Annotated in this window: 43 protein-coding genes, 1 pseudogene and 1 riboswitch; of the genes and pseudogenes, 20 read left to right on the plus strand and 24 right to left on the minus strand. The window is 46.4% G+C overall.

The genetic code is table 11. From position 1 onward, the window contains the following. Nucleotides 1–215, plus strand: a pseudogene (locus OCV81_RS10860) (hypothetical protein); the annotation flags it as partial. 23 nt (nucleotides 216–238) lie between these two features. Here the strand turns inward: OCV81_RS10860 and OCV81_RS10865 are convergent. Continuing rightward, nucleotides 239–1,624: a threonine/serine exporter family protein gene (locus OCV81_RS10865; protein ID WP_072541856.1), complete on the minus strand. Its 1,386-nt coding sequence runs from the start codon at nucleotides 1,622–1,624 to the stop codon at nucleotides 239–241. Nucleotides 1,625–1,708: 84 nt separating this feature from the next. On the opposite strand from OCV81_RS10865, the gene OCV81_RS10870 reads away from it, so the two are divergent. The 4 genes from OCV81_RS10870 to OCV81_RS10885 all read left to right on the plus strand — a co-directional run bounded on the left by OCV81_RS10870 (nucleotide 1,709) and on the right by OCV81_RS10885 (nucleotide 7,919). Then, nucleotides 1,709–2,014 carry a nitrous oxide-stimulated promoter family protein gene (locus OCV81_RS10870; RefSeq protein ID WP_148330027.1) on the plus strand — a complete coding sequence of 102 codons (306 nt, stop codon included), beginning with the start codon at nucleotides 1,709–1,711 and terminating at the stop codon, nucleotides 2,012–2,014. 179 nt (nucleotides 2,015–2,193) lie between these two features. Next, on the plus strand, nucleotides 2,194–3,390 hold the full coding sequence (locus OCV81_RS10875) for an efflux RND transporter periplasmic adaptor subunit (RefSeq protein WP_148330028.1): 1,197 nt from the start codon (nucleotides 2,194–2,196) through the stop codon (nucleotides 3,388–3,390). 21 nt (nucleotides 3,391–3,411) lie between these two features. Continuing rightward, nucleotides 3,412–6,516 carry an efflux RND transporter permease subunit gene (locus tag OCV81_RS10880; protein WP_148330029.1) on the plus strand — a complete coding sequence of 1,035 codons (3,105 nt, stop codon included), beginning with the start codon at nucleotides 3,412–3,414 and terminating at the stop codon, nucleotides 6,514–6,516. A gap of 17 nt (nucleotides 6,517–6,533) precedes the next feature. After that, complete coding sequence (locus tag OCV81_RS10885; protein WP_262640331.1) at nucleotides 6,534–7,919, plus strand: efflux transporter outer membrane subunit; 1,386 nt, start codon at nucleotides 6,534–6,536, stop codon at nucleotides 7,917–7,919. A 69-nt stretch (nucleotides 7,920–7,988) separates the two neighbouring features. On the opposite strand, the gene OCV81_RS10890 is transcribed toward OCV81_RS10885, so the two are convergent. From OCV81_RS10890 to OCV81_RS10910, 5 genes are all read right to left on the minus strand, one after another. Next, the gene (locus OCV81_RS10890; RefSeq protein WP_148330030.1) at nucleotides 7,989–8,525 is read right to left on the minus strand and encodes a GNAT family N-acetyltransferase; all 537 of its coding nucleotides are present in this window, start codon (nucleotides 8,523–8,525) and stop codon (nucleotides 7,989–7,991) included. 20 nt (nucleotides 8,526–8,545) lie between these two features. Next, nucleotides 8,546–9,832 (minus strand): M64 family metallopeptidase, encoded by a 1,287-nt coding sequence (locus tag OCV81_RS10895; RefSeq protein WP_148330031.1) that lies wholly within the window; start codon nucleotides 9,830–9,832, stop codon nucleotides 8,546–8,548. Nucleotides 9,833–9,968: 136 nt separating this feature from the next. After that, nucleotides 9,969–12,275, minus strand: a complete 2,307-nt coding sequence (locus OCV81_RS10900) for a TonB-dependent receptor (RefSeq protein WP_148330032.1) — start codon at nucleotides 12,273–12,275, stop codon at nucleotides 9,969–9,971. Between the two features lie 49 nt (nucleotides 12,276–12,324). Next, on the minus strand, nucleotides 12,325–12,666 hold the full coding sequence (locus OCV81_RS10905) for a hypothetical protein (RefSeq protein WP_148330033.1): 342 nt from the start codon (nucleotides 12,664–12,666) through the stop codon (nucleotides 12,325–12,327). A gap of 24 nt (nucleotides 12,667–12,690) precedes the next feature. After that, nucleotides 12,691–14,388 (minus strand): bifunctional metallophosphatase/5'-nucleotidase, encoded by a 1,698-nt coding sequence (locus OCV81_RS10910; protein ID WP_262640333.1) that lies wholly within the window; start codon nucleotides 14,386–14,388, stop codon nucleotides 12,691–12,693. Nucleotides 14,389–14,599: 211 nt separating this feature from the next. Between OCV81_RS10910 and OCV81_RS10915 the strand changes: the two genes are divergently transcribed. The 7 genes from OCV81_RS10915 (at nucleotide 14,600) to OCV81_RS10945 (ending at nucleotide 26,755) form a co-directional block, all read left to right on the plus strand. Continuing rightward, nucleotides 14,600–16,738 (plus strand): Tex family protein, encoded by a 2,139-nt coding sequence (locus OCV81_RS10915; protein ID WP_148330035.1) that lies wholly within the window; start codon nucleotides 14,600–14,602, stop codon nucleotides 16,736–16,738. Nucleotides 16,739–16,750: 12 nt separating this feature from the next. After that, nucleotides 16,751–17,548 carry an NAD(+) diphosphatase gene (nudC, locus tag OCV81_RS10920; protein ID WP_148330036.1) on the plus strand — a complete coding sequence of 266 codons (798 nt, stop codon included), beginning with the start codon at nucleotides 16,751–16,753 and terminating at the stop codon, nucleotides 17,546–17,548. Beyond that, the gene (locus OCV81_RS10925) at nucleotides 17,545–19,947 is read left to right on the plus strand and encodes a transglycosylase domain-containing protein (protein WP_148330037.1); all 2,403 of its coding nucleotides are present in this window, start codon (nucleotides 17,545–17,547) and stop codon (nucleotides 19,945–19,947) included. The genes nudC and OCV81_RS10925 overlap by 4 nt, the downstream gene beginning before the upstream one ends. A gap of 285 nt (nucleotides 19,948–20,232) precedes the next feature. Beyond that, a complete protein-coding gene (locus OCV81_RS10930) occupies nucleotides 20,233–21,489 on the plus strand; it encodes a phosphoglycerate kinase (RefSeq protein WP_148330038.1) in 1,257 nt (418 codons plus the stop codon). Between the two features lie 141 nt (nucleotides 21,490–21,630). Beyond that, nucleotides 21,631–25,614 (plus strand): response regulator, encoded by a 3,984-nt coding sequence (locus OCV81_RS10935; protein WP_148330039.1) that lies wholly within the window; start codon nucleotides 21,631–21,633, stop codon nucleotides 25,612–25,614. An 11-nt stretch (nucleotides 25,615–25,625) separates the two neighbouring features. Beyond that, a complete protein-coding gene (locus tag OCV81_RS10940) occupies nucleotides 25,626–26,168 on the plus strand; it encodes a chromate transporter (RefSeq protein WP_148330040.1) in 543 nt (180 codons plus the stop codon). 17 nt (nucleotides 26,169–26,185) lie between these two features. Beyond that, complete coding sequence (locus OCV81_RS10945; protein ID WP_148330041.1) at nucleotides 26,186–26,755, plus strand: chromate transporter; 570 nt, start codon at nucleotides 26,186–26,188, stop codon at nucleotides 26,753–26,755. Between the two features lie 3 nt (nucleotides 26,756–26,758). Here the strand turns inward: OCV81_RS10945 and OCV81_RS10950 are convergent, their stop codons facing one another. From OCV81_RS10950 to OCV81_RS10985, 8 genes are all read right to left on the minus strand, one after another. Next, nucleotides 26,759–27,304: an IbrB-like domain-containing protein gene (locus OCV81_RS10950; RefSeq protein WP_148330042.1), complete on the minus strand. Its 546-nt coding sequence runs from the start codon at nucleotides 27,302–27,304 to the stop codon at nucleotides 26,759–26,761. Continuing rightward, nucleotides 27,295–28,593, minus strand: a complete 1,299-nt coding sequence (locus tag OCV81_RS10955) for a DUF3440 domain-containing protein (protein ID WP_148330043.1) — start codon at nucleotides 28,591–28,593, stop codon at nucleotides 27,295–27,297. Before OCV81_RS10955 ends, OCV81_RS10950 begins: the two co-directional genes overlap by 10 nt. Next, complete coding sequence (locus tag OCV81_RS10960; RefSeq protein WP_148330044.1) at nucleotides 28,580–28,987, minus strand: hypothetical protein; 408 nt, start codon at nucleotides 28,985–28,987, stop codon at nucleotides 28,580–28,582. The genes OCV81_RS10955 and OCV81_RS10960 overlap by 14 nt, the downstream gene beginning before the upstream one ends. Nucleotides 28,988–29,055: 68 nt before the next feature. Continuing rightward, on the minus strand, nucleotides 29,056–30,069 hold the full coding sequence (locus tag OCV81_RS10965) for an ABC transporter ATP-binding protein (protein ID WP_148330045.1): 1,014 nt from the start codon (nucleotides 30,067–30,069) through the stop codon (nucleotides 29,056–29,058). Beyond that, nucleotides 30,069–31,109, minus strand: a complete 1,041-nt coding sequence (locus OCV81_RS10970) for an iron ABC transporter permease (RefSeq protein ID WP_148330046.1) — start codon at nucleotides 31,107–31,109, stop codon at nucleotides 30,069–30,071. The genes OCV81_RS10965 and OCV81_RS10970 overlap by 1 nt, the downstream gene beginning before the upstream one ends. Further along, on the minus strand, nucleotides 31,106–32,242 hold the full coding sequence (locus OCV81_RS10975) for an ABC transporter substrate-binding protein (protein WP_148330047.1): 1,137 nt from the start codon (nucleotides 32,240–32,242) through the stop codon (nucleotides 31,106–31,108). Before OCV81_RS10975 ends, OCV81_RS10970 begins: the two co-directional genes overlap by 4 nt. 5 nt (nucleotides 32,243–32,247) lie before the next feature. Beyond that, nucleotides 32,248–33,363 (minus strand): YncE family protein, encoded by a 1,116-nt coding sequence (locus tag OCV81_RS10980; protein ID WP_148330048.1) that lies wholly within the window; start codon nucleotides 33,361–33,363, stop codon nucleotides 32,248–32,250. A 12-nt stretch (nucleotides 33,364–33,375) separates the two neighbouring features. After that, nucleotides 33,376–35,415: a TonB-dependent receptor plug domain-containing protein gene (locus tag OCV81_RS10985; protein ID WP_148330049.1), complete on the minus strand. Its 2,040-nt coding sequence runs from the start codon at nucleotides 35,413–35,415 to the stop codon at nucleotides 33,376–33,378. A gap of 60 nt (nucleotides 35,416–35,475) precedes the next feature. After that, nucleotides 35,476–35,689: riboswitch (cobalamin riboswitch) on the minus strand. Nucleotides 35,690–36,067: 378 nt separating this feature from the next. Here OCV81_RS10985 and OCV81_RS10990 point away from each other — a divergent pair. Continuing rightward, on the plus strand, nucleotides 36,068–37,528 hold the full coding sequence (locus OCV81_RS10990; RefSeq protein WP_148330050.1) for a potassium/proton antiporter: 1,461 nt from the start codon (nucleotides 36,068–36,070) through the stop codon (nucleotides 37,526–37,528). Here OCV81_RS10990 and OCV81_RS10995 read toward each other — a convergent pair. Then, nucleotides 37,525–39,582, minus strand: a complete 2,058-nt coding sequence (locus OCV81_RS10995) for an RNA degradosome polyphosphate kinase (protein ID WP_148330051.1) — start codon at nucleotides 39,580–39,582, stop codon at nucleotides 37,525–37,527. The genes OCV81_RS10990 and OCV81_RS10995 overlap by 4 nt on opposite strands. A 61-nt stretch (nucleotides 39,583–39,643) precedes the next feature. Between OCV81_RS10995 and OCV81_RS11000 the strand changes: the two genes are divergently transcribed. From OCV81_RS11000 to asnA, 3 genes are all read left to right on the plus strand, one after another. Further along, nucleotides 39,644–40,135 carry a metallophosphoesterase family protein gene (locus OCV81_RS11000; RefSeq protein ID WP_148330052.1) on the plus strand — a complete coding sequence of 164 codons (492 nt, stop codon included), beginning with the start codon at nucleotides 39,644–39,646 and terminating at the stop codon, nucleotides 40,133–40,135. A 64-nt stretch (nucleotides 40,136–40,199) separates the two neighbouring features. Then, entirely contained in the window at nucleotides 40,200–41,339 is a 1,140-nt protein-coding gene (gene rfbB / locus OCV81_RS11005; protein WP_148330053.1) for a dTDP-glucose 4,6-dehydratase, read from the plus strand. A gap of 207 nt (nucleotides 41,340–41,546) precedes the next feature. Next, nucleotides 41,547–42,587 carry an aspartate--ammonia ligase gene (gene asnA, locus OCV81_RS11010; protein WP_148330054.1) on the plus strand — a complete coding sequence of 347 codons (1,041 nt, stop codon included), beginning with the start codon at nucleotides 41,547–41,549 and terminating at the stop codon, nucleotides 42,585–42,587. 98 nt (nucleotides 42,588–42,685) lie between these two features. Here the strand turns inward: asnA and ung are convergent, their stop codons facing one another. From ung to OCV81_RS11030, 4 genes are read right to left on the minus strand one after another with little or no spacing between them, the layout of a single operon-like run. Then, nucleotides 42,686–43,348 carry a uracil-DNA glycosylase gene (gene ung / locus OCV81_RS11015; protein ID WP_148330055.1) on the minus strand — a complete coding sequence of 221 codons (663 nt, stop codon included), beginning with the start codon at nucleotides 43,346–43,348 and terminating at the stop codon, nucleotides 42,686–42,688. Nucleotides 43,349–43,366: 18 nt separating this feature from the next. Beyond that, complete coding sequence (gene metH, locus OCV81_RS11020; protein WP_148330056.1) at nucleotides 43,367–46,126, minus strand: methionine synthase; 2,760 nt, start codon at nucleotides 46,124–46,126, stop codon at nucleotides 43,367–43,369. Nucleotides 46,127–46,154: 28 nt separating this feature from the next. Then, on the minus strand, nucleotides 46,155–46,613 hold the full coding sequence (gene smpB / locus OCV81_RS11025) for an SsrA-binding protein (RefSeq protein ID WP_022354222.1): 459 nt from the start codon (nucleotides 46,611–46,613) through the stop codon (nucleotides 46,155–46,157). Beyond that, nucleotides 46,613–47,182 (minus strand): Yip1 family protein, encoded by a 570-nt coding sequence (locus OCV81_RS11030; protein ID WP_148330057.1) that lies wholly within the window; start codon nucleotides 47,180–47,182, stop codon nucleotides 46,613–46,615. The genes smpB and OCV81_RS11030 overlap by 1 nt, the downstream gene beginning before the upstream one ends. A gap of 334 nt (nucleotides 47,183–47,516) precedes the next feature. Between OCV81_RS11030 and OCV81_RS11035 the strand changes: the two genes are divergently transcribed. Both OCV81_RS11035 and OCV81_RS11040 read left to right on the plus strand, forming a co-directional pair. Beyond that, complete coding sequence (locus tag OCV81_RS11035) at nucleotides 47,517–51,710, plus strand: acyl-CoA dehydratase activase (protein ID WP_148330058.1); 4,194 nt, start codon at nucleotides 47,517–47,519, stop codon at nucleotides 51,708–51,710. Between the two features lie 8 nt (nucleotides 51,711–51,718). Then, the gene (locus OCV81_RS11040; protein WP_148330059.1) at nucleotides 51,719–52,342 is read left to right on the plus strand and encodes a TetR/AcrR family transcriptional regulator; all 624 of its coding nucleotides are present in this window, start codon (nucleotides 51,719–51,721) and stop codon (nucleotides 52,340–52,342) included. A gap of 351 nt (nucleotides 52,343–52,693) precedes the next feature. On the opposite strand, the gene OCV81_RS11045 is transcribed toward OCV81_RS11040, so the two are convergent. From OCV81_RS11045 to OCV81_RS11055, 4 genes are all read right to left on the minus strand, one after another. Then, nucleotides 52,694–52,855, minus strand: coding sequence for a hypothetical protein (locus OCV81_RS11045; protein ID WP_262640332.1), 162 nt, complete (start codon nucleotides 52,853–52,855; stop codon nucleotides 52,694–52,696). Then, a complete protein-coding gene (locus OCV81_RS17865; RefSeq protein ID WP_394802537.1) occupies nucleotides 52,848–53,093 on the minus strand; it encodes a 4Fe-4S dicluster domain-containing protein in 246 nt (81 codons plus the stop codon). The genes OCV81_RS11045 and OCV81_RS17865 overlap by 8 nt, the downstream gene beginning before the upstream one ends. Continuing rightward, nucleotides 53,015–53,221 carry a hypothetical protein gene (locus tag OCV81_RS11050; RefSeq protein ID WP_148330061.1) on the minus strand — a complete coding sequence of 69 codons (207 nt, stop codon included), beginning with the start codon at nucleotides 53,219–53,221 and terminating at the stop codon, nucleotides 53,015–53,017. The genes OCV81_RS17865 and OCV81_RS11050 overlap by 79 nt, the downstream gene beginning before the upstream one ends. A gap of 99 nt (nucleotides 53,222–53,320) precedes the next feature. Then, nucleotides 53,321–53,695 carry an AraC family ligand binding domain-containing protein gene (locus tag OCV81_RS11055; RefSeq protein WP_148330062.1) on the minus strand — a complete coding sequence of 125 codons (375 nt, stop codon included), beginning with the start codon at nucleotides 53,693–53,695 and terminating at the stop codon, nucleotides 53,321–53,323. A gap of 265 nt (nucleotides 53,696–53,960) precedes the next feature. Between OCV81_RS11055 and OCV81_RS11060 the strand changes: the two genes are divergently transcribed. Beyond that, nucleotides 53,961–54,833, plus strand: coding sequence for a copper resistance protein NlpE N-terminal domain-containing protein (locus OCV81_RS11060; protein WP_148330063.1), 873 nt, complete (start codon nucleotides 53,961–53,963; stop codon nucleotides 54,831–54,833). A 407-nt stretch (nucleotides 54,834–55,240) separates the two neighbouring features. On the opposite strand, the gene OCV81_RS11065 is transcribed toward OCV81_RS11060, so the two are convergent. After that, nucleotides 55,241–55,765, minus strand: coding sequence for an outer membrane beta-barrel protein (locus OCV81_RS11065; RefSeq protein ID WP_317259224.1), 525 nt, complete (start codon nucleotides 55,763–55,765; stop codon nucleotides 55,241–55,243). Here OCV81_RS11065 and OCV81_RS11070 point away from each other — a divergent pair. Then, the coding region (locus tag OCV81_RS11070) for a transposase (protein ID WP_148330064.1) at nucleotides 55,742–55,980 on the plus strand (239 nt) is incomplete at its 3' end. The genes OCV81_RS11065 and OCV81_RS11070 overlap by 24 nt on opposite strands.

A 55,980-nucleotide genomic window follows, 5' to 3' on the forward strand; every position in this document is an offset into this window, starting at 1 on the left:
TCATCTATTCTTTGTGGGAAAAGGACGATTTGATTGGGATTGTAAGAACGAAAATGTATCTTTGCCATATTACTTTGCTTATGCCTAAAGATACAAAATCTTTAGGTAATAACAACGCCTCGGCTTGGGAAAGTCGGGGCGTTGTCATAAAAAAAGAGGGTATGCTTTTTGACACACCCTCTTTGTTGTCAGAAGCCTCCCGGCTCCTTTTATAGAATAAGATGAACGAACTTTTCAATTACCATTCCACAAACTTACCACGTGCGCGACGTTCTTTCAATATCGCAGCCAAACGCTTATTCTTGGATGCCGCAATAAAACGACGACCAAAAATATTAGGAATAGCAACCCCCAAGGCAATGCACATAATAACTAAACCAGAATTCACTCCACTCTCAATGGCTTTCATCAATGGAGTAACCTGATCGATGGATTGTACATTCATATTTATCAATCCAAACAGCATACGATACATCAGTACCCCCGGAATCATCGGAATAACCGACGGAATGGTCAGCACGTGATTCGGCACATGGAACCAGTGTACGGCCTTGATGGCAATCAGGCTGACGAGTACAGAGCCGGAAAAGGAACCGATAACAAGTCCCATGTCCAAACCGATATTATTGGTACTCGGTCCCAAATTTACAAAATTTCGGGTACAAACCGCAATGATACCTCCAATGGCTACCACCCACAACAGGCGACGCTGGATATTGAATATCATCGAGAAGCCCATGGCCGAAATAGCCGCTGCAATGGCATATTCCCAATATTTATGATGAGGAACCATACTGATGGTAGGGAAGAAATTATCGATATGGCAGAGCTTCACCGCAAACGCGATACCGAATGCCATGGCCGCCACCATCAAAAGGGTGTTCACCGCCCGTACAATACCTACCTGAATGTAATTGTCGAGCATATCGTCCACAAAATTAATCAAAGGAACACCCGGCACAATAAAGAGCGCACAAGCCAGCAACGGATGCCAGGGAGTAGACGTCCATTCAGCCGGCAACAAAGTAGAAGCCCAAGCAATGATGGTAGCCACAAAGGCAGAAATGGCGATACCCATATAGTGGTTCAAACCAGATTCATTACATATCTGACGAAGACGCATACCCAATATAGCCGCGATGGAAGCATACAGGAATGCCATCCAGTCACAACCGAACTGAATACAGAATCCGCCACACGCAAAACCTGCACCGACAGCCACCTGCCAGGGAGTGTAATTACGTTTCTTCTTACGAATATTCTCCAGTTCTTCTTCATACTGGTCCAGCGTGTAATCCTGCTCAATGGCACGCCATGAAAGTTTGCTCACCTCCGAAATGGCCGTCATATTCACACCGTGACCTTCAATCCGCTGAAACTTGGTGAAAGAATAATCTCCGTCACTCACATTCACCATCAGCATCGTAAAACTGACATTGATATGGAGCTTCTCTTCAGGGATGCCAAGGTAAGCAGCCGTACGTTTCATGTTTCTTACAATACGGTTCGTATCGGCCAGACTCTCTACCAATAATTTACCCGTACGCAACAATAAATCCACTCTACGATGCAGCAACTGATCGTGAGCCTTTACAGTCGTCTCTAAATGTTCCTCTAATATCATTTTGTTTAAAGATTATTTCGGGCGCAAAGTTACGAAAAATATCAATTCTATTCGTACCTTTGTAAATCGAAGTTCCATGTTAATATGAATAAACTTTCACGGAGAGAAGAAGAGAAACAGACCGTAGAACAGATGATTCGCTTCTATTGCAGACATAAAGAAGGGAATACTACCCTCTGCAAAGACTGCAAAGAGCTATTGGAGTATGCCCACCAGAGATTGTCGCATTGTCCTTTCGGGGAACAGAAGAAAACTTGCCGGCAATGCCCTGTCCACTGCTACCGCCCGCAAATGAAACAGAAAATAAAGGAAGTCATGCGATACGCAGGTCCCCGCATGCTTTGGCATCACCCAATCTGGACCCTCAAACATTTGTGGAGAGAGCGGTGACCACACCCAATGTGTGGATTTTTTCCACAATAATCTGTAAAATTCCCCAATACTTCCTTATCAGAAAGGGAAGGGAGTCTACTGATTTTCAGCTTATAAAACATTTTTGTAACTTTGGCACGAATCTTGTCGGCCATTTTAGAGATAATGGCATCTAAAACTATAAAAAAATTGAACTTATGAAACGCTTTTTGACTAGGAAAGAATTAAAGGTAAAAAGAAAGGAAATGATTTACATGGTTATTGGCATCGCAGTCATTTTATCCATCTATTTTATTTTTACCCGAGAAAAGAAACCCGTAGCTGAAATCCCTGTTGTTTCCGTCATGCCTGCCAGCCGGCAGAACGTACAAATATTCGGTGAATATGTAGGACGAGTCCGTGCGCAGCAGTTTGTGGAAGTACGTGCACGTGTAGAAGGATTTCTGGAACAGATGCTGTTTGAAGAGGGTACCTCAGTCAAGCGGAATCAGGTATTGTTCATCATCAACCAAGACCAATATCGCGCCAAAGCAGACAAAGTACGCGCCCAGCTGAAGAAAGATGAAGCACAGGCACAGAAAGCCAAACGTGACCTGGAGCGTATCCGCCCGCTTTACGAACAGAACGCAGCCAGCCAACTGGACCTGGACAATGCGGTAGCAGCGTATGAGACAGCCGTCGCCAGTGTAGGAATGAGTAAGGCCGACTTGGAACAGGCCGAACAGGAACTGGGCTACACAGTGGTACGCTCCCCTATCTCCGGACAAATCAGTGAACGTCACGTCGATTTGGGTACATTAGTCGGCAGCAGCGGAAAATCCCTGTTGGCTACCATCGTAAAGAGCGATACCATCCTCGTAGACTTCAGCATGACCGCACTTGATTACCTGAAAAGCAAGGAAAGAAACGTGACTTTCGGACAGAAAGATTCTACCCGTTCTTGGCAGCCCACCGTCACCATCACCTTGCCGGACAACAGCGTCTATGAACACAAAGGACTGGTAGACTTTGCCGCTCCTCAGGTAAACCCGAAAACAGGAACTTTCTCCGTACGTGCCGAACTGGCCAATCCGGACCATGTATTACTGCCGGGACAGTTCACCAAAGTAAAAGTGTTGCTCGACGTACGTGAAAATGCCACCGTCGTTCCCCAAAAAGCCCTGATTATTGAAAAGGGAGGAGCCCATATTTTCGTCATGCGGAAAGACTCGACCGTGGAAAGACGTTTCATCGAGCTTGGCCCTGAATTCGGAAACGACGTGGTAGTGGAACGTGGATTGTCTGCCGGAGAAATGATTGTGTACGAAGGTTTCCACAAACTGGCTCCGGGAATGAAGGTCCGTGTGCAAGACCCCGCCCAACTTGAAAACGAAGCGAAAAAAGAGGAAGAATAATCCACCTAAACGAAATTACGCATGAAAGTCAGCTTTTTCATTGACAGGCCCGTATTCTCGGCCGTCATCTCCATATTGATTGTAATCGTAGGTATCATTGGCCTGATGATGCTGCCTATCGACCAGTACCCGCAGATTACTCCCCCCGTAGTCAAAATCAGTGCTTCCTATCCGGGAGCCAGTGCCGTGACCGTATCGCAGGCAGTAGCTACCCCTATCGAACAGGAACTCAACGGAACACCGGGCATGCTTTACATGGAATCCAGCAGTTCCAACTCCGGAGGTTTCTCTGCCACAGTTACTTTCGACATCTCTGCCGACCCAGACTTGGCAGCCGTGGAAATCCAGAACCGTATCAAACTGGCGGAATCCCGACTGCCCGCAGAAGTGATTCAGAATGGTATTTCGGTGGAGAAGCAGGCTCCAAGCCAGCTGATGACTCTCTGCTTGACTTCCAACGACCCGAAGTTTGACGAAATCTACCTGAGTAACTTCGCCACGTTGAACGTACTTGATTTGCTCCGCCGTATTCCGGGAGTAGGACGTATTTCCAATATCGGTAGCCGTTACTATGCCATGCAAATCTGGGTAGACCCTGCCAAGCTGGCCAACTTCGGACTTACCGTACAGGATGTGCAGAATGCCCTGAAAGACCAGAACCGTGAATCGGCCGCCGGTGTGCTCGGACAGCAACCCATGAACGGAGTGGACATCACCGTTCCCATCACAGCACAAGGACGTTTGTCATCGGCCTCCCAGTTTGAGGAAATCGTGCTGCGTGCCAATCCGGACGGCTCACTCATCCGTATGCGCGATGTGGCCCGTGTGTCTTTGGAAGCTTCTTCCTACAGCACGGAAAGTGGTATCAACGGCGGAAACGCAGCCATTCTGGGTATTTACATGCTTCCGGGAGCCAACGCCATGGAGGTGGCCCAGAGCGTGAAAGACGCCATGAAAGAAATCAGCAAGAGTTTCCCGGAAGGAATGGAATACAACTTCCCGTTCGACATGACGGATTATATCTCGGAATCCATACACGAAGTGTACAAAACGCTGTTCGAGGCCTTGTTCCTGGTGATTGTCGTGGTATTCCTTTCTTTGCAGAACTGGCGTGCCACACTGATTCCGGTAGTAGCCGTACCGATTTCTTTGATTGGTACTTTCGGCTTCATGCTGATATTCGGTTTCTCGCTCAACATCCTGACCTTGCTGGGACTGGTACTTGCCATCGGTATTGTGGTGGACGATGCCATCGTGGTAGTGGAAAACGTGGAGCGTATTATGGATGAAGAAAAACTCAGCCCGTATGAAGCTACCAAGAAAGCCATGGAGGGACTGGTGGGTGCCATCATCGCCACCTCATTGGTACTGGCTGCCGTATTCGTTCCGGTTAGCTTCCTTTCCGGTATCACCGGACAGCTGTACCGTCAATTTACGGTCACCATTGTGGTTTCAGTGCTTCTTTCTACGGTAGTAGCCTTGACGTTGAGTCCGGTAATGTGTTCACTCATCCTGCGCCCGGTTGATCCGAACAAACCCAAGAACAGAGTGTTCCACTTCATCAACAAATGGCTGGCCATCGGAAACAACAAATACATTGTCTATATCAAGCGTGTCATCAAGAATCCGCGCCGTGTAATGGTCGGTTTCGGAATGGTATTGATTTTCATCTATATGTTCCACCGGTTGGTGCCCACCAGCTTCCTTCCGGTTGAAGACCAAGGTTATTTCACCGTGGAACTGGAGCTTCCGGAAACCGCCACTTTGGAAAGGACCCGCGCTGTGACCGACCGGGCTGTAGATTTCATCATGAAGGATCCGGCCGTGGAATACGTACAGAACGTAACTGGTAGCAGCCCACGTGTAGGAACCAGTCAGGCCAGAAGCCAGCTGACCGTCATCCTGAAGGAATGGAAAGAACGTGACAATACGACTATTGACGAAGTGATGGACAGAATACAGAAAGAACTGGAGACTTATCCAGAAAGTAAGGTCTACCTTTCTACGCCTCCGGTCATTCCGGGTCTGGGTACGGCCGGCGGTTTCGAGATGCAGCTGGAAGCTCGTGGTGACGCCACTTACGACGACCTGGTACGGGCTACCGATACCTTGATGTATTATGCCTCCCAACGAAAAGAGATTACAGGACTTTCTTCCTCTCTGCAGGCTGAGATTCCTCAGCTCTACTTCGATGTAGACCGGGATAAAGTAAAACTCTCTGGAGTGCCGATGGCGGATGTGTTCTCAACCATGAAAGCATACACTGGTTCAGTATATGTGAACGACTTCAACATGTTCAACCGCATCTACCGTGTGTACATTCAGGCAGAAGCGCCTTACCGCCGTGAACGTGACAACATCGGCTTGTTCTTCGTACGCGGTTCGGACGGCAACATGATTCCGCTGACAGCTTTGGGCAACACGGATTATACTACCGGACCAGGAAGCATCAAACGTTTCAACATGTTCAATACTTCCATCATTCGAGGTACTACCGCCAACGGGGCCAGTTCCGGACAGGTGATGGAACTGTTGGAACAGATTGCCCGTGAAAAACTGCCCGAAAACATCGGAGTGGAATGGAGTGGTCTTTCCTACCAGGAAAAGCAGGCTGGCGGACAAACCGGACTTATACTGGCACTGGTATTCCTGTTCGTATTCCTGTTCCTGGCTGCCCTTTATGAAAGCTGGACCGTCCCCATTGCCGTATTGATTTCACTTCCGGTAGCCGTGTTGGGAGCCTATGCAGGTATTACCCTCTGCGGATTGGAAAACGATACCTACTTCCAGATTGGTCTGGTTATGTTGATTGGTCTGGCCGCCAAGAACGCCATCCTGATTGTAGAATTCGCCAAGGACGAGGTGGACAAGGGACGCGACATCGTAGAATCGGCTCTCCATGCAGCCAGCCTGCGTTTCCGTCCGATTCTGATGACCTCACTGGCCTTTATCCTCGGTATGCTTCCGATGGTGCTTGCCACCGGGCCGGGTTCTGCCAGCCGACAGGCCATCGGTACAGGTGTCTTCTTTGGAATGATTGTGGCAGTTACCGTAGGTATCCTGCTCGTACCGTTCTTCTTTGTAATGATTTACAAAGCCACTCATAAAATGAAAGTGAAAAAGTAAACTTACAGATGTAACTTATGAAACCGACTAACAAATTATACCGCCTTTTACTCATTTCCGTAGCAGCCCTTCTGATGGGGGGCTGCAAAATCGGGAAACAATATACCCGCCCCAAAATGGAACTGCCTGTCACCCTTGACAGCACCAGCGTAGACTCCACATCCATCGGTGACTATCCCTGGGAACAGATGTACACCGATACCATCCTCCAACAGCTCATCCAGAAGACGCTGGACTACAACAAGGATATGCTGATTGCAGCTGCCAGGGTCAAGGAATTGGCTGCCATGAAACGGATTGATTATGCCAACCTCTTCCCTCAGTTAGGATTGAAGCTCTATGCAGAAGAAGAAGGGGAAGACTATGGGGGAAACAACTATAAAAAAGACAACCAGTACGATATCAAACTGGGAATCACATGGGAAATTGACCTGTGGGGTAACCTGCGTTGGGCAAAAGACAAGAGCATGGCCGAATTTATGGGTTCCATCGAGAACCAACGGGCCCTCCGAATGAGCCTGGTAGCACAAGTAGCACAGTCTTATTTCGAACTGGTAGCCCTCGACAACGAACTTTCTATCGTGAGAAAGACCGTAGATGCCCGCCGGGAAAGCTTGCACCTGGCACGTATCCGCTACGAAGGCGGATTGACTTCCGAAACTGCTTATCGGCAGGCTCAAGTGGAATTGGCCCGTACGGCAACCCTCGTCCCCGACCTGGAACGGAAAATCACGTTGAAACAGAATGAGATTACATTTCTGGCAGGAGAATATCCTCATGAAATCAAGCGGGCCACCTTGCCGGAAGATGTCGTTCATTCCGCTTCACTTCCCGTAGGACTTCCTTCTTCCTTGCTGGAACGCCGACCGGATGTACGCCAAGCTGAACAGGCCGTTATTGCAGCCAATGCTGCAGTGGGAATTGCCTTTACCAACATGTTCCCCAAACTGACCTTGACGGCCACTCACGGTTCTGAAAATGAAGATCTTTCACACATCTTCAAGTCACCTCACTACCTGTTGGCCGGAACCATCCTCCAGCCTCTTTTTGCCATGGGCAAAAACCGCGCTATCCTGAAAGCCAAGAGAGCAGCGTGCGAACAAGCTGCATACGCATACGAAAAAGCCGTATTGAACGCTTTCAAAGATGCCTACAATGCCATTGCAGAATATAATAAGGTGAAAGAAATCTACGAAACCCGCCTGCGCTTGGAACAGTCGTCCAAAATCACACTGGATCTGGCCCAGCTGCAATACATCAATGGAGTCATCGGATACATGGATTTGCTGGATGCACAGCGTGGATACCTGGATGCACAAATCAGCCTGAGCAACGCCGTACGTGACAAACAGATTACGCTGGTCAACCTCTACAAAGCCTTGGGAGGCGGCTGGAAAGAATAATCCTCATATAACACATAAAAAAATGCGGAAACTGGAATCATCCCCCCAGCTTCCGCATTTTTTCTTTACTCATACGGATGTTACGCCATATACTTTCTCATATATCTCATCCCTGATGGATGCAAAACCGGCTGTAATATCATCTGTGCCCGCGTACATCAAAAACATGGGCAGACTTTCACCACCTTTTCTATAAGGAGGCTGTACATAGTCTTTTTCACACAGCCGGAACCCGCATCGCTGATAAAAACCGATACGCCGTCGGCTCATTTCGTCCACCGGTTTCTCTACCTCTAGAACCAAGAGTCCCGGAAACTGATTCTGGAGTTCTTCCATAATCTTCCGGCCATATCCTTTGTTGCGCACCAACGGCGAAGTAGCCAGGTGCTCCACATAAGAGAAGCCATCCAATGTCCATACGGTTATAAACCCTATCTGAAGCGTATCCTCCGCAATCAGATAACAAGTAAACGCATCGTTATGGTCTACATTGTCACGCTGGGGCTCATCCTCTCTCCGCTCCGATTCCGGGAAAGATTCATGCCACAGATTCTCTACAAACACATACGCCTGATCCGTCGTATGAAGGGAAATAAATTGAAGCATACCTATAAATTTAAAGATGACTATTCCGTGTAAAAACGAATGGTACGTTCCAAAGAACGCTGACATACCGGACAGAACACCGGAGCTTCATTGATTTTCATCCGACATTCCGTAGTGGGACGATAAATTCCTTTTTTCGTATAACCGCCTCCTTCATACACACCGACTTTGGTATAAATCAGCTTCTCGTCCGTCTGTGGTTTCGTCGGAATGGGAGTTCCCGGTTCTACCATGTCTTTCCACTTGTCCTCAAAGTGTACCAGTGTAGTGATATTCGGTTCCCACGGCTCCACACTGTAAGGATACAACGGACTCGGTGCCTCATCGTATGCATATTCGTCGGCCAAGCCTCCGAAGCTGTGTCCAAACTCATGCACGACTACCGGGCGGAACATGGAATGATGCGCCGTAGTCAATGTATAGGAATTATAGATTCCTCCTCCCCCATACGTATCTGTATTGGCCAGGATGATGATATGCTCATAAGGAATACCCGCCAGCCAGTTGTGAATGGCTTTCACACTCCGTGTAGTCAGGTAACGGTCGGAATAGAAGGTATCAAAATGCGAGCTGACTGCCGTGGTCTTCCACTCATTGTTTCGCGGAATGCTGACCCCGCTGTCTTTCGACTCACTGAAAACAGCCACAATATTAAACCGGTCTTTCAGTTTCTTGAACGGTTCATGATCGAACAAAGACTCGCAGGCTATCTCGGCATCCTTGTAGAACAATTCTTCATCCTTTGCCGAATAACCCTCCGCCATAATGGCCACATCGATACATTTCTCTGAAGAACCACCTTTCCATAAATAACGGTGAGGCGTCAAATTACCTGTGCCCCGCTGGTGAATCAGAATATCCTTTGGATTGACCTCGTGTGTCAAGGTCGCACTGGGCTTTTGGTACACATCTTTCAAAGTCACGGTAATCTCGGCCGGCTGTTTGGGATAAGGCACCAAGAACGTATTCTCAAATCCGCGAGTCACGACCTTGGCTTCCTGCTCTCCAAGCCATTCCTGAAACAGACTGGAAAAAGAAGTCCGGTAAATAACCTTTCCCGTGGCCTTGTCTTTCATGGTGATTTCGCCATTTCCCGCCAACGGAAGTTCTGACAAATGTGTATGTCGGCCCGCCCACTGAGGAAGCGAAGACAACTCATCCAAGCAGATATCCTGCTTGTCGGCATTCCCCATAAATATATAATCCAACCGAAGGGTTTTATCAATAAAATAATCATCGAAATTCTGTGCGAAAGCATTTCCGCAAAGTGACAATCCAAGTGTGAGAATCCATAGTGTCTTTTTCATATATCTTCAATTTTTCCCACAAAAATAGCGATTTGTCTTATTTCACACAATTCTTGTAACAAGAAAGCGAGCTTTCATACAAAAAAAGCGGTGCCTTGACAAAAGACACCGCTGAAAAGACTATTTTATCCGTTCATCAATTGAAGAACTTGATGCCAATAAAGTAGGTACGAGGCTGAGTAGGACCATAGAAATACTTCGAATCACGCTTTCCTCCCTTGTCCAAATCTTTCTGGAACGCATTGAAGATGTTCTGTACCCCTCCGTTCAACTGCAACTTCAGATGATCGTTCAATACAAACGTATAGTTCAACTTCAGATTGAAGTCCATGAAATCGGGCGTGCGCTCCAAGCGGTCCTTTTCAATATACCCTGCAAAGTGAGGCACAATCATCCGGCCTGTATAGACGCCCGAAAGAGAGAAATCAAAATTCTTACAGGGTGCAGAACTGAAGGTGAAATATCCGTAATAGTCCGGTGTACGCGGCATACGCTTGATGGCTGCCACATCTTCATCCTCACTCCATCTCACAGCCTCCGTATAACGGCTGCGCTGTACAGTAAAGCCTAACTGCAACTGGGCTTCCTTACCATGTGCAATCTTATAGTCAATATTGGCTCCATACACCCGGGCACCGTTTCCATTCCGGCGTTCCTGCACGGAAGTACCTGAAACAGGATCTGTCCCTATACTTTCCAAATAGAACACATCATTCAAAGCCGTGTAAAACCCTTCTATAAGCAGGTTCGACTGGAAATGTCCAAAATTGGCTGTCCAGTCAATCGATCCGCTGAAGCTGTTGGAATGTTCAGGCTTCAGGCCTTTGGCCAACCGGACTTCCATCGCTTCACCTCCCACGGCTGCCACGTGCAAATCTTCATCGTAAGCCTGAGGGGCACGGAAACCTGTCGACCAAGTCAAACGTCCCTGAAGCTTGTCGGAAGGTTTCCAAAGCGCATTGACGCGCGGACTGAAAATCACCTTGTCTACCAAATTATGCTTGTCCAACCGGAATCCGGCCAGAATCGTGAAATAGTCCAGTTTCCATTCATTCTGCACAAATCCACTGGCAATCTTGACATCCTGCCGCAAGTCACGCTGGTAACCCGTCATCACATCGTGCAAGGAATTATACTGATATTCCACTCCTCCCGTAAAAGTAGCCGGAGAAAACAGACAGTTATCCATATTGCCCACATACATGGCTCCTCCCACGGCTGTCAAGTCCTTAGTTTTTCCGTATGCATTCAAAGCCTCCTCTGCCCCATAATAACTGTTGCGGTCGATATGCTGAGCCGAAGCATAGATAGAAAGTTTATGCTTGTATTCGTTGAAAAACACATCGTACGTCAAACCTCCACTGTTGATGATGTGCTTGGTCTGCTCCGTGATGTCCGTTTCGTGCGGCTGCAAATCGAACTTATTACCGCCACGACGGAACTCGTTCGTCGTGTGATATTCCAGACTGATGCGGCTGAACTGAGTGGGACGATAATAAGCCCGCAACCCGAAAGTATTCATATTAAGTTTTCCCAATTCAGAGAACCCGTCTCCATCCGCATCATACGGATTACGGTTACGGTACGACTGATACAGCGCAATACCGTACGAGTTATCGGACGAAACGAGTGAGGCATTGGCTCCCATGTATTGCTCCCATACCTTTCCGTTCAGGTTCGACATCGTAGAAGCCACCTGAAACGAATTGCGTACCGGATCTTTGGTAATGATGTTGATGGTACCTCCCACGGCATTGGCCCCGAACAAGGCAGAACCTCCGCCACGTACCACTTCCACCCGCTCAATCATGTTGGTCGGTATCTGTTCCAGTCCATACACCCCCGACAACGCACTCATCACCGGACGACTGTTAATCAGAATCTGTGAATAAGGTCCCTCCAGCCCATTGATACGCACCTGAGGGAAACCGCAATTCTGACAATTGTTTTCTACCCGCAATCCCGACTGATAACTCAATGATTTAGCCAGGTTGGTCGAGTTGACAATCTCAAACAGTTTGTTGTTCATCACATTGACCACCACCGGAGCCACTTTCCGGCTGGTTTCATTCCGGTTGGCCGAAACCACCACCTCATCCGTCATAATGGATTCTTCTTCCATGACAAAATGCATGTCGACCACGAAATCCTTGCTGACCGTCACCTTCTTTATCTGCGTGGCATAACCCATTATCTGCACCTTCACGGAATATTCTCCTTCCGGAACTTTCTTGAAACGGAAATAACCTTCTCCGTCTGTCACGGTACCTTCACCGGTTTCCACTACCAACACGGCCGCATAAGGCAAACCTGCCTCCGAACCCTTTTCAATCACATGCCCCACAATGGCATTTCCCTCTTTGACGGGACCTTCTGCGTAAGCATACGCATAGCTGACGAGAGTGCATACCACTCCCATCCACAAATTGATATATTTTTTCATTAATTGCTCCTAAAATATTCATACTAAGTTCTTCAAATCTCCAATAGAACTATCGTATGGGAGGAGCACGGAGATAAATTCCTGCCGCATAAGAAGACACGACAGGAGAGATTTCCAGTTTTTCCACCAATGAATAAAGCACATACAGATTCGGAAGTTCCAAGTCTGTCTGCCCTGCTTCCAGAGAGTGAAAACCGGAAAGAAAATGAAGGGCCAGCGCCTGGCCGGCATTATGAGAGTGGGATTTCGTAAAAGGATGCGAGTGCACAAGTATCACCCCGTTCACCACATGCACATGGGCAAACAGGGCCGTGGTGGCATAATAGGAGGCAAACAAGATTGCCAGTCCACATGCCACTGTCCGTAGATACCTGCGGAGACCTCTATACATTTCCCTATCGATTAATTATGAATATTAATTTTTATCAGTTCCAAACAAAAGCTTGTAATCGCGCCGTGCTGCCGGAACGGTCCATTCTTCCGGAATAAACTTCCACTGGTTCAGCGGCTTCGGATCCAGCACCTTAACTTCCTCAATCCGTTTCATCAAGTAATAACGCAAATCCTTATCGGTAGAGAAAATAATGCGCTTTGACAGTTCTGCTTTGGGAATACCCGCCCCTTTGGTCAGCAAATCACCTCCCCCGTTTCCACGGTAAGAATTGACTGCCACCTTGTATTGCTTATCCAAATCAAAAGGCTTTCCGTCGGCCATACGCTCGATGGTAATTCTTTCGCCACGCGGTTTAGTCACATCCACCGTATAAATAATGCCTGCCGCAGAATCAAAGTTGAAGCTGGGATTCCGGAAACGCCCGAATCCATTGTCCTTCTCGTTCAGCAGCAACAAATGGTCATCAGCCGATTTCATCTGGTTCACCCAGAGATCGTACGACATTTCCAGGAAGTTCTTCACCTCTTTTCCGGAAAGCAACATGGTATACAGCATGTTCTCAAACTTATACAAGTTGAACATGTCGCTCACACAGATATCTCCTTTCTGGATTTCCGCATAAGCCGACAGCGGGGCACAGAAAGAAATATCTGCCCCGGTAATATCCAGCTGCAACTGATGAATCAGGTCGATAAAGGCAGAAGGACCAAAGAAGGCATCCTTCGAAGAAATAGTATGTTCTATCCGTCCGATTTTCCGCGAAACAAAATTCAAGGTAGTCTCATACTGCTCCTGGAATGTATTCATGAAATCTGAATCCACTGCATACGCATTCATATTCACCAGCTTACCTTCCACTTGTTTGGAGACCACTTTTCCATCCTGCTTCTGCACCGTAAAGGTTACCTCTGAAAGCACTTTTGCCGTATTGGCCGGGTCTATCAACAGCACAGAATCGCCTTTCACATTGGCCACCCTTTCATTCCAGCGGGTATGGTCATGTCCCATGAAAATCACGTCAAACCCTGGTACGTTTTTAGCCACTTCGGCCGATTCATTTTCAATGGCATTGTCCAAACGGTTTCCTTCCGGTCCCGCATGGAACAAACCAATCAGGATGTCCGGATGTTCCTTTTCCTGGATTTCCTTTACCCATTTTTCCGCACAAGCCCTCATGCTTTCAAAACGCAACCCGCTCCACAGCTGTTCGGGCAGCCAGGAAGGTATGGCCGGAGTAATCATGCCGAGGATGGCAATCTTCACCCCGTCCCGTTCCATCACCTGATAAGGCTTCAGATACGGACGACCTGTCTTAACATCGATAATGTTGGCACCCAACACCGGAAACTCACACTGTTTCACCCAACGGTCGTACACGGCGTGCCCAGTTTCCACATCATGGTTACCCATGTTGCCCACATCGTAACGCATATAGTTCAACATGGCGGCGCATACATGCACCGAGGTAGTATCCATATAATTATAGTAATAGGCCACCGGCTGTCCCTGAAGAATATCACCGTTATCCATCAGGATGACATTCTGCCCGTATTGTTCCCGCTGCTCCTTCACGTAGGAAAACACACGAGCCAGGCTGCCCTTCATCTGTTTATTCTGAATAAAATCATAAGGAAAATAACAACCATGCACATCACTGGTTTCCAAAAATTTCAGTGTCACGGTCTGACTGTCGGCTGCACACAACTGCAAGTGACTCATGCCCCACAAAGTGATCAGGCTAATAATAAAATAGATTGGTCTAGTCTTCATTTTATCTGACATTGGTCATAACTGTTGCAAAGATACGAGAACTTCCCGATATTCCACCAGAATACTTCCTAAAATACTAAAAAACGAAAGGCCGTTCCACACTACGATTTTCCCATTTTTTCACTACTTTTGCAAACAATATAACTCAACCACATTTTACATGGAAGATTTCAGTCGGATGATTGCCGCCGAGCTTAAACTGCCGGAACATCGCATCGCCCACACACTCAAGCTGCTCCAGGGAGGAGCTACCATTCCATTTATCAGCCGCTACCGGAAAGAAGCTACCGGAGGGTTGGATGAAGTACAGATAGGAGACATTCAAACAAGATATGAAAAACTGTGTGACCTGTCCAAGCGGAAAGAGACCGTACTTTCCACCATTGAGGAACAAGGGAAACTGACACCGGAACTGAAAGCGCGCATCACCGCCTGCTGGAACGCGACTGAACTGGAAGACATTTACCTTCCTTTCAAGCCCAAACGGAAAACCAGGGCAGAGGCCGCACGGGCCAAAGGACTGGAACCGCTGGCCCTGCTGCTGATGATGCAGAAAGAAAACAACCTCAGCACCAAAGTGCGTACTTTTGTGAAAGGCGACGTGAGAGACGAGGAAGATGCCCTGAAAGGGGCCCGCGACATCCTGGCCGAACAAGTCAGTGAAGACGAACGTTCGCGCCACCTGATGCGCAACCAGTTCCAGCGACAGGCGATTATCCAAGCCAAAGTGGTGAAAGGAAAAGAATCGGAAGAAGCCTCCGCCAAGTACCGTGACTATTTTGATTTCAGTGAACCGCTCAAAAAATGCTCTTCCCATCGCCTGCTGGCGCTCCGCCGCGGAGAAGCAGAAGGCGTGTTGAAGGTGTCCATCTTCCCGGAAGACGAAGAAAGCTGCCACGACCGACTGCAAAGGCTATTCGTACGGACGAACAATGAATGTGGCCGTCAAGTGGAGGAAGCGGTATCCGATGCCTATAAACGGCTGCTGAAACCTGCCATCGAGACTGAATTTGCAGCCCTCAGCAAGGAAAAAGCCGACGAAGAGGCCATTCGTGTATTTGCAGAGAATCTCCGTCAGTTGCTGCTGGCCCCTCCGTTGGGACAAAAACGGGTCATGGGTATCGACCCCGGATTCCGTACCGGCTGCAAAGTGGTCTGTCTGGATGCCCAAGGTACACTTCTGCACAACGAAGCCATTTATCCCCACCCTCCCAAATCGGAATATGCACAGGCTGCACGCAAGCTCGTGAAACTGGTGGAACAATATAAAATTGAAGCCATCGCCATTGGAAACGGTACGGCCAGCCGCGAAACGGAACAGTTTGTCACCAGTCAGCGCTACGACCGGGAAGCACAGGTATTCGTGGTCAGTGAAGACGGAGCTTCCATTTATTCGGCGTCGAAAACAGCCCGCGAAGAATTTCCGAACTACGATGTCACAGTCCGTGGTGCCGTCTCCATCGGCCGCCGCCTGATGGACCCGCTGGCCGAACTGGTCAAGATTGATGCCAAATCCATCGGAGTGGGACAGTACCAGCACGACGTAGACCAGACCAAACTGAAGGCGGCCCTCGACCATACAGTGGAAAGCTGTGTCAATCTGGTAGGTGTGAATGTCAATACGGCCAGCAAGCACTTGCTGACGTATGTGTCCGGTTTAGGCCCCACACTGGCACAGAACATCGTAGACTACCGCACGGCAAACGGCCCGTTCGAATCCCGCAAGCAACTGCTCAAGGTTCCGAGAATGGGAGCAAAGGCCTACGAACAGTGCGCCGGATTCCTCCGCATTCCACAGGCCCCCAACCCACTGGACAATTCGGCGGTACATCCGGAAAGCTACCCCATCGTGGAACAGATGGCAAAGGATTTGCATTGCAGTGTGAACGACCTGATGAAGGACAAGGAGCTGCACAGCAAAATTGACTTGAAGAAATACATCACCGATACCGTGGGCCTCCCTACCCTGACAGATATTCTTCAGGAACTGGACAAGCCCGGCCGAGACCCACGCCAGAAAATCCAGGTATTTGAATTCGACAAAAATGTACGCACGCTGGACGACTTACAGGAAGGCATGGAACTGCCCGGCATCGTGACCAACATCACCAACTTCGGCTGTTTCGTCGATATCGGTATCAAGGAAAACGGGTTGGTGCATGTTTCTCAACTGGCCGACCGTTTTGTCAGCGACCCGACCGAAGTGGTTCGCATCCACCAGCATGTACGGGTAAAAGTGCTGAGCATCGACCGTGAACGAAAACGCATCCAGCTCACCATGAAAGGATTAAACAAATAAGTACACAACAACATGAAACAAGATAATAAAGAACTGTGCGGCTGGTTTATTTTCTGTCAAGGCCAGCAGCTTTTGGTCGTAAAGGAAGGTGACAGGTTTCACATTCCTTATGCCACCGAACCTCCGGTAAGAGTCACTGCCGATACGACGATACATGCCATCGGAGAAATCCAGGGACACCCGGCCAAGGCGTACGCCCTCCCCCTTGAGGAGCTGAACGGAAAGGAGGATTCCTTTATTCCGACCGACTTACGGGCGTCTTATGACATCCTCCCGCTGGAAGAATACCAGTGTGCCGGAAAGGCTTCCCAAATATTGACCTGGGACAAACAAAGCCGTTTCTGTCCGGCCTGCGGTACGCCCACGGAACAGACAGGGCCCATCACCAAACGCTGTCCTCACTGCGGACTGGAAATCTATCCGCGCATCTCTCCGGCTGTCATCGTACTGATTAAGAAAGGAGACAGCATATTGTTGGTTCACGCCCGTAATTTCCGGGGTACATTCAAAGGCCTGGTGGCCGGTTTTCTGGAACCGGGAGAAACCCTGGAAGAATGCGTTCTCCGCGAAGTGAGGGAAGAAACAGGCATCCGCATCAAGAACCTGACCTATTTCGGCAGTCAGCCCTGGCCTTACCCCAGCGGCATCATGGTAGGCTATTATGCGGAATATGAGAGCGGCACCATCAAACTGCAAGACGAAGAGTTAAGTGCAGGCGACTTCTACAGCCGCGACCACCTGCCCGAAATACCCAAGAAACTGAGCATTGCCCGAAAACTGATTGATGCATGGTTAAACAACGAAATATGAAAAAATACATCCTTTACCTTACTCAATTCTTAGGAAAAACAGTCCACCGCATTCTCAAGGCGGGAAAACAAGCCATCCAATGGTATACACGTACTTTCCGTAAATTGCCGTGGTATGGACGTACCGGCATGGCCATCCTGACAGGTATCTGTTCGCTGATTATGCTGCTGATTATGATTGACCTCAATTTCCTGTGGCTGTTCGGCAAATCACCCAGCATGTTCAACATCAAGGAACCGATACAGCACATTGCGTCGGAAATCTACAGTGCCGACGGGAAGCTGATTGGAAAATTCTATTCAGAGAACCGTACACCGGTGGAATACAAAGATATCTCTTCCATTCTGGTCAAGACACTGGTCTATACGGAAGACGAACGTTTCTACAAGCATTTCGGTATCGACTTCGAAGGAGTCTTCGCAGCCGCAAAAGACTATATTGCCCACGGGGAAGCGCGAGGTGCCAGCACCATCACCCAGCAGCTGGTGAAAAACCTGTTCAAAGTCCGCTCACAGTATTCTACAGGACTTTTGGGCTATATCCCCGGCGTAAAACTGCTCATCATGAAAGCCAAGGAATGGGTCACTGCCGTCAAGATTGAGATGCTGTACAGCAAGGAAGACATCCTGACCATGTATTTCAATACCGTGGACTTCGGCAGCAACGCTTTCGGTATCAAAACGGCCTGCCATACCTATTTTAATACCACACCCGACAAAATCACCGTGGAACAAGCGGCGACCCTAATTGGATTGCTGAAAGCCACCACTTATTACAACCCCCGTATCAATCCGAAAAACAGTCTTTCGCGACGGAATGTGGTGTTGGGCAAACTGTACGAACACCATTTTCTGAACAAACACCAGCTTGACTCTATCCGGCAGTTGCCCACAATCTTGAAATTCCGGCAGGAAAGCTACAACACCGGACTGGCTCTCTACTTCCGCGAAGCTGTGGCCAACGAACTGAAAAGCTGGTGCAAGGAGAATGACATCGACCTATATGGAGACGGACTGAAAATCTATACCACCATCGACAGCCGGATGCAGCGTTATGCGGAAGAGGCCGTCGACCGGCAGATGCAGGAAGTACAGAAAAAATTCGATGCGCACTGGGGCACACAAGCTCCATGGAGAGACCGAAGCGGGGAAGAAATTCCACACTTTATCGAGGATTTGGCCGAAAAGACACCGGCCTACCAATATCTGTCGCACAAATACGGCAGCCAGACCGACTCCATTTTCTATTACCTGAACCAGCCTCATCGTTGCAAGGTGTTCGACTACCAACTGGGACAAAAGGATACGACCTTTAGCACCATGGACTCCATCCGCTACATGGAACGCTTCATGCACTGCGGTTTCGTGGCCATCGCCCCGCATACCGGAGAAGTAAAAGCCTGGGTAGGCGACATCAATTTCCAATCATGGAAATACGACAAGGTGCTTTCCCGACGCCAACCGGGTTCCACCTTCAAATTGTTTGTCTATACAGAGGCTATGAACCAGGGACTTTCCCCCTGCGATTTACGCGTAGACGAAAACATACCGTGGGAAGTGGAAGAAAACGGAGAGAAGAAACTCTGGATGCCGCACAATGCCAACGGAGGTGCCACACTCGATACCATGTCGCTGAAAATGGCGTTTGCCCAGTCGGTTAATACCATCGCGGCCAATGTGGCTCACGAAGTGGGTATTCATCAAATAGCCACTACTGCCCGCAAAATGGGTATCCGCACCCAACTGGAAGAGACTCCAGCACTGAGTCTGGGCGCTTCCGATGTGTCGCTGCTGGAACTGGTTTCTGCTTATGGCACGGTAGTCAACGACGGAGAAGCCATCCGCCCGATACTCATCACCCGGGTGGAAGACAAAGACGGACACGTCATTTACGAAGAAGAACCGGAAAAAACGCAGGCTATCCCCTACGCCAGTGCTTACCTCATGCAACAGATGCTGAGAGGAGGACTGACTTGTCCGAGAGGTACTTCACAGGCTCTCTGGCGTTTCCGTATCTTTGACAAAGGGACGGAATTCGGCGGGAAGACCGGTACTTCGTCCAACCACTCCGATGCCTGGTTCGTGGGCGTCAGCCCCAACTTGGTGGGAGGTGCCTGGGTAGGCGGAGAATACCGCAGCATCCATTTCCGCACAGGAGAACTGGGACAAGGCAGCCGCACGGCACTTCCGGTGTTCGGCTACTTCATGGAAAAAGTGTTGGCCGACCCCAAGCTGGCCCCACTCTATGTAGCAAAGTTCCCGCAACCGAAAGAAAAACTAGACCGCTCGTGGGACTGCAACGATTATTATCCACATTATAGCGACAGTGATTCCATCTACATAGCCTTGAGAGATTCCCTGCGGTTTGAAACGGAAGAGGATTTGTCAACAAGCGAATAGCACACTAATAATCAACGAATTACAACTTACCCAAAAACATAAGTGCGTTTAATCGAAAACACTTCGATATCTTACCTGAAACGCACTTACGCTTGACTTGAAACGCAAGTACATTTTTCACAAGACGTACTTGCGTTTTTTAACGACCTACAAAACAGCCTTTAAGTATGCAAAAATCCACCCCTTATTCTTTCTTTTTTATTTTTTTTCTTACCTTTGCGGTGCATCCTTTCAAGAGGATGTCTGTAACAACAGAAACACTTTAAACAAAAAATATTAGAGATTATGATGACTATTGACAAATTCAACTTTGCCGGAAAAAAGGCAATCGTTCGTGTGGACTTCAATGTACCTTTGAACGAAGAAGGTAAAATTACTGACGATACTCGTATCCGTGGTGCACTGCCTACTTTGAAGAAAATCTTGGCAGACGGTGGCGCTTTGATTATCATGTCACACATGGGTAAGCCCAAAGGCAAAGTAAACGCTAAATATTCTTTGAGCCAGATTGTAGACGCTGTAGCTGCTGCACTGGGTACTCCGGTGAAATTTGCTCCGGACTGCGCAAAAGCTCAGGACGCTGCTGCTGCACTGAAACCGGGTGAAGTGCTGTTGCTGGAAAACCTGCGTTTCTATCCTGAAGAAGAAGGTAAACCTGTAGGCATCGAAAAAGAAGATCCTGCATACGAAGATGCAAAGAAAGAAATGAAAGCTCGTCAGAAAGAATTCGCCAAGACTCTGGCTTCTTACGCTGACTGCTATGTAATGGATGCATTCGGTACTGCTCACCGTAAACATGCTTCTACAGCTGTTATCGCTGACTACTTCGATGCAGACCACAAGATGCTGGGTTACCTGATGGAAAAAGAAGTAAAAGCTGTTGACAACGTATTGAAAGACATCAAACGTCCGTTCACTGCCATCATGGGTGGTTCTAAGGTATCTACTAAAATCGGTATCATCGAAAACTTGATGGACAAGGTAGACAACCTGATTCTCTGCGGTGGTATGGCATTTACTTTTGCTAAAGCTCAGGGCGGTAAAATCGGTAACTCATTAGTAGAAGATGACAAGCTGGATCTGGCTTTGGACATCATCGCAAAAGCAAAAGCAAAAGGTGTAAACTTGGTTCTGGGTTGCGACTGTATCGCTGCCGACAAGTTTGCTAACGACGCCAACACTCAGGTTTGTGACGACAAGAACATTCCTGACGGATGGATGGGTTTGGATGCAGGTCCTAAAACTCGCGAAGAATTCAAACAGGCAATCAAAGGCGCTAAGACTATCCTGTGGAACGGTCCTGCCGGTGTATTCGAATTCGACAACTTCGCCGGTGGTTCTAAGGCAATCGCTGAAGCTATCGCTGAAGCAACTAAAGAAGGCGCCTTCTCACTGATTGGTGGTGGTGACTCTGTAGCTTGCATCAACAAATTCGGTATGGCCGATCAGGTTTCTTACATCTCTACAGGTGGTGGTGCTTTGCTGGAAGCTATCGAAGGTAAAGTTCTTCCGGGTATCGCTGCAATCCGCGGTGACAAATAAAGATTGTTCTTTATAACAAATACTCTCAAAAAGGCATGACTTGCAGAAGTCATGCCTTTTTATTTTCCCAATTAAAGCCTCCGTATTATTTTGATAAGAAATTGTTTTTTGCGACATTTGCAAACACTCAACAAAAGTATTATGCATAAATACCTTTATACCCTCTGTCTGATTTTAGCTGTCACTTTTACCCCACTGGAGGCACAAATATTTCAATACATAGGTATTGATGACGGACTTAGCAGTCGAAGAGTTCTTTCTCTTCAACAAAGCAATCATGATTATATTTGGATTCTTACGCATAAAGGAGTGGACCGTTACAACGGAAAGCAATTCACTCACTATCCTCTTATCAAAAATGGAACGGCTGTAAGCTGTTTCCCCAACCTGAACACACTGAAAACGGACAAAGAACAGAAATTATGGGAAATAGGAAAAGACGGACTGGTCTTTAACTTCAACGAAGCCAAAGATTCTTTCCAACTGATATTTGACTTGCATGCACATTTTTCCGACACGAAAGACAAACCAATCACTTGTATTTACCTGGACGAAGAAAAAAATATATGGTTCTGCATTGAAAACACCCAATATATATACAACGGAGAGACAAAAGAAACCTTCAAGATAAGCCAGAAGATTCCGGGGAAAGTGACCTGTATCACACAAGCACACGGAAACAAATACTATATCTCTACCGAACAAAATCTGTATACAGCCACTCTTCACCAAGGAAAACTGGAGAATGTGCAAAAAATACGTATCGCACCTATCCACATTATTGATTACATATACTACCATAAGCCAACTAACAAACTGATTGTAAATGCTTTGCTTGACAAGCTGTTTATTTACACTCCTACTACAGGCGAACTGACCGATCTGGGAAAACACCTGAAAGATATTGGAGTGAACACGATTATTCCTAACCGGAAAAATTGTGACGAAGTATTTATCGCAACCGATGGCGACGGAGTCTACAAATTGAATATCACCAAAAAAGAACTCTCCCACTTTCTGCAAGAAGACAATGAGAGCCTGAACAAAATGAATGGAAGTATCATCAAGGATATCTACATGGACCGTACCAACAGAATATGGAACGTGATTTATCCTATTGGAATTACTATCTACTCTGAAAGATATCCGCAATATGAATGGTTCAAGTATGCACCCAATAATCCCAACACATTGCCTAACGATTGTATCAATGGAATCATGGAAGATTCGGAAGGCGATATATGGTATGCCACCAGCAACGGAGTCAGCTGTTTTGACACAAGTGAAAAAAAATGGAGAAACTATTGTACCACAAAGGAACTTCCCCAATATGAAAATCATATATTCCTATCGCTCTGTGAAATAAAGCCTGGAGTTATCCTGGCGGGAGGTTACATGTCCGGAATCTTCCGAATAGAAAAGAAAACAGGAAGCGTCACCTTCCACCAGCAAGGGAAATCACAGGAAAGAGAAGCTCCTGATAAGTATATCCGTGGAATCATTAAAGACAGAAATGAAGTTATCTGGAGCGGTGGATTTTACAGCTTGAAAAGTTTTGATACCACCACATTCGAAAAAAAAGAATACAACATTGCCTACCCGATTACTTTCCTGCTGGAAAGAAACACACATTCATTATGGATAGGAACAATCCATGGATTGTATGTATTCGACAAAAAGAAAGAAAAACTTTATCCTTACAAGGAAAAAGAGGAAATTGGCTGTGTGAATGCTATTTACAACACTTCAGACGGCAAGAAGACGTATGTGGCAACCTATGGAAACGGTTTGTTCATCATAGACAACGAAACCAAAGAGATTACACACTGTGTAGCCAATAACAGCGGACTGCAGACCAACAATATTTACAGCATCGTACCAGATAAGAATGAGAACCTGTTTCTAGGTACTGAAAATGGGCTTTCACTTTATAACAGAAAAGAACACACGTTCACCAACTGGACCCGAGAACAAGGACTCCAGGCTGCCAATTTCAACTCTACAGCGGGAATTCACACACGTGACGGCCATCTTATTTTCGGTAGTAATGAAGGAATCATAATCTTGTCGGACAACCTGGAACTACCCTCCAGCTTCTCCAGCCACATGGTGTTCTCCAATCTGAACATCATGTATCACCCTGTACATCCAATGGAAAAGAACTCTCCTCTGACCAAAGTATTGGATGAGACCAACTTTATCCAGCTAAAATATGACCAAAATACTTTCTCCATGGAAGTATCCTCCATCAACTTCGATAATCCTTCGAGCATTCTTTACAGTTGGAAACTGGAAGGATTCTACGACCAGTGGACTCCTCCAACGGATAACGGAACCATACGTTACACCAATCTTTCGCCAGGAAACTACACCTTGAAAATACGCTCCATTTTGCTCGACAACCACCAAGTTCTCGAAGAAAGGGAGATACAGATCTTGGTTGAACGTCCCTTCTGGCTTACATTCTGGGCCTTCCTTATTTATGCCATGCTGATCATCGGAGCGGCCTACACATTCCTGCGATACCAAATTATCAAACGGGAACGAAAAACATCGGAAGAGAAAATCAATTTCTTCACGCATGCAGCACACGATATCCGTACGCCGCTTACCATGATAAAAGCTCCTCTTGGAGAGATTATGGAAAAAGAAAAACTAAGCGAAAACGGACAGAAAAATATCCGACTGGCCATGGAAAGTACAGAAAACCTGGCAGAACTGGCCAATAACCTGATAAACTTCCAAAAAGAAGAGTTGTATTCCTCACAAACGATTGTGACAGAACACGAACTGAACCATTATTTAAGCAGCTACCTGCATCAGTTTGAAAGCTTCGCCCAACAAAAAGGGGTCGAGCTTACCTACAAAAGTACATTCGAATCTCTTCCCGTCTGGATTGATGTGAGTAAAATGGACTCTATCCTGCGGAACCTGCTGTCCAATGCGCTAAAATACACCCCACAAGGAGGAAGTGTATCCCTGAAAGCAGACACCAACAAGAATACATGGATGCTTACCATTACTGATACAGGCATCGGAATGAGTAAAGAAGACCAGAAGAAACTGTTCAAATATTTATTCCGGGGCTACAATGCCGCCAATCAGACAAACACAGGATGCGGTATCGGAATGTTACTGACCTACCGTTTGATTGAAAACCACGAAGGAAAGATTTCTTTCAACAGCACCGAAAACGTAGGAACAAGTTTTCAACTGAGTTTCCCCATCCGCAGCAAGAACTATCAGTACAAGAAAGAAGACAAACAATCCACAAATACTCTCCATCCAACCATGGAGGGAAAAAAGGCAAGTAATACAATCCCCGGATTTGAAGTTACCGCTTCATCACAATCCGATGAACAGAGACCTTTGATTTTAGTAGTGGAAGACAATGTATCGCTACGCTCGTTTATCTTGCAAAGCCTGTCGGATATTTACCGCACAGAAGGGGTAGGCAATGGAAGAGAAGCACTTGATTTTGTCCAAGAGAAACAGCCCGATCTAATTCTTTCGGACATCATGATGCCAGTAATGGACGGAAGAGAAATGTGTCTGTACCTGAAAAGCCACATGGAAACCAGTCATATCCCCATCATCCTGCTTACAGCTTTGGGAGACAAGGAGCATATCTTGGAGGGACTGGAAATCAAAGCCGACCAATATCTGGTGAAACCTTTTGACATACATATCCTGAAGGCTACCATCCACACGTTAATCGAGAACCGCAAAATGCTGCGTAACCGATTTAAATCCGCAGTTACAGCCCTTCCGGAAGAAGCTGCTCCTATTGAACTACCTAGCAGTCTGGACGATGAATTTATCCAAAAGGTTACAGAACTGGTTAAAGAAGGATTGGGAAAAAATTTCAACGTAGATACCTTGTGCGCTTCTGTCAACATGAGCCGTACCAGTTTCTATAATAAAATCAAAGCCCTGACAGGTATTGCTCCTGCCGAATTTATCCGGAATATCCGCATGCAGGAAGCAGCATTGATGTTAAAAAGCCAACGTTATACAGTAGCTGAAGTATCAGACAAGATGGGATTTGCCGATCCTAAATATTTTACAGATACCTTCAAAAAATTTTATGGGGTCCCACCCAGTACATACATGAAGAAAAATTAAAAACGAACAATATGAATTTTTATTTAAAATCATTTCTCATCTTTTTCCGTATCGGGATTTTCACCATTGGAGGAGGATACGCCATGGTACCGCTGATTGAGGCCGACCTGGTAGACAAACGAAAATGGGTAAGCAAAGAAGACTTCCTGGACTTAATGGCCTTGGCACAAACTGTACCGGGAATTTTTGCGGTCAACATCGCTATCTTCATCGGGTATAAACTGAAAGGATTTTGGGGAGCCTTCTGGATGGCACTAGGTACCATTCTCCCGTCATTCTTCATCATCTTGGCCATTGCTCTCTTCTTCCGCCAATTCCAACATGTAGAAACCGTAGAACACATTTTTAAGGGAATTCGTCCAGCCGTAGTAGCCTTGATTGCCGCTCCCACTTTCAAGATGGCCAAATCAGCGCGCATTAACCGCTACAATGCCTGGATTCCAGTGGCCTCCGCATTGCTGATATGGCTCATCGGCTTTTCACCTATCTATGTCATTATCCTCAGCGGAGTAGGAGGATACCTTTACGGACGCTACCAAAAAAGATATAACTAATACATAAAATAAGATATATGGCTTTATTACTATTAAAACTATTCTATACGTTCTTTAAAATAGGCTTATTCGGATTTGGAGGAGGATATGCCATGATTTCCATGATACAAGGAGAAGTGGTAACTCGCTACGGGTGGCTCAGTTCTTCCGACTTTACCGACATCATCGCCATCAGCCAGATGACCCCTGGTCCTATCGGTATCAATTCGGCAACCTACGTGGGATATACCGCCATGGTCAACGCCGGCTACTCACATAGTATAGGTATTTTAGGATCTACGATAGCCACCATTTCCGTGGTGCTTCCCTCATTTATTCTGATGGTTTTCATCAGCCGTTTTTTTCTAAAATATCAACGCCACCCAGCAGTAGAAGCTGTATTTCAAGGACTCCGCCCAGGAGTAGTCGGTCTGCTGGCTGCCGCTGCATTGGTACTGATGAATGGAGAGAACTTCGGAACAGATACCTACCAGATTGTGATAAGTATTCTGCTCTTCCTTGCGGCATTTATCGCTTCTCACCGATATAAAGTCAATCCAATTCTACTGATTGTATGCAGCGGCATTGCAGGGTATTTTTTATACTAAACTTTATTCATCCTCATTCTCCGGCAAAATAGACTGGGGAGTGGGGATGGAAAAATCATGGTCGGCAAACAAAGAAGCCAAACCGGAAATCTGTTTCAGACGAAGCAGTTCATCCTTGTCCATACCAATGTTCTTCATTATCCATTTATCCGACATACCGGCACGAGTCAGTTCAGCCACAATATGTGTCATAAGCCCTATATCGTGTGAACCACGGGCACGATTATGGCGGATAGTAGATCCCATGCGATGAGACAAATCTTTGTTGATCACCACAATCGGCAGCATCCCTTTTTCTCGCTCATAAATACGCTTGGAAGTTTTCAATACCTGATAACGGTGAAAACCATCCACAATGATGTATTTGTCATTCTCCTTGTCATAATAGCATACACAAGGCATGGTAAACCCATCCTCCCAAATGGACAATTCCAACAATTTCATCTCGGGAGGTGCCACCACGTTCGGATTGTAATCATTGGCACACACCTTTTCAACCGGTACAGCTTTCACGTGGTATACCGGACTTTTCTCTTCTTTTACGTCCATATCTTTTTATATTGTTGTAAAATATAATCTTTCATTTTCTTTTCTTCCTTGCTTACAGCAAATCCCATGTATTTGCACGCATAATCATTTCGAAGAATGCAAAGGCACATTCGTTTGTAGGTTGGAATTTCCCGAAATTCTGCAATATCGATGTCATCCAGATATTCCATCATCACCGGACGCTTCGTTGTTTTATAATTACTTTTGCCACGAACCGTTATCGGAATTTTCATTTCTTCCAGTTTGGCAATGGTTTCATCGCTCAAGCATCCTCCCTTGGTTCTCCAAAACTTGATACTTGTATGCAACTTACTCAAATATCCTCTACGGGTTTCTTCCGGAAGCGTGGAAAGCAGAAACTCCATAAACGACTTCCACGTATGTCCTTCCGGTAATTTGATCCCTCCATGCCCCATGGCCCGCGTTCCACCATATAATGCAGAAAAATTCACTCCGTTTACACGCCCTATCATCTTACCCCAAGTGTCAGGCTCAATGACTTTATACAAGCGTAAACTTTCGATTGCTTCGCTAATAAACGGACTGGCCACACGTTGTCGTTCCAGACTGACTCCTGCATAATAATACAAATCATATAAGCGGTTATAATCCCATCCAAACTTTCCATTTGCCGTCCAGACGTCCGTGGTCTTCCAATCGTAAATGGGATAAAGATTATATACATCATTCGCAATCCTGGAACTCCATTGGTATTTATGATAAAGTTGCTGCTTCAACCCTCCATAAATTGTACGCCAACGATTGTAACTTTCCTGTGTGCGGATACCCACCAAACAAGCCGTACGCACTGCCTTTTTCTTTTCATGCAACCATGCGGCAAAGCGTAACTGGAATTCATAATCCCACATATTGTCATGAAAAAAAGGAAAATCATCGGCTTTCATCACTCCGTCGGGCATCTCGCGAACCCAAATATCCTGTAATTTCTCATCCCACGGACGCCAATAATGCTGATACATGGATGTACAAGTCCTCACCTTAAAAGGCACACAAATCCGATATACCTCAAGTATATCCTTATTCTGTTCCAACATCCGGTTAACAAACTCAATCGTATGGACATACTGCACCTCATAATCCATAAAGAATACACCAAGCTTGATGTTCAATTGGTGTCTACGAATATAGTCTATACACAGATTAAGCAACACCCCACTATCCTTTCCCCCAGAAAATGACACATAGACATTATCAAATTCCTTAAATAAAACTGATAAGCGCTCCTGAGCTAACTCATACACATTTTTCCCATTTTCAGTTTTTTTCATTCTTCATTCTCATTTTAAGATAGGTACTCCACATACGTTCTATTTCAAAATTCTGAACCGAGAAAAACGATTCATGAATTTTCTGCACCACGGCTTCCAATATCTTATTCGTATCTTGAAATTCGTCTATCACAGCTTCCAGCAAACCCGCAAACACCGACTCATCATCATTCTCCACATAATAATTGTTGATGACAATTGTTTTTTTTCGCACTTCTACAGGAAAAAAGCCCAACACTTTTTTTTCGTAAAAAGCCACAAACCAAATAAATGACTCACTGGTCTTAAACGGATAGTTATGATTGTATTTGAGGATGTCTGGATTCATCACCAAAGGAGCTACACATTTATACAGTTCTTGAGATGTACCTGCCATTTTTATTACCTTCAACATAAATGCCTAGTTTAAAAATAAGTCCTAGCAAAAATAGAAAATTCTTTCAGAAATTCTCTCCCGAACAATTATATATTTTCCAACAAGTCTTTAAAGGAAGTATAACAAACTGTTTGTCCACAGACTTCTGTATAGGAAAGGCTATCGGGAGAAATGATTTCCAACAATGGAAGTTTTTGCCCTGCAGGTGATGTATCCAAACAGAAATAATGATGCCGGTTCAGTGCATTCTGTGCCCAATGCCGCAGTATCTCATCGGCGGCCCTCAATACGATAAATTTCTCCCCCGACACTTCGGGAGAAAAACCTCCATGCATCAAATCAAACTTGATGTGCGGACGCTCACAGAACAAAGTATCCATCCGGTTGCCCAATATCAGATCTTCCGTCACGCCACACTCCAATCCACCCGACGAGGAAAGAAGCCACAGGCGGTCGGCCAGCACAAGCGCCTGCTCAATGTCGTGCGTGGATAAAAGAATGGCTCTGTTTTCTTCCACAGCCAGCCGATGCAAAAGATTCATGATTTCAATCCGACTCACCACATCCAGGAAAGCCGTCGGCTCATCCAACAGAATCAACGGACATTCCTGTACCAGCGCTTTGGCTATCATCACTTTCTGCCGCTCTCCATCCGAAAGTTCCGCCATGTAACACCGGGCCTTATGCGCAATCTCCACTGCCTGAAGCGCGTGCTCCACCAGCTGTTTGTCCTTTCTATCCAACCGCCCGAAAAATCCCGTATAAGGCTGACGCCCCAAGGCCACAAGTTCATAAACTGTAAGTCCTCCGGCCTGTGTGCGGTCGGTCAATACCACTCCGATGGTTCTCGACAGTTCCCGTTCGGAATAGTCCGACAAATCACGCCCTAACAACCTCAACCCACCCGACAAGGAAGGCTGGGCAGCAGCCAATGTGCGGAGCAGAGTTGATTTTCCAGCCCCGTTGGCCCCTAACAGACAGGTCAATTCTCCACGGAAAAGCTGAAAGTTCAACCCGGCATGCACTTCTGTCCGCTTCTTTCCCACCTGATACCCAATGGTCAGGTTTTCTCCCTCTACTACAATTTCCGATTGCCTCATCAGTTAAAATATTGGATTCGACGTTGGTTTATAATGACATAAATAATAACCGGAGCCCCCAGAATAGGTGTGACCGCATTCAAAGGAATGACTCCCGATTCGCCCGGAAGCACACAAAGCAAATTGCACAACAAAGCCAAAGCCCCACCGGAAAGCAAGGTGACCGGCATCAAGGAGTTATGATTGGAGGTGCCCAGCATCAGACGTGCCAAATGAGGAACGGCCAGCCCGATAAAAGCCACAGGGCCACAAAAAGACGTGGTTACGGCGGTCAACAATCCTGTGGCGAGTAACAGCCAATTACGTACCCGACGGATATTTATGCCCAGATTCTCGGCATAACGCGGCCCCAAAAGCAAGGCATTCAACGGTTTGATTAACAAAACCGCCGCCACCAGTCCGACCAAAGTCAGCAGCGAAAAAGCAGGGAGCTGCTCCAAGGAAACACCTCCGAAATTTCCCATTCCCCACACCATATACGATTGCACCCCTTCTGCCGTAGCAAAGAAATTCAACAGTGAAATCAGGGACGAGGCAATATAACCAATCATGATGCCGGCAATAAGCAACATGATGTTACTTTTAATCAAAGAAGACAAAAACAGAATCAGGAACAACACCGCCACAGCCCCCAGAAAGGCTCCCAGGATGACTGAAAAGAAACCGGAAAGCGTAAACACGCCCGTCGCAACAGTACCTCCTCCGGCCAGCATCACCAACGCCACTCCCAGACTGGCTCCTGAACTGATTCCCAGGATAGAGGAATCGGCCAACGGGTTGCTGAACACCGTCTGTAACATCAGTCCGGAGGCCGAGAGTGCCGCCCCACAGAGCAAGGCCGTCACACACTGTGGAAAACGTGACTCCCATACAATGTAAGTCCAACTGGCTTTCGCTGCCTCTTCTCCTCCCAAAATGCGCACCACTTCCCGTGCCGGTATATCCACCGAACCTAGAAACAAATTGGCCGCCACCAAAAGAACAATCAGGAAGGCCAGACTGATAAATACCACATAATTCTTTTTGTCCGAAACTATCATTCCGCTAATTTACTAAAATATTTCGGTTCATATCCCTCCAGCAATTCCGGATGGAAGATTTTTACCATATCTTTCAACAAGACCTCGGGATGAAAAGGCGATTCTTCGTAGAACGGAATCCGATGAGTGTTACATCCGTAAATCCGACGTTCCCGAAATGCCTTGAAGCGGGCATACAACGAATAGTCTTTCTGCAATTCCCGATAAGTTTTGTCGTGCGACTGGTTGTACTTTATCAGCCAGAAATCTGCATTTTCTCCTTTGTCGAACACTGTTTCAAAAGCCATGGGCACCGAACCACTGTTCGGCAATGCAGCAAAGACATAGGCTGCCCCGGCATCCGCATACAAACATCCCGTCGTGCTCTGCCCACCGGCGATATACCAGGCAGAACCGTATTTCAAGTCACTCAATACCGTAGGATGAAAGGTTGCTTTGGCAGCCAAAGCCTTCACCGCCAAGTATTCCTTTTCTATCTGTGCAAAAAGGGAATCACCTTTCTGCGCCTGCCCCACCAGCAAGCCATAAAAGCGCAGCCATTCGGCACGGCCCAACGGAGAAGTCTCCATATAGTCCGCACATTCTATCACAGGCACGCCCAGCTTCCCTACCCGTCCGTAACCGCCACTGTTTTCAAACGGAGAAAGCAGGATGGCATCCGGATGCAGGTCAATGATTTTTTCGATATCCGGATTCATACTGTTTCCACAGTCTACCACTGTACCCTTCCGGCATCCGTCCTGTATTTCCGGCATCTTGAAATATTCCAGGTTGCAGACGCCCTTGATACTCTTTTCGCAACCCAGCTCCTTCAGCACACTTCCATGTACCACCGAATAAACTACTGCCTGTCCCAAAGGCACACGCACCACGGTACCTTCCGGCAGATTTTCCGGCACCGGCCGTGTCTTGTCCGTCAGCAGGTAGGTATGCAGCGTTTTCAGCGTATCCCATGGATTACGGATAGAAACCATCGTATAATCCGGAAACTTCACCACCGACAAGTTGGTGGCATACTTCATTTTCAGGGTATCTCCTCCCTCCTGAACAGAAGAAGTCTTGCTTCCTCCGCCACAGGCAAAGAGAAGCAAGACTAAAGTTACTATATGGGCAGATAGTAAGATTTGTTTCATAAAACTCAATCAATAAAAACGATGGTTTTCGGGTTCTGGCCGCCGCAATCAAACTTTTCGATAAAATTTCCGTTACGGTCAAAGCGGTACATCGTACCATCTGAATTTGAATAGAAAGTCACGCCAATGTAAATGTCTCCATTCTCGTCGTCCACACTCATCATATACACACTTGAAGTGGCTAGTTCAGCGGGTGCATTTTTCAAAAAAGAAGACGAATTGACAGTAGCCGTCTTCACATCATAAGAGAAGAAAGTATTGGTCGTGCTCGTATGGGGCCAATTCGAATAATCCGTTTCCGAATTTACGAAATAGACCATATCATCGCCTACGGTCATATTGGTAGCCACTCCCAATGAAGTGGATTTATAATTGTCTTTCGGATCAATCATCTGAGCAGAATATCCCTTGTCAGCATAATTTCCCCAAGAAATCAGAAAAATCTTTCCATCCTCTTCCAACACCTGATTCGGATTGATATCTACTGTCAACGTAGTTTCCAATTGCATGGTAGCCTCATTGATGACAAACAAATCTGTATGATACTGATATCCTGCATCATTCTTAGTATAGGAATTAGCTACATACAGCTTGCCGTCACATTCTGCAATACCTTCCAGATTAGCTCCTCCCTTGAATGTAGCCACAACTTGTAAAGTATTTGCATCCAGTTTCGTAACCTGTCCACCATATTGTGTCATATAAATGTAGCCATTTTCAGCTGCCAGGTAACGAGGATCACCTTCCGAGGCAGGAATCTCATAACGCTGCTTTTCCACTCCAGCCGTATTCATTCGAATCAGGTACCTGGAACCGGAAATGATAGCATAAAGGTCATTGTTATATTCAATCATGGTCTGACCGGTATCCCCTAACTTAGCCTGATTCTGCGTATAAAAAATATCCTTGATAAAATCGGCATCCTTATCCGGTGCATAAAAAGACAAGGTCGCGTTATTCGCCCCCTGCGTTCCTTCGTTCAAAATAAATGCCCGGTGTGCAGGAAGGGTTACTTGTGAGCCACTGTCATCAAATAACTCCTCATCTTCACTACAAGCTGCCAATGAAGCCCCCAATGCCACCGTGCAGCACAAACTGAAAAATAACTTTCTAAATTGCATAATTATTTAAAATTAAAAATGAATAGCAGCTGTCAGTTTCCATGAACGTCCCGGCATCGGATAATACTTTATCACCTCGTATTGCTCATTCATGAAATTAATCAAATCGGCCTGCAATCTCAGCCTACATGTAGAGAATGAAAACTGCCGGGAAAGCGTCAACGTCTGCTCCACATAGCCTTCAATTTCATTTTCCGGAATATTCTGTGAGAAATAATATCTTTTTCCAACTCCAATCACACTATACCCCAGTTTCACCCAAGGAGTCTCCAAAATCACGGAACCATTGCCATTGTGTTCCGGCGTGTAAGGCAACTGGTCTTTGTAGCTCTTGGAAGTCGGGTCTGTCAAATCAATCGCTTTCTGCCAGGTATAACTGCCCGACACATCGGCTCTGAATCCACTTCCCAACGGAATTCCCATGGAAAGCGTGACATCCGCTCCCCATACATGCGCTTTTCCATAATTGGCCATCTTCCATACATAAGTGGAAGGAAAAGCCACAATCTTGTCTGTCACCTGATTGAAATAGACATCTCCCGTAAATGTCAGATAATCCCAAATTGCATTCTTTTTCGCTCCCCATGTCACGCCCACATTATATTCCTTGGCTTTTTCCGGACGAAGGGAACGGTTTCCCAGCCGATAATAATACAAGTCATTGAAGGTCGGCGTACGGAATGTACTTTTATACATCGCACGCAGAAAAAAATCCTGCTCGCTGAAAGGCTTCCAATTCACCGAAAAAGAAGGAGACAGTTTCTTCAGATCCGCGGGTTTTTCTCCACTCTCTACATGCTCATTGAGGTAGGTGTTGACTAAGGAAGCATCCATCTGTACGCTCCCCCATTGATAACGGGCATGCAAGGCTGTCAGCGAAGTCAGACGGGTAGGAAACGGGCAATCCGGCAGATTACTATCGAGGGTATTCACCGCCAAATCCTGTGCCAATGACAAGGAAAAGCCTGCGAAGAGCTGATACAAAACCGCTCCCGATACATAATATTCATGCTGGGTATAATGGTCGGTAGACACCCCTCCCTCATACTGTACTCCCTTATCCTGGTATTTGTTCCACGCATAATTGTATTTTGCCTGCACCTGCAACGACCATTTCTCGGAAATCTTGTCCTGATACTTGGCCTGCACAAACGCATTCTTGTCCCACAAGCGTTCATTCGAAACCGGGTTATAGAAAATCACAGCCCCCGGAAGTCCTCGTTCCGATTGGTAATAATAAGCCTTGACACTCAGTTTCTGATTCTCCTGGAAGTCATGAAACAAGTTCCACTCCGTGTGCCAGGAATTTACCTCTGAATTGCTTCTTTTTTCAGTCTGCGTATATTTCCCGTTTTTCAACAGAAAAGGATACTGTCCGTCCGACCGTAAATAATCCCCGTCGACCGACAATACCGTCCGCTTACCCAACTGCTGTCCATAACGAAAATAAGGATTGACCAGCCCGAAAGAGCCTCCCTTTGCCTGAAACAGCAACTGCCATTTCCGGTCTCCCAGAAACTCCGGACGCGAAGTCTCTATGTTCAATACACCAGCCGACGCATACAACCGGGCCGATTGAAGCATATCTTCATTCTGCCCTACGCTCAACGACAAAGACTGTACATTATCCAACGAAAAACGTCCGATATCTATCTGTCCCGCCTGACAGTTACTGACAGCCACCCCATCATAGCTGATGGCCGTATGGGCCGCTCCCATGTTACGGACAGAAACCGTTTTCAGTCCTCCCGTACCCCCATAATCACGCACATCCGTTCCCGCAAAGCGACGGACCGCATCGGCCATGTTCTGGATTCCCAAATCGTCCATTATGTCTTTTCCCAAACGTTGTACCGGAACCACGGAGGAGATTTTATTCGTCGCCCTCCGTACACTCACCGTCACATCCGGAATCTGATGCACTTTTCCCGTAATGCTGTCCGAATCGGTCTGTTGCGCAAAAACACTGCCCTCTCCTGCAAGGACACACAGACACACGAGTATAAAAAAACGATAGCCGACTACAAAGGCCGGTTCATTCCATCTTTTCATCCAAAATTCTAATTGTAATTCTACATTACGCACGTTCTTGCCATCCTTTCCTCGAGAATGCAAGCATGACTTTGTTTTGCAGGTCTTCTGACTTACTCCCGTTTGTCTTGCCTTCCCATCTTTCATTGAAAGACAGTGGCCTGGTAGTCGGTAGACAAACGTCGAAACGCTGGAGTTCACAGCAGCGGGACTGTCCGGGATTTTCACCCGATTCCCTTTTCATCCGTGATTTCGCCAAACGGAAATCCAAACGGAACAAAACATTGCAAATATACGGTTTTCTTGAAAAACAAGAATAAATTTCTACAAAATTATAGGACAATCCTTTTCTTCCTTACACATTCTTTGAAACTCCCTCAGATATTCTTCAAAACACTTCCATAAATTCTCTGTTCCACTGTTTGGTTTTTGTATTTCACACTGTGAAATATATATCCCACACTGTGGTTTTTATATCCCACACTGTGGGACAGAGAAAATATCCAGTAATTTCCATTTTTACACAAGGATGTCTGAAAAAAATGATAAGGACGAACCAAAATAAAAAATCCACAAAAATTTTCATGAAAAGCCCTTATCTACAAAACATTTTCTTACCTTCGGACATTAATATTTACACAAACCTTTACTTTTATTAATCACTTAAGGCATTATGATTTTTACGGCAGAAAATATTTTGATGATTGGGTCAATCCTGATTTTTTCCAGTATTCTTATCAGCAAGACCGGATACCGGTTTGGAATCCCTACCCTCTTACTCTTTCTGGTGGTGGGAATGCTTTTCGGAAGCGACGGATTGGGATTGCAGTTCAACAGTGCTTCGGATGCACAGTTTATTGGTATGATGGCATTGAGCATCATCCTTTTTTCCGGAGGTATGGACACGAAATACGGCGACATCAAGCCGGTACTCACTCCGGGAATTGTTCTGTCGACTGCCGGCGTCCTGCTCACCACCTTGCTGACTGGTGTGTTCATCTTTTATATTTCCGACTGGAACCAGACCAACATCGAGCTGACCTTGCTCACATCCCTGCTGCTGGCCGCCACCATGTCGTCTACCGACTCGGCGTCTGTGTTCAACCTGCTCCGTTCGCAGCGGATGAACCTGAAGCAGCATCTCCGCCCGATGCTGGAATTGGAAAGTGGAAGTAACGACCCGATGGCCTACATGCTGACCATCGTACTGATACAAGTCATCTCCAGCGGAAGCCATCCCGACTTTCTGCTCATCACGAAAGATTTGCTGGTACAGTTCTTTTTCGGAGGGGTCATCGGTTATGCCATGGGACGCTTCAGCGTATGGCTCATCAACCGCATCAACCTGTCGAACAGTTCTCTCTACTCCATCCTTCTGCTCAGTCTGGTCTTCATCACCTTTACCATTACCGACCAGCTGAAGGGAAATGCCTACCTGGCTGTGTACATCATGGGCGTGATTCTGGGAAACACCAAACTGGCTTTCCGGAAAGAAATCAATACGTTCATGAGTGGACTGACCTGGCTCTTCCAGATTATCATGTTCCTCACGTTGGGATTGCTGGTCAACCCGCACGAAATGCTCGACCTGGCCGCAGTGGCCTTGCTGATTGGTGCCTTCATGATTATCGTGGCACGTCCGCTCAGCGTATTCCTCTGCCTGCTTCCATTCCGGAACATCACCGCCAAAGGCAAATTGTTTGTCTCATGGGTCGGGTTGAGAGGAGCTACCCCCATCATTTTCGCCACCTACCCCGTACTGGCCGAAATCGAGGGTTCCCAACAGCTGTTCAACATTGTCTTTTTCATCACCCTCGTGTCACTGGTCATTCAGGGAATGACCATCACGAAGGCCGCCAAACTGCTACACTTAGACTTGCCGGCTCCCAAGGAAGGCAATGAATTTGGAGTGGAACTGCCAGACGAAATCGACACCCGCCTGAACGACCTCACCCTGACACCGGAAATGCTGGCCACCCAGAACAAGCTGGCCGACATGCAGATTCCGAAAGGTACGCTGGTCATGCTGGTGAAACGCGGCAGTGAGTTTCTCATCCCCAACGGGCAAATGGAACTGAAGCCGGGAGACAAGCTGCTGCTCATTTCCGAAAACGAACACAAGCCGGCTGATTAATCCTCAGCCAGCTTGCGTTTCAAGTATTCATAAAAATCATATTGTGCCCGCACGTCGTCATTCCCCGGTTTCCGTTTAAAGACATTCTGCAAATGATTGTCCACCCAGCAAGCCTTCCGGTTGGCCGAAAGCTGCAGGTTCAGCATATCGGTCAGTTCCTGCCGGAGCTTCCCGTCCAAAATGGGAGTGACCGCCTCGATGCGGCGATACAAATTGCGACGCATCCAGTCGGGTGAACCGATAAACACCTTTGGGTCGCCCCCGTTACCGAAATACCACACACGGGCATGCTCCAGAAACGTATCCACGATGCGGGTGACCCGAATATTCCGACTGAACGACTCTCCGGGCACCAGACAACAAATTCCTCGAACAATCAAGTCAATCTGTACCCCCGCCTCACTGGCCCGATACAGTTCGTCAATCATGGCCGTATCCTGTAGGGCGTTCATCTTCAAGATGATTCGCCCAGGCTTTCCTTTATGCACTAAATTGATTTCTTTTTGAATCAACTGTTTAAGTTCCGGCAACAAGTTAAAGCGGGCAATCAGCAGACGTTTGAAATGAGGTTCCTTCAGCTCTTTTCTCAACACACGGAACAAGGTATACATGTCCTCCACAATCTGCTTGTTGCACGTGTACAAGGCAATATCCGCATAAATTTTCGCGGTTTTCTCGTTGAAGTTCCCCGTACTGACATACGCATAGCTTCGCAAACGTTCTCCCTTGTCGTTCTCCCGAAGCACCAACGCCACCTTCGCGTGTACCTTCAACCCCGGGATGCTGAAAATGATGTCAATCCCCGCCTTCCGCATCAGCTCTGCGGTTGCCAGATTATTCTCTTCATCAAAACGGGCCTTCAATTCCACGAACACCGTGACATGCTTTCCGTTCCGGGCGGCTGCAATCAAGGCATTGATTACCTCCGAATGTTCTGCCACCCGATACTGCGTAATCATGATTTCCCGGCAGAACGGGTCACGTACGGCCTCATACAGGAAACGAATAAAATGTTCAAAACCATGATAAGGATAATAAAGCAGCATGTCGCGTTTAGCTATCCGTCGGTACATGAAATGCTTTTCGTTCATCCCTGGCAAACACATCGGCTGCGGCTTGACCATCTGTGGGATAGCCGGATTCGGGTTCGGCAGGAAGGACAGGTTTTCCAGATTCAAATGCTTGTCGCCCGGCACGAGTTCCTCCCGGTTGATGCCCAACGCTTTTACCAGTGCCTCCAAAAAATCTACCGGCATTTTCCGGTCGTACACAAAACGACAAATTGCTCCAATCTTCCGCTTCTTCACTTTCTCCTTCAGTTTTTCTACCATGCATTCTGCCGGCACATCATCTACAAACACATCGGCATCCCGCGAAATCTTGCAACAATAGCTGCATTCTACGTCGTACCCCACAAACATCTCTTGCAAGTTCGCTTTGATGATATCCTCCAGAAACATCAGATAATAGTTCCCCTCATGAAAAGGTAATTCCACAAAACGGGGCACCTTGCTATACGGCATCTTGATAAGATAATATTCCGAGTTATCCGCCCCGATTTTCCGGACTTTCACCGCCAGATACAAGCGCTTGTCACGCAAAAAGAAACGAACATTCTCCGGTTCTATTTTCATCGGTTGAAGATAAGGAAAAACTTCTTCGATAAAAAAACGGTGCACAAACTCCTTGTGGAAATCCTCTACCTCATTTTTACTCTGATAAAAGACGACATGGTTCCGCCGCAGTTCGGGAAGTATCTTTTGCTCATAAATACGTACACGATCCTCCAGCTGGTGGTTCACCACTTCCGTAATCCGCTGAATCAAGGCATGAGCCTCTCCTACCGTCATGTCTTCACTCTTTCCTCCAGAAGCTACGGCCTTGTGTTCCGCCACACGCACCTGATAAAATTCTTCTAAATTGGATGAGTAAATGGCTATAAAATTAATTCTTTCATACAAAGGAAGAGTATCGTCATCCGCTTCCAACAATACACGATGATTGAACGACAACCAGCTGATGTCGCGATTAAAATATTTATAGTGGCTTTCCATAATAGAATTCTTCAAGGTTTGGTCAAATGTACTATCTTTGTCGGACAAAAACAACAGAAAAATGAAAAGAATAGGACTTCTGTCCGATACCCATGGCTATTGGGACGAACGTTACCTGAAATATTTTGACACCTGCGATGAAATATGGCATGCCGGAGACATCGGCTCACAAGAAGTGGCCGACCGGTTGGCCGCCTTCCGCCCCCTCCGGGCCGTATATGGAAATATCGACGGTCAGGACATGCGTCTCCGTTTTCCGGAAATCAACCGCTTCCAACTAGAAGGAGCCGACGTACTGATGAAACATATTGGGGGATATCCGGGGAAGTACGACCCTTCCGTCCGGCAGATTCTCGCCACGCAACCCCCGCAACTGTTTATCAGCGGACACTCCCACATCCTAAAAGTAAAATATGACCCTCACCTGCACCTGTTGCACATCAATCCGGGAGCTGCTGGAAAATATGGTTTCCATCAAGTACGTACACTGATACGTTTCTCCATCACAGAGGGAAGTTTCTCCAATTTAGAAGTAATAGAATTAAATGATTAAAGCAAAAAAATCTTGTTGCATTCGAAAATCTTTCCGAAATTTGCAGCAAAAATAGAAACCATATATGAAAACATATTTAGTTACGGGAGCTGCCGGATTCATTGGGGCTAATTACATAAAATACATCCTGGCCAAGCACGACGACATCAAAATCATCATACTTGACGCCTTAACGTATGCAGGAAACCTGGAAACAATTTCCCACGATATCGACAATGAACGCTGCTTCTTTGTAAAAGGCAATATTTGCGACCGCAACCTGGCCGACCAGTTATTTGCCGATTACAAATTTGACTACATCGTAAACTTTGCCGCCGAAAGTCACGTAGACCGCAGCATCGAAAATCCACAACTCTTTTTACAGACAAACATTCTAGGCACACAGAACCTACTGGATGCTGCCCGCCGTGCATGGGTGACGGGAAAGGATGAAAACGGTTATCCCACCTGGAGAAAGGGAGTGCGTTTCCACCAAGTTTCGACCGATGAAGTATATGGTTCCTTAGGACCGGAAGGCTATTTCACAGAAGAAACTCCTCTTTGCCCACACAGCCCATACAGTGCTTCCAAAACCAGTGCCGACTTAATTGTCATGGCTTATCGGGATACTTACAAGATGCCGGTGACCATCAGCCGCTGTTCCAACAACTACGGCCCGTATCATTTCCCGGAAAAACTGATTCCACTGATCATCAAGAACATTCTGGAAGGGAAAAGACTTCCCGTATATGGCAACGGAACCAATGTGCGCGACTGGCTGTATGTGGAAGACCACTGCAAGGCCATCGATATGATTATCAACAAAGGTAAAGACGGAGAAATCTACAATGTAGGCGGACACAACGAGAAACAGAATATCGAAATTGTCAAACTGACCATCGCTACCATTCATCGGATAATGACCGAGCAACCCGAATACCGGAACGTGCTCAAAAAGAAGGAAATGACTGCCGACGGACAAATCAGCATTGACTGGATCAACGATTCACTGATTACCTTTGTCAAAGACCGCTTGGGACACGACCAACGTTACGCCATCGACCCAACCAAGATTACCCGTGAATTGGGATGGACACCCGAAACCAAGTTTGAAGACGGTATCGTCAAAACCATCAAATGGTATCTTGACCATCAGGCATGGGTGAAGAATGTTACCAGCGGAGAATACCAGAATTACTACGACAACATGTACAAGAATCGCTGAAAAGCAATTTCTTTATCACTTCATAGAATGTCATTCCAGAAAGCAGTTTCCAGAATGACATTTTTTATTTCCCTTTATTTGTTTTCATTTTATCTATGCATACAAATAAAACAAAATCATTTTGATAAGTTATTTCACATTTCGCTTGCATATTTACAAAATACACCTATCTTTGCAAGCAAAACAAACAATTAAAGAAATAAACAAATGAGTTACCTTATAAAACCTGTCGGCTACAAGCCGTTGCTTGACATGAAGCAAACCGAACTGGGTATCAAGCAGATTAAAGAATTTTTCCAGCAGAACCTTTCTTCCGAACTTCGCTTGCGGCGTGTAACCGCTCCATTGTTTGTTCTGAAAGGAATGGGTATCAACGACGACTTGAACGGTACGGAACGTCCGGTCACCTTCCCGATAAAAGACTTGGGCGACCAGCAGGCAGAAGTGGTTCATTCACTGGCCAAATGGAAGCGACTGACTTTGGCCGACTACCAGATTGAACCGGGCTACGGTATCTATACCGACATGAACGCGATTCGTGCCGACGAGGAACTGGGTAACATCCACTCCCTGTATGTAGACCAGTGGGATTGGGAAAGGGTCATCACGCCGGAACAGCGGACAGTAGATTTCCTGAAAAGCATCGTGACCCGCATCTATGCGGCCATGCGACGCACGGAATACATGATTTGTGAAATGTATCCGCAAATCAAATCCTTCCTGCCGCACGACGTGCATTTCATCCACTCTGAAGATTTGCTGCAGATGTACCCCGACAAGACCGCCAAGGAGCGTGAGAACCTGATTACCGAACGTTTCGGGGCTGTATTCATCATCGGTATCGGCAACAAGCTGAGCAACGGACAACCGCACGACCTGCGCGCTCCCGACTATGACGACTACACCACCATCGACCCGAAGACCGGACTGCCGGGACTGAACGGAGACTTGCTGGTATGGAACGACGTACTACAGCGCGCTTTCGAAATTTCTTCCATGGGTATCCGTGTGGACAAAGCTGCCATGCTCAAGCAACTGGAACTGGCCGGAAAAGAAGAACGTACCAAACTTTATTTCCACCAGCGCCTGCTGAACGATACATTGCCGCTCACCATCGGAGGAGGTATCGGACAGTCACGTCTGTGCATGCTTTACCTGAAAAAAGCCCACATCGGAGAAATTCAAGCCAGCATCTGGCCGGAAGAGATGCGCAAAGAATGCGCGGAACTGGGCATGCAGCTTATCTGATACAAACACACACTATTATAACCATCCCCTTGTTTCCACTCCACGGAGAGCAGAAGCAAGGGGATTCATTTTTTCAGAAAAAGCCGTTCGGACTGTTTCTACCAATTGATGGGTGTCTCGCCATGAGCCACCAGATACTCATTGGTACGGCTGAAATGCTTGTTGCCAAAGAACCCGTTGTAGGCCGACAAAGGCGAAGGATGTACGGAAGTCAACACCAGATGCTTGTTGCGGTCAATAAAAGCTCCCTTCTTCTGGGCATAAGAACCCCACAAGATAAATACCAGATGTTCTTTCTGCTCGGCCAGTGCCCGAATGGCCGCATCCGTAAACTCTTCCCACCCTCTCCGCTGATGGGAACCCGCCTGATGCGCCCGTACCGTCAACGTAGCGTTCAACAGCAGTACCCCCTGCTCTGCCCACCGGGTCAGATTCCCGCTCGCAGGCATCGGAGTGCCCAAATCGTCATGAATCTCCTTGAATATATTCTGCAAAGAAGGCGGAAACGGTACCCCATCGTTGACCGAAAAGCACAACCCATGCGCCTGTCCCGGTCCGTGATACGGGTCCTGCCCGATAATCACCACCTTCACCTTATCAAAAGGGCAAAGATTGAACGCATTGAAAATCAGCCGTCCGGGAGGATATACCGTGGTCTGCTTGTATTCCTGGCGGACAAAATCCGTCAACCGGACAAAATAATCCTTTTCAAACTCTGAGGCCAACGCCTTTTTCCATCCTTCTTCTATCTGTACATTCATACTATCCTGATTAAATGATTAATCCCAAAGATTCAACTTGTTTTTCTTCGCTTCTTCCAGTGACACCGTCTTCACCACTTTCTGCTTGTTCTTGTCACGCAAAGCCTGATACTCCTCGTTCAACGCCTCTACAAAAGCCGGACGCTGTTCCGGATTCAGCAGTTTGGCAGCCACCAGCGCATTCTGCGAAGCATCTTTCATGTACACCACCGGCGCGTGATATACGGGCGCAATCTTCAAAGCCGTGTGCAATTTCGAGGTGGTTGCCCCTCCAATCATCACCGGCACATCCACTCCCGCACGCTGCAGTTCCGTCACCACATGCACCATTTCCTCCAATGAAGGTGTAATCAGTCCGCTCAACCCTACGATATCCACTTTTTCCCGGATGGCCGTCTCCACAATTGTCTCTGCCGGTACCATCACACCCAAGTCGATAATCTCATAGTTGTTGCACGCCATGACCACCGATACGATGTTCTTTCCGATGTCGTGCACGTCGCCCTTCACCGTGGCCACCAGCACCTTTCCGGCACTGCGGGCACCCTCCTCCTTTTCCGCCTCGATATAAGGCTGGAGAATGGCTACGGCCTTCTTCATGGTACGCGCCGTTTTGACTACCTGCGGCAAGAACATCTTACCCGAACCGAACAAATCGCCCACATGGTTCATGCCCGCCATCAGCGGACCTTCAATGATGCTCACTGCATTCGGGTAACGGGAAAGCGCTTCCTGCAAGTCCTCTTCCAGATAGTCTGAAAGTCCTTTCACCAATGCATACTGCAACCGTTCTTCCACCGTGGTATCTTTACGCCACAGCAACTGAGCCTCATGTCCTTCCTGCGAAGCCGTTCCTTCCTTTTCCCGCTTCAGCCGTTCCGCCGTTTCAATCAGCCGTTCCGCCGCATCGGACCGGCGGTTCAACACCACATCTTCAATCCGTTCCAGGATATCCTGCGGAATGTCCGTATAAAGCACGGAAGTGGCCGGATTCACAATGCCCATATCCATACCCTGCTGAATGGCATGATAGAGGAACACCGCATGCATGGCCTCACGGATATAATTGTTGCCGCGGAAAGAGAACGACAAGTTGCTCACTCCTCCGCTCACATGTGCTCCCGGCAGATGCTTGCGTATCCATCCGGTAGCCTGAATGAAATCGACCGCGTAATTGTTGTGTTCTTCGATACCCGTAGCCACGGCCAGCACGTTGGGGTCGAAAATAATATCGTGTGGATTAAATCCTACCTTGTCCACCAGAATACGGTAAGCCCGTTCACAGACCTCAATCTTGCGGCTGAAGGTATCGGCCTGCCCCTTCTCGTCGAAAGCCATGACAATGACAGCCGCCCCGAGCTCTTTTACCTCACGGGCATGTGCCACAAACACGTCCTCCCCTTCCTTCAAGGAGATGGAGTTGACAATGCATTTACCCTGCACACACTTCAGTCCCGCACGAATCACTTCCCATTTGGAAGAGTCAATCATGAGGGGCACACGGGCGATTTCCGGTTCCGAAGCCACCAGGTTCAGGAAGGTGGTCATCTCTTCTGCCGCATCCAGCAGTCCGTCGTCCATATTGACATCGAGAATCAATGCCCCGTCTTCCACCTGCTTGCGGGCGATGGACAAAGCCTCCTCGTATTTCTTCTCGTTGATGAGCCGGAGGAACTTCCGCGAACCTGCCACGTTGCAGCGTTCCCCCACATTCACGAAATTGATTTCGGGTGACACTTCCAGCAGTTCCAGTCCCGACAGCCACATATACTTGTGCGGCTGCACCGGCACACGAGGCTGCACCCCCCGAATCAAATCCTGATATTTGGCTATATATTTTTCCGTGGTACCACAACATCCACCAATGATGTTGACCAGTCCTTCGTCGATATATTCCTTCACCTCGGCCGCCATATCTTCCGGCGTCTGGTCATACTGTCCCAGTGTGTTCGGCAATCCGGCATTCGGATACGCACTGACATAATAAGGTGCACGGGCAGCCAGTCTTTCCAAAAAAGGCTTCAACTGACGGGCCCCGAACGAACAGTTCAGTCCGATAGAGAAAATATCCGCATGTTCCACTGAAGCCAGAAACGCATCCAGTGTCTGTCCCGACAACGTACGTCCACCCACATCCGATACCGTAACCGACAGCATCAGAGGAACCTTCCGACCCGTTTTTTCCATCGAAAGTTCCGCCGCCCGAATCGCCGCCTTGGCATTCAGCGTATCGAAAATGGTTTCGATGAGCAAGGCATCCACCCCGCCTTCCAGCAAGGCTTCCATCTGCTCGCAATAAGCCTCCTGCAATTCATCGAAGGTCAATGCCCGGAAAGCCGGATTGTTCACATCCGGACTCATGGAGCACGTCTTGTTGGTCGGCCCCACAGACCCCGCCACAAAACGAGGCTTCTCCGGATTCAAAGCTGTAAACTCATCGGCTATCCGACGGGCCAAACGGGCAGCTGCCAGATTGATTTCCCGGCAATAGGCCTCCACATGATAGTCGGCCATCGACACCGAAGTGGCATTAAACGTATTGGTTTCAATAATGTCGGCTCCCGCTTCAAGGTATTTCCGGTGAATGTCTTCTATCACCTCCGGACGCGTGAGGCACAGCAGGTCGTTGTTTCCTTTCAGCTGTCCCTTTGCCTCCTTGAAACGTTCCCCACGGAAATCCGCTTCCGACAAATTATATTGCTGTATCATCGTACCCATTGCCCCGTCGAGCACCAGGATACGTTCCCGTATCAGTTGTGGTATTGTCTTTGTCTGCATAGGCATGCCTACCCTTTAATCGTTTGGTTTAGCGTTTGAACATGCGGTCCATCATCCGCCGGTCTTCTTTCTCTTTCAATGTCTGACGTTTGTCATACTGTTTCTTACCCTTGGCCAGCGCAATGACCACCTTGGCCAGTCCACGCTCGTTGATATACATGCGGGTAGGCACAATGGTAAAGCCCGGCTCCTCGGAGGTGCGCTGCAGTTTCCGCAGTTCCTTCTTGGTCAGCAGCAGCTTACGGTCGCGCCGCGCCGTATGGTTGTTGTACGAACCGTAAAAATACTCGGCAATGTGCATGTTCTTCACCCACAGTTCCCCACGGGAGAAGAAGCAGAACGTATCTACCAGACTCGCCTTCCCTTGCCGGATGGACTTGATTTCCGTACCGGTCAGCACGATTCCTGCGGTGTACGTATCGATGAATTCATAATCGAACGATGCCCGCTTGTTCTTGATATTAATATTATTTGCAACTGGTCTCATCAATTCAAAATTACAGACAATTTATTAAACACAGATTCTATCACTATCGGAGAAAGCAGAATCAAGATGGAAGCTACCACCGTATACGACGTCAGCTTGCTTTCCGCAATACCTAAAAAGCGCCGTGCCCCTTCAAACACAACCAACACCGTATACAACTGCAATATCCAGTGCAGGATTTCAATGGAAACCAGTCCGTTCACTATGTCAAGCACAAACAAGACTGTCATGGAATACCCTACGAACACCTGCAGCTTATCTTTCGGAAGATATTTGTCAAACCACCTCCAACTGATTTTGTCGAGCAGGTATGCAGCCAGGAAAAAACCTCCAAACAAGGCCACGGCTACGGCACAGCAACGAGTCAGTGCCCATTGAAAAAATTCCGTACTGACATCACGTCCGATAAAGGTACCAATAAATTCCGATAAACCGCACAATCCGATCAACGGATAAACATATTCTGACATCATTCGGTTTCCTTCTCCTTCGGATGCCTCTTTTTCCCAAAAACGTCCGGGCGAAGAAAGCAAAAATGCCATTTTATGAAACAATTCTTTATAATTCATTCTTAATTCTTTTCATTATGCGACGAAACGAAATGCAAATTTACAAAAAAGAATGAGATATGAGAAAGAGCCGAATATCTTTTCAAGCTATTTAAATGTCCCTTAAACAAGAGGCAAAAATAAAAGGGAAATCAATCCGACTGAAAAACACTTTCGCATCTGAAACAAAATGTCCGGGCGTTTTGCTCCAAGTTTTCTAAAGGCTTCCAATGTCATCAAGAATCGACTTTTAACGTTCCGAATAATTTATGTTAATTTCTTATCTCATCCCCTTCCTAAATCAATTTATGTTCTTTACTTTTGCGTTTGACAATAGTGTAAAACTTATAAAAACATGTATAAAATAGGGATTGACATGGGCTCTACCACAGTCAAAGTGGTAACCATCGATGAAAAAGGAAACCTCATATTTTCAAAATACAAACGACATCATGCAAAAGCAAAAGAGACCGTAACAAATATCCTCCAAGAGCTGCTGAATAAAATCGGTGACGCAGATGTGTATCTTTGTCTCACCGGCTCAGTAGGTATGGGTTTGTCAGAACAATATTCATTGCCCTTTGTCCAAGAGGTTGTAGCAGCCACCAAAGCCATCCAGCAACATTATCCACAAATCACTTCCATGATTGACATTGGTGGAGAAGATGCAAAAATCGTCTTCTTCACTCATGGCCAGCCTACTGATTTAAGAATGAACGGAAATTGTGCTGGAGGAACAGGAGCATTCATCGACCAAATGGCCGTAATTCTCGGCACAGATGTGGAAGAGCTGAACAAACTCGCGCTTAAGGCTACCCGCATATATCCGATAGCATCCCGATGCGGTGTATTTTGCAAGACAGATATCCAGAATCTGGTGGCTAGAAACGTAAGCAGAGAAGACATCGCTGCTTCCATCTTTCATGCTGTAGCCGTACAAACCGTAGTCACTCTAGCACATGGATGGGATATCAAAGCACCGGTTCTTTTCTGTGGTGGCCCGTTAACCTTTATTCCTGCCCTTCGAAAAGCTTTCATAGAATATCTTCACTTACAAGCAGAAGACATCGTGCTGCCTGAAAACGGCACTCTGCTACCTGCTTTGGGTGCAGCACTTTCATCTACACAAAAAGCTTCAACATACAAACTTTCCCAATTGACAGACCAACTGCGTATCCCCGGATATTCCAATCGCTCATCACAAGGACTACCTCCGATTTTCTCCACAGCCGACGAGCACAAAAAATGGGAAAACAGAATCTCCACACATCAATTAAAAGCAACTCACTGGAAATCAGGAATACAAGATGTTTACATTGGAATTGATTCCGGTTCCACCACCACAAAGATTGTTGTAACTGACCCAGATGACCAAATACTGTTCACCTATTACCAACCCAACGGCGGACATGCCATCGAAACCGTATCCGAAGGACTGAATTTACTGAAAACGCAATGTGAAGCACATCACACAACCCTCTGTATTAAAGGAAGCTGTTCCACCGGCTATGGGGAAGACCTGATCAAAGCGGCTTTCCAGTTAAATGCAGGAATCGTAGAAACTATTGCACATTACGTAGCTGCTCATTACCTGGACCCAGAGGTCTCATTCATTCTTGACATCGGTGGGCAAGACATGAAAGCCATCTTCGTTCATCAGGGAATCATCGACCGGATTGAAATCAACGAAGCCTGCTCTTCCGGATGCGGCTCTTTCATCGAGACATTTGCCCACACACTGGGATATACAGCTCAAGAATTCTCACAGGCTGCCTGCCGTGCTTCCGAGCCCTGCGATTTAGGATCCAGATGTACTGTTTTTATGAACTCAAAAGTAAAACAAGTCCTGCGGGAAGGCGCAACCATAGATGACATCGCAGCCGGACTGGCTTATTCCGTGATGAAAAACTGCCTGTATAAGGTCCTGAAATTAAAAGATGCAGCCGAACTTGGCAACCACATTGTAGTACAAGGAGGAACCATGCGAAACGATGCCGTAGTACGTGCCCTGGAACGATTGACCGGAACAGAAGTCATCCGGTGTAACAAACCAGAACTGATGGGAGCTTTCGGTTGTGCTTTATATGCCCGCCGCCACAGCCAGACTTCACTCTCGCTAGAAGATATTCTTTCAAAAGCCCATTATACGACTCACACCCTGCATTGCAAAGGATGCGACAACCACTGCCAAGTGTTCCGCTATCGATTCGACAACGGAAAGAATTATTACTCTGGTAATCGATGTGAAAAAATTTTCACAAACGGTTCCAAGGAAGAAGCCGGTGAAAACGCATATCACTTCAAGAACCAGCAACTGTTTCAACGCACTCAGTTTGAAGTCCCGACTCCCCGAATGACCATCGGTATCCCCAGAAGCCTGAATATGTATGAGGATTTTCCTTTCTGGCACACTCTGTTCACGACATGTGGCATACGGGTCTTGCTATCTGGAAAGTCAGACTTTAAAGATTACGAACAGAATGCCCGGAAAGTCATGTCCGACAATATCTGCTTCCCAGCCAAACTGGTACATGCTCATATACAACAATTAATAGACCAAAAAGTAGACCGAATCTTCATGCCTTTCGTCATTTTCGAGAAGAAAGGCAATGAACAAAACAGCTACAACTGCCCCATCGTGACTGGATATGCAGAAGTTATCAAAAGTGTACAAAACATGGGAATCCCCATCGACTCGCCATCCATCTCCTTCAAAGAAAGAGATTTGCTATATACACAATGTGCCTATTACCTGAAAGAACTGGGAGTGGAAGAATCCTGTATCCGAAAAGCCTTTGCTCAAGCAGAGCAAGCACAAGACAAATTCCAGCAGTCACTGACCAAGTATAATCTGCAATTGCTGGAAAAAGCCCGGAAACAACATCATCCGATAATTCTTCTGGCCGGACGACCTTATCATACCGACATGCTGATTCAACATAAAATTTCCGATATACTGGCAGACATGGGAATCGATGTCATCACAGACGACATCGTACGTAACTTGCCTCAAGACATGAATCATACGCATTTTTTGGCACAATGGTCTTATCCCAACCGGATTCTGAAAGCTGCACAATGGTGTGCTACACAAGGGACAGACGTGCAGTTCATCGAAATGACGTCTTTCGGATGCGGACCTGATGCTTTTCTAACAGACGAAGTTCGCGACATACTGATTCGAAAAGGAAAGCCCTTCACCCTTCTCAAACTGGACGACATCAGCAACGTGGGCTCCATGAAACTCCGTATCCGTTCACTGACAGAAAGTATGAAGCTCTTTCATGAAACTGAAATGGACAGAAAGGAAACACCTGTTTCCACGACTCCTGTAGTCAGTGAGAGTGACCTTCGTCACAAAAAAATTCTGTTGCCGTTCTTCACGCCATTCATTTCTCCACTAATTCCCGCCATCATGCATTTAGCCGGATACGACACGGAGAACCTGGCACTCAGTAATACGGAATCGTGTGAATGGGGATTGAAGTATGCCAACAATGAGGTATGCTATCCAGCTACCTTGATTGTGGGCGATGTCATCAAAGCTTTCAAGAGCGGAAAATACAACCCGGAACAGACCATCGTCGCCATGACCCAAACCGGCGGGCAGTGTCGTGCCAGCAACTACCTGCCGCTCATTCAGAAAGCATTGGAAGAAGCAGGCTATCCGTCCACCCCGGTCATATCATTGACTTTCGGACGTTCGATGGAAACCGGGCAGCCCGGTTTCAAGATAAACTGGATAAAAATCTTGCCGGTAGCGCTCCGCAGTATTCTTTACAGTGACTGCATCGCTAAATTCTATTACGCGGCTGCCGTGCGTGAGAAGGAACCCGGACAGGCTAAACTACTTCGGGATAAATACCTGAAGCAGGCCGAAAAACTGCTACTGGCCAGCCGGAGCAAAGAATTATGGAAGCTGATGTCGCAGGCCGCCGAAGAATTCAATTCCATTTCCCGCAACATCGACTGTCCCAAAGTGGGAGTGGTAGGAGAAATTTTCCTGAAATTCAACCCTTTCGCACAGAAAAACATCATTGAGTGGCTGACGGAACAGGGCATTGAAGTGGTACCTTCCGTCCTGACCGATTTCTTCATGCAAAACTTCGTCAACCGGAAAGCCCGGATAGAATCGCATATTCAGAAAGAAACACTCCCCGTTTTCGTCTACAAGTCGGCCTACCTGCTGATCAAGAAACAGATTGAAAAAGCCAACCGGATTGGAAAGGAATTCCGCTACTTCGTCCCCTTCAAGGACATCTTTGAAGAAGCAGAGGAAGCCCAGAAGGTTATCTCATTAAACGCTCAATTCGGCGAAGGCTGGCTGCTTCCGGCAGAAATCATGTCGTATGCCCGCCAAGGAATCTACAATGTGGTCAGCCTGCAACCTTTTGGCTGTATTGCCAACCACATCGTATCGAAAGGCATAGAAAAACGTATCAAACATTTCTACCCCGAAATGAACATCCTTTCCCTGGATTTTGACAGCGGAGTCAGTGACGTCAACGTTACCAACCGCCTGCTATTGTTCATTGACCACTTAAAATAACGAATACCATGACTGAAGAAAAAAAACTCAACCTAGAAAACAAAATTCTGCAAACTGCCAAATCCTTGTTCATGGAAAAAGGCTACTCTGATACCAGCATGAGCGAGATTGCCGAACGAGTAGGCATCAATCGTCCGGGATTACATTATTATTTCAGAACAAAAGATAAAATGTTTCATGCTGTCTTCGGCATGATTATCCAATCCATCATCCCCCAGCTCCAAAACATCATACAACAAAAGGACCGGTCCTTTCCTGAACGGATTGAACAAGTAGTAGACGTGTATTACCGCATGTGGCTGCAGAATCCTTATCTGCCATTGTTCGTAGTAAGGGAAATGCACCGCGACATGAACTTTATGCTTACAGCTTTCCAAAACTTAAACATATCCCATTTCTTTGAAAATCTGAAAGACTGCCTACAGGAAGAGATGAACAGTGGAAAACTACGGAAAGTACCATCACGCATGGTTTTTTTCACATTCTACAGCGCACTGATATTTCCCTTTATTTCACGCAATCTGGTGAATACGACTATGCTGGATGAAGATGAAAACTTCGAAGATTTACTGACAGAATGGAAACCCTACATTGTCCGTCAGATGGTAAATCTCTTATGCATATCAGAATAAGAAAAAGACTCTCTTTCACGTTGTTTTTCACCTTGCTGAAAGAGAGTCTTTCTGCTTCATTCATCTTGATGTGGTAATACTTCCAATACTTTCACCGCAACTTTCGAAGCTGCCTCAACCAACTGCACAAGTGCCAAACTCCCAATACCTCAAAGAAAAGGCCTGTCTGGAAATGGCATATTCCCCAATGAGTATTTCCAGTCCCTTTCAATGTCAGAAGCATAATTCCGGAAACCACGGTCAGCAAATACATAACAGAAAGAAAGCAGGTCACTTTACTGTGCCTTCCAAAACCTTTCCCCAAATTCCGATACCATCCCCAATGCGCTTTTATATGTATCCAAGAACATACTAAAAACGACCAGGCACACAACAGATGCACAGCTGTCCATAACCGATTCCCTTGCTGTCACAGCCATGTCCGACGGCATGCATACTCAAGCCGCTAAGCAGTGTCAGCAGAAACAAACGCCTCAACGTAATGTCAGTGCGATAAAGCCACTTTCTATTCATATTCTTTCCTTTTTAAAATTGCCTGATGCCGACAAACCTTCATACATTTCAGACAACCGATACAACGGTCAGTATTCCTGATTACAGCATGCTTGTGCCACAACAGCTGAATTTTACCTATCACCTGCTCAGGGCATACTTTCATGCAGTCAATACACCCTATACACCGATGAGCATCAAGCTGAGTGTATTCCGTCTGGTATCGCCTATGACTTTCTCTACATACAATCGAAGTAATTCTTTGAAGGCAATGGTATGCTCTATATACCGATGCAGGTTGTTTTGGAGAGGCAAATTCCCCCGCATGGCATAGCCCACAAGCTCCAGAATGGAAAGCGCAAGACGCTGAATAAATGATTTGAACATCTCTTTGTCTTTTTCTCTTTCAGCCAACATACGGAATAACTACTCCATATCTCTCCGCAGTGAAACGGGCAACATAACGGTTTGAGAACTTAATATATATTACCCAAAGACTCTTTTCTGAATTTCCTCCACAAACGTGCTGTCCACAAAGAGAACATAGGCTGACAGACCTGAAGAATTTAGAAGTTCATATACCTGTCCAGGCTGTGTCATCATTACTGTCCCTGCGGTTATCTGATAAGTCTTAAAGTCAATACATATCTCATACTCACCAGCTTCCACAAAACCAAACATATAATAATCGTCCTGATGCGTATACGTCACAGGGGTATCTTGCGACACACCTGGCAAAAATCGGCGAAGATAAATTCCCATTTCCAAAAGATTGGAAACTTTATGCTGAGGTAACTTTGACACTTTTCTCCTAAAGATTAAATCTATTTCACGAACTTGTAAAAATACTAAATTCTTCAAATCTTCCCATTTTATTGAACCTTTTCCGCTCCTATTTGTTTTCTATACAATTACCATAAATATTTATATTTACTCACTACCCACAAACGAGAAAACTAGTTAAGAAAACTTACCTTGAAACCATTGCGTCTGAGCAAGCTATTCTTCCCCTATCAATACAATTACAATTTCAATAAACCTCCGTACACTATCTTACCAACAATGAGTAAATTATTCTCCAAAGATATAATAAAAAAAATTCATTAACCATACCTAAACAAACATCATGAAAACAAACCAGATTTTACAACTGATACTTATCTGTATCATTTTTCCCTTATCTGCATGCTCGGTCTCTCACACGCATGACGGAACCTACGAAGGTATACTGCCGGCTGCAGATTGTCCCGGCATTTACATCATGCTGACAATCGATGGAAACAAATACGAACTGCTGGAAAAGTATCTTACACGGCCTGAAACATTTGTCACTTATGGAGATATCAAACAACAAGGACAAACGCTTCATTTGGACAATCAAATGGAATTTACATGTGATTCCAATCACCTGTCATATAAAAATATAAGTTTAAGACAAGTTTCTACCCAAAACTCACTACCTGAGATTTTCATCTCACAGTCACTCAAGGAAAACCAAAGCGGAGAAGATGCCCTTCTCAAAGTATACAGCCGGAAAGGAAAGCAGTTTGCTGATTTTTATTTCAGAGATAACAAATACAACTTGGAGGAGAGTTCACAAAATGATTCCATAAAAGAATATGCCGATGCAGGAAAACACATAAAGCTTTCTCTACCTGTACCACGGCTTTCTTCATTACAAGAACTGACTTTCAAGAATGATACTGCTGCATACACCTTTACCCTATTGACACCTTGCAACAATATCTACCGTATAACTGATGAAAAGGAGGAAAATGTTCTTCCAAACATATTGGACGTCATCTATTACAATGACGGACAACAGGCCTTTGTAAAACTGCTTCATTCCACGCTTTCAAACTGTTATACACTACCTCAGACTGAAGCTTCCGCCAAGACGGCAATCTATACAGACGGACAAACAGAATGGCAACTTCTGAATCATCGCAATGCGGTATTGATTACCAATCATCAGAAATATGAATACATAGAAGAATAAATAAAATAGAAATAATAAATCTAAACAACAAAGACTATGATACAAATCATACTTGAATACCTAATCGTAAGCATTATTTGCTTTTTCTTTACCCTCATATCCATTTATCGGGCTCCCACAGATATTGAACTTTGGGGAAAAGAAACAGACTAAACCTGCCAGTAAGAACGACTCAATTCATAAATACCCCCAATAGTTTTACGTGTAACTTTGGGGGTAATTTTACTTAATTTAATTGATATGAATTCAATGTAAATGAATAAAAATCCTTGCTGACAGCTGAAATAAAACAAAGAATTCTTTACCCAAAAGTATCACAAAATTATTCTTACTCATTTCTATTTCATTCTTTTGGGGAGTGAAAAATATGGCTTTACACTTCCTCAAAACCCTTCATTCAGTATTCTTTACTGATTGTCCATATTCAACCGCGACATTTCCGTCTCGGCCGCACTCTGATTCTTCATCTTCTTTTCCGTGCGGAAGCGATAAGTAATCGTGAAACCGACTTTTCGGGTTTCCTCCTTTCCGACACTGTGCATGATAATATCATTCAGACGGGCTGAAGCACGCGTATTGTTCTTATTGAAAATGTCGTAAGCATCCAATGAAAGTTGAAGCTTGTCTTTCAGGAACGATTTCTTCAAACTCAAGTTGAAGGAGGTATAACTCTTCGCTTCGTACAACTGATAATAGCCTCTGGAACCATAATTAAAATCAGCAGACAACAGGAATCCGGAAGGAAGTGTGAAACTGTTGTTGAAGTTCACCATCACCAATGGACGCCCGGCTTTTAGGACACTTTCGTTCGGCCCCGGATAACTGAAGAAGGTCTTCATGCAGGTCAGCGTAAGCGAAGGCATCCACCACTTCACTGGATATTGCATATTTACCATACCCGTCAGATTATGCATTTTATCAAAATTATCCATGCTGTTTCCAATCCCAATCAAATCGTCCTTTTCCCACAAAGAATAGATGAGAATATTCCATCGGACGATCCTGTACGTATTCTGAATGCTATGGTTGACAATCTTGACCTTAGTTCGTTCCATAAATTGTATAAGGAGTTCGGCCGTTCTCCCTATCACCCACGAATGATGCTCAAAGCTGTTTTGTATGCCTATATGAACAATATCTATTCCTG

Source organism: Phocaeicola fibrisolvens (genome assembly GCF_025567125.1).
In the GTDB taxonomy this organism is placed as follows: Bacteria; Bacteroidota; Bacteroidia; order Bacteroidales; family Bacteroidaceae; genus Phocaeicola; species Phocaeicola fibrisolvens.

Coding starts and splice junctions, on each gene's coding strand:
- OCV81_RS10865 (WP_072541856.1), bottom strand. CDS start 1,624: ATGATATTAGAGGAACATTTAGAGACGACTGTAAAGGCTCACGATCAG.
- OCV81_RS10870 (WP_148330027.1), top strand. CDS start 1,709: ATGAATAAACTTTCACGGAGAGAAGAAGAGAAACAGACCGTAGAACAG.
- OCV81_RS10875 (WP_148330028.1), top strand. CDS start 2,194: ATGAAACGCTTTTTGACTAGGAAAGAATTAAAGGTAAAAAGAAAGGAA.
- OCV81_RS10880 (WP_148330029.1), top strand. CDS start 3,412: ATGAAAGTCAGCTTTTTCATTGACAGGCCCGTATTCTCGGCCGTCATC.
- OCV81_RS10885 (WP_262640331.1), top strand. CDS start 6,534: ATGAAACCGACTAACAAATTATACCGCCTTTTACTCATTTCCGTAGCA.
- OCV81_RS10890 (WP_148330030.1), bottom strand. CDS start 8,525: ATGCTTCAATTTATTTCCCTTCATACGACGGATCAGGCGTATGTGTTT.
- OCV81_RS10895 (WP_148330031.1), bottom strand. CDS start 9,832: ATGAAAAAGACACTATGGATTCTCACACTTGGATTGTCACTTTGCGGA.
- OCV81_RS10900 (WP_148330032.1), bottom strand. CDS start 12,275: ATGAAAAAATATATCAATTTGTGGATGGGAGTGGTATGCACTCTCGTC.
- OCV81_RS10905 (WP_148330033.1), bottom strand. CDS start 12,666: ATGTATAGAGGTCTCCGCAGGTATCTACGGACAGTGGCATGTGGACTG.
- OCV81_RS10910 (WP_262640333.1), bottom strand. CDS start 14,388: ATGAGTCACTTGCAGTTGTGTGCAGCCGACAGTCAGACCGTGACACTG.
- OCV81_RS10915 (WP_148330035.1), top strand. CDS start 14,600: ATGGAAGATTTCAGTCGGATGATTGCCGCCGAGCTTAAACTGCCGGAA.
- nudC (WP_148330036.1), top strand. CDS start 16,751: ATGAAACAAGATAATAAAGAACTGTGCGGCTGGTTTATTTTCTGTCAA.
- OCV81_RS10925 (WP_148330037.1), top strand. CDS start 17,545: ATGAAAAAATACATCCTTTACCTTACTCAATTCTTAGGAAAAACAGTC.
- OCV81_RS10930 (WP_148330038.1), top strand. CDS start 20,233: ATGATGACTATTGACAAATTCAACTTTGCCGGAAAAAAGGCAATCGTT.
- OCV81_RS10935 (WP_148330039.1), top strand. CDS start 21,631: ATGCATAAATACCTTTATACCCTCTGTCTGATTTTAGCTGTCACTTTT.
- OCV81_RS10940 (WP_148330040.1), top strand. CDS start 25,626: ATGAATTTTTATTTAAAATCATTTCTCATCTTTTTCCGTATCGGGATT.
- OCV81_RS10945 (WP_148330041.1), top strand. CDS start 26,186: ATGGCTTTATTACTATTAAAACTATTCTATACGTTCTTTAAAATAGGC.
- OCV81_RS10950 (WP_148330042.1), bottom strand. CDS start 27,304: ATGGACGTAAAAGAAGAGAAAAGTCCGGTATACCACGTGAAAGCTGTA.
- OCV81_RS10955 (WP_148330043.1), bottom strand. CDS start 28,593: ATGAAAAAAACTGAAAATGGGAAAAATGTGTATGAGTTAGCTCAGGAG.
- OCV81_RS10960 (WP_148330044.1), bottom strand. CDS start 28,987: ATGTTGAAGGTAATAAAAATGGCAGGTACATCTCAAGAACTGTATAAA.
- OCV81_RS10965 (WP_148330045.1), bottom strand. CDS start 30,069: ATGAGGCAATCGGAAATTGTAGTAGAGGGAGAAAACCTGACCATTGGG.
- OCV81_RS10970 (WP_148330046.1), bottom strand. CDS start 31,109: ATGATAGTTTCGGACAAAAAGAATTATGTGGTATTTATCAGTCTGGCC.
- OCV81_RS10975 (WP_148330047.1), bottom strand. CDS start 32,242: ATGAAACAAATCTTACTATCTGCCCATATAGTAACTTTAGTCTTGCTT.
- OCV81_RS10980 (WP_148330048.1), bottom strand. CDS start 33,363: ATGCAATTTAGAAAGTTATTTTTCAGTTTGTGCTGCACGGTGGCATTG.
- OCV81_RS10985 (WP_148330049.1), bottom strand. CDS start 35,415: ATGAAAAGATGGAATGAACCGGCCTTTGTAGTCGGCTATCGTTTTTTT.
- OCV81_RS10990 (WP_148330050.1), top strand. CDS start 36,068: ATGATTTTTACGGCAGAAAATATTTTGATGATTGGGTCAATCCTGATT.
- OCV81_RS10995 (WP_148330051.1), bottom strand. CDS start 39,582: ATGGAAAGCCACTATAAATATTTTAATCGCGACATCAGCTGGTTGTCG.
- OCV81_RS11000 (WP_148330052.1), top strand. CDS start 39,644: ATGAAAAGAATAGGACTTCTGTCCGATACCCATGGCTATTGGGACGAA.
- rfbB (WP_148330053.1), top strand. CDS start 40,200: ATGAAAACATATTTAGTTACGGGAGCTGCCGGATTCATTGGGGCTAAT.
- asnA (WP_148330054.1), top strand. CDS start 41,547: ATGAGTTACCTTATAAAACCTGTCGGCTACAAGCCGTTGCTTGACATG.
- ung (WP_148330055.1), bottom strand. CDS start 43,348: ATGAATGTACAGATAGAAGAAGGATGGAAAAAGGCGTTGGCCTCAGAG.
- metH (WP_148330056.1), bottom strand. CDS start 46,126: ATGCAGACAAAGACAATACCACAACTGATACGGGAACGTATCCTGGTG.
- smpB (WP_022354222.1), bottom strand. CDS start 46,613: ATGAGACCAGTTGCAAATAATATTAATATCAAGAACAAGCGGGCATCG.
- OCV81_RS11030 (WP_148330057.1), bottom strand. CDS start 47,182: ATGAATTATAAAGAATTGTTTCATAAAATGGCATTTTTGCTTTCTTCG.
- OCV81_RS11035 (WP_148330058.1), top strand. CDS start 47,517: ATGTATAAAATAGGGATTGACATGGGCTCTACCACAGTCAAAGTGGTA.
- OCV81_RS11040 (WP_148330059.1), top strand. CDS start 51,719: ATGACTGAAGAAAAAAAACTCAACCTAGAAAACAAAATTCTGCAAACT.
- OCV81_RS11045 (WP_262640332.1), bottom strand. CDS start 52,855: ATGAATAGAAAGTGGCTTTATCGCACTGACATTACGTTGAGGCGTTTG.
- OCV81_RS11050 (WP_148330061.1), bottom strand. CDS start 53,221: ATGTTCAAATCATTTATTCAGCGTCTTGCGCTTTCCATTCTGGAGCTT.
- OCV81_RS11060 (WP_148330063.1), top strand. CDS start 53,961: ATGAAAACAAACCAGATTTTACAACTGATACTTATCTGTATCATTTTT.
- OCV81_RS11065 (WP_317259224.1), bottom strand. CDS start 55,765: ATGGATAATTTTGATAAAATGCATAATCTGACGGGTATGGTAAATATG.